This window comes from Cellulophaga sp. BC115SP (assembly GCF_009905545.1).
In the GTDB taxonomy this organism is placed as follows: domain Bacteria; phylum Bacteroidota; class Bacteroidia; order Cytophagales; family Spirosomataceae; genus Flectobacillus; species Flectobacillus rivi.
Genome location: NZ_JAAALB010000014.1, coordinates 1 through 57,671, shown reverse-complemented (window position 1 = coordinate 57,671; position 57,671 = coordinate 1). Strand labels below are relative to the sequence as shown.

The following is a 57,671-nucleotide window of genomic DNA, read 5'->3' as shown; positions in this document are numbered from 1 at the left end:
AAATGCACTTTATGCAAGTGCACGCAATTAGGAACAATCTTTTCCTTTTATGAATCCTCATATCTTCGGGTATGAGGATTTTTTTTTAGGTTCAAAGGGGATAGGTGTGAGGGGTTAGGCAAGGAGTTTTTTTTTAGGTTCAAAGGGATTAGGGACAGAGGCACAAAGTGTGTTTAGGTGATAGGGGTTAGGCAAGGAGTTTTGTTTTTTAGGTTCAAAGGGATCGGGCACAGAGGCACAAAGTGGTTTTAGGGTTTAGTTGAGGGGTTGTTGTGAGGGGGCTTTTGGGGGATTTTGACATGGATAAAATTCCTTTTCCTAATTTTCAAATTATCAAATCTTCAAATTTACAAATTGCAGCTATTCTTTATTAAATTTAGGGAGGATTTGACTTGATGCTTCCCCAAACACTGAGATAAAACACTTTGTGCCTTTGTGCCTTTGTGCCTTTGTGCCTTTGTGCCTTTGTGCCTTTGTGCCTTTGTGCCTTTGTGCCTAAGTCAAGCCAAAACCTTCTTACCTCAAACGCTCCAAACTATAATGCAACGACGTAATTTTCTACAAAATCTTGTACTCGGTACAGGAAGCTTATCTGCCTTACCCTTTGCCAGTCAAGCTACTCAGCAAAATCTCCAACGTATTCTTAGTTACGCACCCGAGAAGGATGTCACTACCGATGAAGATTATTGGGCGCAAATTCAGTTGGCCTTTTCTGCTTCGCCCAATTTGATTAATATGAGTAATGCTGGGGTAAGTCCACAACCTATTATGGTACAAGATGCCCTAACACATTACAACAAGCTGTGTAACGAAGCGCCAACCTATTATATGTGGCGAATTTTGGATGAAAATCGTGAGGCTGTTCGTAGCAAACTGGCAGATTTGGCAGGGTGTTCTCCTGAGGAAATTGCTATGAATCGCAATGCTACAGAGGCATTAGATACAATTATTTTGGGCTTAGACTTACAAAAGGGCGATGAAGTAGTCATGTCTCTACAAGATTATCCGAATATGCTCCACGGTTGGCGACAGCGCGAAAAACGAGAAGGAATTGTGATTAAATATGTCAATCATGACCCATTACCTTGTGAGGATAAGGATTTATTAGTCAAAAGATATGTCGATTTAGTAACTGAAAATACGAGAATCGTTCATGTTACACACATGATTAACTGGACAGGGCAAACTTTACCCGTAAAAGCTATTTCCGAAGCGGTAAAAAAGAAAAATCCTAAGATTAAAGTAGTGGTCGATGCGGCGCATACCTTTGCACAAATTGCCTATAAAATCCCCGATTTAGGTTGTGATTATTTGGGCGCAAGTTTACATAAATGGCTTTGTGCGCCTTTTGGCACAGGCTTACTGTGGGTCAAAAAAGAGCATATTGCTAGTTTGTGGACACATACCCCCTCAGATAATCCTTTGAAAGATGATATCCGAAAATTTGAAGGACTAGGTACTCGTTCTTTTCCTATTGAAATGGCGATTGGTCACGCCGTGAATTTTCATAATGCTATTGGTACTGAAAGAATCCAAAAGAGGTTACAATATCTCAAAAACTATCTATTAACTCGTTGTATAGACTTGCCAAATTTTTATACCCAAACGTCTCTAAAACCTGAATTTTCTGGTGCGATAGCCCTCATAGGATTTAAAGGAATGACTTCCTCAGAGTTACATGGAGCATTGATGAAAAAAGGGAGAATTTATACCTCGCCCGTAACTTGGGAAAATATTGTGGGTGTGCGAGTAACCCCTCATATTTATACGCCTATCAAAGACCTAGAAAAGGTAGTAAAGGTGGTTCAAGAAATAGCTTTAGAACCTAAAAAGAATCCTTGAAGCAAAACAATATCAAGATAACATCAGAGAAATTATCGAAGCAATAGCCTGTAAAGTTTTGAGATATAATAGTGTACAATTGATATTGCCAAGCTGAAATCTGCTTGTCCAATACAATCCTTATGAATCAGTTTCAACGCGCTGAATCATTCGTTTTTGAAAATCCTGAAAGATGCTCGGATTACTATATAGTTTAGAGAACATAATGGCCCCTTCTAATTCCATAAGGGTTTGTTGTGCCAATATATGCGCTTGTTCTTGTGTGTGAAGTTCTTGATAAATAGCAGTAAAGCTTTGGATAATTCCATCCATGATGGTGGTAAGCAATACTCGAAACGATGGATAAATATTGGCCGTTTCTAAAATCGTATTTCCCAAAATACACCCCCCATTTTTGTGCACAATCACCTTACTTAAACCTTTCAGAAACAACTTCATTCGTTTAGAGGCAGGATATTGCTTGTGCTGGGCCAGGGGATAAACACTGCTTTTTAACTCGTAATCAATACTTTCAAGAATTTGCAACATTAATTCTTCTTTACTAATAAAGTAATGATAAAAGCTTCCCTTCAGCAGACCAACTTCCGCAGCGAGATCTGACATAGAAGTGTTGTGGTAACCTTTATTGCTGAACACGTTTAGGGCTTTGGCTATTATCTCATTTTTAGTAACTTTTTGAATAGGCATACTTGATGGCAAGATAGTTTTAGAAAAAATTAATTGAGCTAATTTACAAGTATTTAGCTGACAATAAGGAGCATACTCAGGAAAAATGCCCTAGAGTTTATTAAATGGTAAATACTAGTTTGAATCCTACAATTTTTTATATTTTTTGTACCATATTATCTTCCTAGATATTCTTGTTAAATCATGATAAAATACTAAAGAGCTGTGTTAATCTTTTGTTAATCACAAGGTACAGCCGAGATAATTATGTAAATTCGTTTTCAAAAAAACTTTATATCAGAATGAAGAGATGGATGATTTGCCTTCTATTTTTGGGCATGATGACAGCTAAACTGAACGCACAACATCGTATTGAGATTCAGGTAAAAGGCCTGAGAGATTCTACATTTTATTTGGTGAATGGCTTTGAAAAAAGCTATTTGGCTTTGGATACTGCCAAAGCAGATGGTGATGGAAAAATCCTATTTCAAGGTAAAAAAGATTTACCCTTGGGATTTTATGTGTTGGTACAAGGAAATCAGCGGATTTTTGATCTATTGATAACCAATCAGAATTTTAGTATCAATACCGATAAGGCTGATTTATATGGCAAAATGGAAATTGTTGGCTCTGAAGAAGCTCGTCAATTTGCCGAATTTTTGAGAACAGTCAACGAAAAAGGGGCTAAAATTCAAAGTGCTCCTGCCAACGAACGCCCCAAACTCATAGCCGATATTGACGCTTACAAGAAAGCTTTTGTCCAGAAGTATGGAAAAGAATCTTTGGCTGCCAATATTGTTCGTATCAATACCGAAATTGCTGCTCCTCCATATCCTGCCAAACCTACTACCGAGGATACAATCAGACACAATGAATATTTGCTAAAACATTATTTCGATAATGTTGCCCTTGAGGACGAACGTATGATGCGAACACCGTTTCTTGGACCTGTCTTAGAAAATTACCTCAAAACTGTAGAAGGTCCTTATTCGCCTGATACCTTAATTCAGATTTCTGATAGGTTACTTGACCGCACGCCACCCAAATCTGACCAAAGAAAGTACGTGTTTAGTAAAATCGCACAGAAATTTCTTTCGACAGATTACCTTGGAAAAGAGGTAGTGTACACCCACGTAGCTGAGAAATATATGATCAAAAATGTGGCGTTATGGGATTCTGCCACAGTGGTTCGCAATTTTGAGTACGTGTATCGTATGAAAAAGGTTTTGATTGGTAATACGCTCAAGGATTTACCCATGAGCGATACCCTCGGTAAACCTGTGAGCCTTTATCAAACAAAATCGAAATATATCTTGGTCATGATTTATGACCCTAATTGTCATCACTGTCAAGAAACAACCAAAAAGTTGGTAGAAGACTATCCCAAATTACAAGCAAAAGGCGTAAAGGTTTTTATGGCTTGCGGGGTACGTGGACAAGAAAAAGATAAAAAGGATTGGAAGAAATTTATCAAAGATTTTAAAGCTCAGAAGTTTATTCATGGATACGACAATACTTCGAGTATTGACTTTACCAATGATTACAACACCCAGACCTATCCAAATGTATTTTTGCTAGATGCAAATTATAAAATACTAGCCAACAAGAAATTGGATACAGTACAGTATCTAAATTTGATTAATGCTGAGGAGAAGAAGAGAAAAAAATAGGGTATAGGCAAAAAGGCGTTAGGCAATAGTAGTTAGAAAAGAAAGTATTTACTGTTGCCTGATGCCTTCTATCTTGCCTCTTATTCTTTCACTGAAAACTATTTCTTTACATTTTTAAATTCGAACAATTCGAAGGAGAGGTAAGATATAGGCAAAAAGGCATTAGGCAATAGTAATTAGAAAAGAAAGTATTTACTGTTGCCTAGTGCCTGATGCCTCACTTCTTATTCTTCCCTACAAAAACAATTTTCCCTCCATTTTTTACTTCAAAGTTGAGATAGTGCTCATTACCCGGGACTAAGTCTAGCCATGGGAGGGCGTTGATGTATTTGTCATTGGCAAAAATAACGGTTCCGTTGCAGGTAATTTCTGAGTAAATATCAGCTAATATTGGAATTGAAATGACGCCTTGCATTCCTGTAGGCACCTCTGCGCTCAAAGTAAATTGCTGAGGGGTATTTTGAATATTGACTTTTATCAAACCCGCTGGACAGGGGGCTTGTGCTTTTATCGAAGTCAAAATGCCTATTTGAGGCTGTATTTTATAAGTTTTAAATCCATTTGCCAAAGGACTAATCCCTGCCACATATTGGGAAAGAAGCGTAGCTGGTCCGCCAGTCCAACCATGATTGTACGTGCCACCGCCGTAAGTAGCGCTGTTGAGCTCCCAGCCTTCCCACAAGGTGCTAATAGGGCTATTGACCATAGATTTATAGCGAGTCTTCATGCGAGCAATAGCTTTTTTATCTTCTCCGATAAGAAACAAAGCTTCCAAAATATATTTCTCCATGTAGGGGCTAGCATGTAACTCCTGACTTAAAAATAGGCTAATAGAACCATATTGTTCTGGGCTACTCAATCCTGCCACTACAGCCAAGCCATTGCCTCTATCATCGGTAATACCTTTGTAGTTGGGGCTTCTGTAGAAATTACCACGCCAATAGGTATCGTTAAAAGCATCTTTCATTTCTTGCATTTGGTAGGAATAGGCTGCTACATCTTCCTCCAAACCAAGTAAATGTGCCATTTTGCATAATCCTTTCATGGCCAAATAATACCACGCATTGTCCAATAGCTCCACATCTATATTTTGTCCCCAGTCGTGCCACATCCAACCACCAGCACGATGTTTTACCAAATGATGCTCATCTATTTTCCAAAGTGCAAGATATTTTTTGATGGCAGGGTATACCTCAGCAATGAGTGCCGAGTCGCCTGTATAGCGATAATAGTTCCAAAAACCATATTCACCAATACTAGCCAACATTTGGGCAGGAAGTTCTCTATCCCAATTACCTGCTGGAATTGGCGAAAAAAGCGTTCCGTCAGGTTTTTGCCAAGCTACTAATTCACGAATGGCTTTTTGTAAAGATTGATGCCCTGCTTGATTCCAGTAGTAAAACATTTCTCCTTCATTGATTACTACATCGCCCCACCACTGTGCACGCTCACGATCAGGACAGTCAGATATGACATCACGCACATTGAGGTTGAGTGTCGTCAGCGCTTTTTCCTTCAGTTTATTCAAAAAAGCATCGTTACAAGTGAAATCTCCTTGTATTTCATAGTTATAACGAGTCGCTCTGTACTGAACCGCTAATATTTTAATTCCTTTTGGGAAAAAGTATTTGACTGTATGACCATTAAAATAGGCGGGACTTTCAAACTCCTGCACACCATTTTTGGTAATATACTCAGTTCGAATATTGGGTTCGCTACCGCCATAATAGTTGTCGGTACGAATATCTATTTTTTGCCCAGCTTTTGCTTCAATTTTAAAATAAGGGGTAATTGCTAAATTTTGAGGTAATTGTAATAACAAGGTATCACCTACACTGACGAGTGGGAGCGGAGGGGTATTGGTATAGTTTTGTAAACTACTATGATGCCATTGAGGAATAGGGCGTTCTAGAAGTTGATTCCATGGTGCGTCACCTGCTGCTCCTAACTCAGTAGCCGATTCCCATCGTGAATCGTCAAATTTGGGTTCGTACCAACCCTCGATATCTTCTTGAGCATTGAAATGGATGTTAGATTCCGCTAGGCGATAATTGGGAAATGGCGCTTGAGTTTCGCCAAAGGCAGGATGAACTTTACAAAGCCAAGAAGCATTGCTAACCCAATTGTTTCCGCTTGGCGTAGGCAAATCAAAAAGGAGTCCTGCTTGTCCAGAACTGTTGTGACTGAATCCTTTTTTACCAAAATACCAAACCAAAATACCAATAGTATTTTCTCCAACTTTCAAATATGGGGCTAAATCAACATTGTCATAATAAGTATCTTGTGGATTAGGACCACGTTTGAGCCCCCCTTCACGCACCACCAACTGTCCGTTTACCCACAACCAATATTTGGAGTCTACGGCTATTTTGGTAATGGCAGTTGCCATGGCTTTTTTGAGCGTAATTTTTTTACGAAAGCAAATCCATTGATTTGCTTTTTGAGGTTCGGTCACACTAATCCATCGAGCTTCACGATGAAACTGAGCATACGATGAAACTGAGTAAATTATGGCAGCAAGAAAACAAAGACTTTTGTATAATATTGACCTCATGCTATAGTGGGGAATAAACATTCGATAAATATAAATAAATCTTTGGATAGATTGGATTTTGAAATACAGATTTCAGCTAGTCTAGTCCTCTTAATTTGCCTAATCATTGCCTCTACAAGCGTTATATCTTTATAATTTTATGTTCCACCGTTTGTTGATCTACCTGAAGTTTGAGAATGTAAACACCTGCTGGCCAATTACTACTATCTACAAATGTTATGGCATTGGCGATACTTCCTTGCGAAATGGGATTTCCGAGCATGTTGAAAACTTGATATGAATAGTTTTTTTGAGCAGAAAAATCCGATAATGCTATTTTCAACTGGTCATTGATAGGGTTAGGAAAAGCCAGCGATATGCCTTCGAATAATGGGATTTGAGCTTTCAAATACGCAATAGTAAAATTAGGAATACCATAACCAATGGTATTGTTCGGTGCGCTATAGTCACTAGCTGATTCTTTCAATAATTGGATGATTTCCTGTGCTTTTTTATTGGGTAAAGCTTGCCACAAACCTGCTACCATACCACAAAGGATAGGAGAGGAAAATGACGTTCCACTCGAAACTGTAGCGTTTCCAGCGGTGTTTAAGACGGCAACACTTTGTCCCATTGCCGATAAGTCGGGCTTAATTCTACCATCAGCGCTTGGACCACGCGAGCTAAATGATGCAACATTACGCGTACTTGAAACGGCTCCAACCGCAATAATCGAGTCGGCATCGGCTGGGGTAGAGATATACTTCCACGCATCGGCGCCCTCATTACCTGCGCTAATGGTACAAATGATGCCTCTTTGCGCTGCCCACTTGGCTGCTCTAGCCGCAATTGTAGTTTTACCATTCATATCCTGATAGGTATGACTGGTATTAGAGTCTTCAAACACGGTATATCCTAAAGAGGAATTGATTAAATCTACCCCTAAACTATCGGCACGTTCGGCGGCAATAAGCCAATTGACTTCTTCTAAAATCGACTCACTCTCATCGTCTTCAGTTCTAAATAGCGCATAAGATGCTTGTGGTGCTGTGCCAATCATTCTGCCTGTTTGAAGCGATGCCATACAGGATAGTACGTTGGTGCCATGAGAGTGATAGTTGTACACAAACGTATTATTTTCAACAAAATCATACGTTTGTATCACCCTGTTATTGTTGAATAAATGACTAAAAGCAGGAATTGTATTTGCACCAGTAAAACCCGCATCAAATACTGCAATGAGCATATTTTGTCCTTGAAAACCTTGATTGTGCATAGCATCGACACCAAGCATAAGGTTTTGAGTTTCGGATAAGCCGTAACCTGTTGGGGCTGGGCTATCCTCCATCGCAAATTTAGATACCCTTCGTGCTGCTGAAAGGATACTTGCATAGTTTCTTAGAGGTTCTGTCCCTTCCAAACCTTTTACAAAACTCAACGATAATACTTTTGAAAGTTGTTCAGCTGTTGCCTCGATTACGACGCCATTCATCCAACGGGAGGTGTACCATACCTTTGCTCCAGTTTGCTTGATTTGATTGATATAGGTAAGATTTACAGGTAAATCTTGCGTAGTGACAGCAATATTTTGTTTTGTTCGTCGAGCAATTGCTCTTGCCGACAAAAATTGATTAGGCTGAGATATTTGATAGGTTGAGTTATTTTTATCTTTTAGTAAAACCAAATATTTAAGTGCCCCTTGTCCAAAACTTGAAAGACTAAATAAGAGGAGAAAAAGTGGGAGAAAAAGTTTATTCTTTGCCATAATCTATCAAATCATAAGTGATAACTGTTCCATAATTGATTTGCCCTTTACCTAAGCAATTACCTTCATAGCAATAAGAAACATTTGATTCTTTTGAGAAAACAATGCCCCAATTGGGTGCCAAAATGACTTGTTTCTTTTGTAAACTTAAAGCACTTGAATCTTTAAACAACTCAACCTCTATCAGATTTGACATCGTTTTGTTGGCATAGATTGTTTGAGGTAAAAAACGAATAATTTGAGCTTGCTGAGCTTTTGCTTGGTTATACAATTGAAAGTTCCACTGGGTGCCAACTTCAATTGGATTGACCAAAATACATTGTGTTTGGTTGCTTTGAATTTCTATAATTTTACTATTTTGTAAAACTACCAATTTCCTGCCAGTTTCAATCCAATTCGCATTTTCTTGGTTTTTACGAAAAATAGCAATTAATACGCCTTCATGAGTAGGATGGTCTGTCACAAGATGCTTTTCGAAAAAAAGAGATTCTGTCACTTTGGGGTTGAGTGTGTAGGATAGTTGATGAACTGAAAAAACGCAAAACTGCCCTTTTTCTTGCATTAGGTAGTCTTTTGAAGATAAAATGACAGGCTGTAGCTCTGTCGAATCCAATGATGAACAGGCATAAAAAAGCGTTGCTAGAAAAAAATAAAAGCCACGATACCAATAACTATCTGATAGTTTTGGGCATTTGATAGGGTAGATTTTTTGCATAAAAAAAGTCTAGCATTGTTTAAAATGCTAGACCTGAATATAATGCATTTAAGCGCAAAAGTCAATGCTTATTTGCTTGCTGGCGACAACCACGCTTTTAATAAAGTAACTTGAGCCTCGCTAGGAGAAGCTACTGGTTTAAGCAAGTTTTTCTCCGTAATTTCTGGAATAAATAATGGCGCCGAGAGTTTTACTTCTACTTTTTTGTCACCTTCTTTACGCATTACCACCATATTGATAGTATCATTTTCTTTAGCGTTTTGCATAAAGTCAGTACGAGTGTTACGGAAGTTCGCTAAATCCAACGATTTGCCATTTAGTGACACAAATTCGTCACCAGCTTTTAATCCTAATTTTTTACCGAAAGCATCAATGCCTTCATCTTCCAAGATATAAATAGCTTTTGACTCTTGGTTCAGACCTAAGCTATATACTGATACCCCAATAGATTTCTCACGAACCTTCGCCTCTTTTTGGAATTCAATCCCTACACTTTGGAAAATTTCTTCTAGTGGTAGAGGTTGGTTTCCTTCTACATATTTTGCAAAAAACTGACGAAGTTCTGGGAATTTAGTAATCTCCGTGATTTTGTCGAACAACTCAGGGTCTTTAAATGATTTTTCTTTACCATAATATTTTGATAAATCACGCATCAAATTTTGCGTTCCGTAAGCTCCTTTCGAAAGCTGACGAAGTTTGATATCCAAGCACAACCCAATCAAAGCACCTTTTTCGTACACGTTTGGATATTGATCTTTGTATTTTTCCAACACATCAGCACTCATTACTGTAAATGGTACTTTTTCATCGTAACGATCATACATACTGTTGATTTTGTTACGAACCATATTTAAGTATTGACCCAATGGAATCAAATCGTACATCACTTGCATGTGACCAGCTGCATACTCGGTCATACCTTCGTACATCCACAAATGTTTTGACATTTTTGGCTTGTTGAAGTCAAAGTCTCCAATTTCTTCAGAGTGAATGCTTAGAGGAGTTACAATATGAAAAAACTCATGCGCACAAACATCCTTAACTGTTTGAGATAATTCTTCAGCAGAAGCCTCTGGCAAGTAATAGAAAGACGAATACGAATGTTCGAGTGCGCCATAGCTACCATTTTTCAAATTGTCTGACAAAATAATCAAGAAAGCGTATTTTTTGATAGGCAAAGTACCACCCAAATATTCTTTTTGAGCTTCCAACAAAGTTTTTACATTGGCTGCAATCTCAGCAGAACTTGCTTTTTTGTTAGGCGAATATACCGAAATCAAAATATCAGCACCACCTACTTTCAATACAGTGGTATCTGGTTTTGAATACATGATTGGTGCATCTACCAAATCATTGTAATTACCTGCCGAAAACAAATCACTGCTTGCATCGCTTTTGCTTGCGATCATCGACGTGGCACCATAAAAACCCTTTGGTTTCGAGAAATTGACATTGTAGGTTACATTTTTCAAATTGTCGAAATAGCCAAAGAAACCGTGTGTGTTAACAGCAAACAAAGTATCCTTTTCAATATCTGTTCCCGCAGGTTCAAACACATATTCACCACTGATTTCTGGAGAATCCCAAGTGTCATCCACCAAATAAGTGATTTTGTAAAGACTTTTAGCTTTAGCAATCTTATAACTGTTTTTGTCAAGCTTTTCCACTTTGAGGGCTTTGCCAGCAGCGTCAAAAGCTTTGAAGTCTGTAATGTAACGACCAAAGTCATAGTTAGCGTAAGTCCCTGGAACAATCTTTGGAAGGTTATACGTGATTTCGTCCTTATTGATTTTAGGTGCAATTAATGATACTTCTAGTTTATCATTTTTGACGGTAGTTAAGTCAACAAAGAATTGATACGAAGCATTTTGGGTAACTTTTTGCGCAAAAGACCCAACACACATAACGAGTGCGCAGAGCGTCAAAATAGTTTTTTTCATTGAATAAAAAATTAAAGTTCTTGAAGCGAACAAAGGCTCAATTTGTTCCTACAACGGAATTTGTATGTGCATGTTGTATGAACTCAGAAAGTATTAGCTAAGGGCGCTTTGCTCAAATATACAAGATTCTGGGCGTTTATTGCTTTTTGGATACGATAGATTGTGTCAAAACGTCGTATTGTATGATGAATGGAGGAGGGTTTTCTGAGGAAGTCCTCAAGTATGAAGTTTTTACTACATAAAAAAACTGCGCTAGTGTTTTGGACTTAAACACTAACGCAGTGGGTATTTCTAGAAAATCTATCTCAATTAGTTTTGAACAAATTCGCCGTTTGCTTTCAATTCGATTTCGTCGCTAACTACTGCTGAAGGAGTTTTGCCACCAACACCAAAGTCAGAACGTTTGATAGTACCTACTACTTTGAAACCAGCTAATTTTTTCTTCTGACGGTTTTCGCCAAGGCCATTCAATGTTACATCAAAAGTTACAGGTTTTGTTACGCCGTGCATAGTCAAGTCGCCAGTTACTTTCAAGGTTTTTGCCCCTGATTTTTGTACTGAATTACTTTTGAATGTGATACTTGGAAAGTTGGCTACATCAAAGAAACCATCGCCTTTAAGGTGTCCATCTCTCATATCGTTATCTGTACTTATTGTATTTGCGTCGATTGTAAATTCAAAGGTAGCATCAGAAAAATCATCTTTTGAAGACGCGATAGAAGCATCAAATTTTTTGAATGAACCATCTACATCCGAAAGCATCATGTGTACAACACTAAAGCCAATTTTAGCATGTGCTTTATCTACTGACCATTTTTGAGCAAATGTGCTTAATGAAGCTACTAAAAGAAAAGAGAGGATAGTGATTTTTTTCATGGTAATAAAAGTTTTTGGGGTTAAAAAAGTATAAAAAGAAAATAATTCGTACTTGAAAAAGATAATTAAACAGCTCGCAAGAGGGAATCTGCTTAATTGTGTCCAACTTAAAAAATTAAATTTAAGTGTTTCTAAAATTTAGCTATAAGCCTAAAATAAAGGTATATACAGCGATATTTTTCTCATACTTGACAAATAGGCTTAATAGATTATAGCGTATTGTGAATATCGAATACTATACTATTTTAGAAAAATTTTGAAAGATCAAATGCTTAAAAGAAAAGGAGTTACAAATCTGACGGTAAGTGTGATTAATGAATTTATAAATGAATCTTGAGAGTGAAACTGAATAGGATTAATGGGGGGTAGAGGAGGTATTTTATGTTATTTGAAGTCTTGTAATCAAACGTTATTAACTAAAAGTACTTCAATCGTTTGGTCGATGAAAATGATATGTGAAAGAAAAGGCTCGTCTCGAATAGGACGAGCCTTTCTAGATTATTATCCAAAAAACACAATTATATAGATTGTGTGCCCTAGATAAGAGGATCAGAAAACTCGTAGTTTGTCTTTCCAAGGGTTATATCGTTGCTTGAAGAATTGGCTTCAAGAATACAAGCGAAGTTGATTTGCTCAAAGATGAAAGAATCTGAAAATAGTCCAAAATGCTTTCACTTTTAATTAATTCGTTTCTAAAGAACAAAGTTGGAATTAAATCGGTTGCAAATTTACTAATAAAGAATAATACTACCGAATTATACTCAAAATTATCTTGGGCGATTTCCACTATTTCCACCACTTGCAGGAGCCGCCTGTCCGCCACCGCTATTATCGCCACCTCCGTCGCCTTTTACGTCATCGTTACTAACCGACTTGGTTTTTTTAGGGCTAGAAAAGCTCATTTTGCCAATTTTATAACTAAACGTTAACTTAACGCTTGAGTTATATATTTTATTTTCACTTGTTTGTTTAAAAGTTTCAGAATTCAAATTCGTCGCTATAACAAAGCCATTCGTCATGAAATTTTCGGCTGCAATCCCAATACTTCCCTTCTGATTTGGTAAATCTTTTTTGATACCCAATGAGTACATTCTAAATCCACTCTGCGAACCTTGAAGTTGTATCTGTGGTCCACGGAAAAATCCAAATCCTTGAATGCCCCATCCGTTTGTCAACGATAACGATGTCATGATACGTCCACTTACAACAAATCCTGAATTGCTAGTTGTATAAGAGGTTCCGCTTAAGCTCTGCGCCTGACCTTCGAGGTAGGTATGTAATAAGTCAACACCGCCATTTAAACTCCACTTTGGTGTGATAAAAATATTGGCAAATACATTGGCACCATAGTTTTGTTGTTTACCAATATTCTGATACGTGGTAATTAAAGCTCCCGACAATGTATCTGATAATACTCTGATTTGCGAAATCGAATTATTAGTTTGACGAGCAAACAATGAGGCATTGATATACGTCTTATTAATGTTGGTACTTGCTCCTAATTCAAAGTTGTCAGTCAATTCAGGACTTAGGTTGGGGTTACCAATTCTAATATCTTGCGGGTTGGCTGCATTAAAGTTTGGGTTTAGTTGTTGTAACCCTGGGCGCTGAATACGACGATTGTAAGCGGCTTTTAACGTAGTACCAGCAAAGGTTTTTGAAACATTGATACTTGGTACTAAATTGCTATAGTCAGGTATTGAAATGGTGCTGTTAGCATCATTTGCGGTAATGCTTGTGTACTCGTAACGGCTACCTATTTTGAAGGTATATTTGTTGTCTGTCGTATAGGTATAAGACAAATAACCTGCTGCGACATTTTGCTGATAGTTCAACAAACCTGCTGGACGAGTCGCATCGTTGTAATATATAGAAGAGTTACCAGTGGCAGCTAAATACTCATAATTACTGTTTACTTGTCTGAAAATTCCTTTAACGCCGAACTCTAGTAATTGATTCTTCCTCAGTGGAGTAGTGTAGTCTGTCTGTACTGTAAACTCTTTATTGGTATTCAAGTTGATGTTTTTCTGACGAGAAAGAATATCATTGCCTGTTCCCAACAAATCCGACGTAAAGTTGTTGGTCAAATTGTTTTGGCTATACTGCGTCGAAATAGACCATTCTTGCTGTGGCTTGAAGGTATGCAGATAGTCAATGTTTAAGTCAACCGAATTTGACAAATCTTGAGAATTAATACCTCTCAATGCAGTACTTGTTAAGGCGTCATCTGCAAAAATAGAAGTTGCTTGTGTTTGGTCACGTTTGAAGTTTCTAACCCCAAAACGAGCACTTGCTGATAAAGATTGATTTTTTGCTAAATCATAATCAAGACCTAAGGTATATTGTCCAAACAAACCATTGTCTTGTGCATCAGTGCTTTGTTTTGTCGTAATAGTAGAGCCACCTTGCAAAGTAGATTGCGTTAATGAACCAGAAGAGGGATTATAAAACGCACGACCAAAACCACTTAAACTCACGCCTAATTTTCCTTTGCGGTAGTTGCCATTCAAGCCTAAGTTGGACGAGCGGTTACCCACACCAGAGTCAACATTGAGTGTTAGACCTTCTAATGTTGTTTTCTTGGTAATGATATTGATAATACCTCCCGAGCCCTCAGCATCATATTTGGCAGATGGCGATGTAATTACTTCAACAGTTTTAATCATGTCGGCAGGGATTTGCTTCAAGGCATCAGCCACACTACTCGCCATAATTGTCGAAGGTTTGTTGTTAATCAAAACTCTGATATTTGAGCTACCTCTCAACGATACGTTACCGTCCAAATCCACGGTAAGCATGGGTACTTTTTTCAATACGTCCGAAGCATCGCCACCTTTTGAGGTTAAATCTTTTTCAGCATTAAAAACTAAGCGGTCCACTTTTTCTTCGATGAGTGCTTTTTGACCTGTTACGGTTACTTCCTGAAGCATTTTCATTTGAGGGGTCAACTTGATTACGCCCAAATCAAGGTCATCACCTTTTTTGATTTTGATGTCATCAATGGTTTTATTGATAAAACCAACAAATGAAATTTGAATTTTATAATCGCCAGCAGCCAAGCCTTTCATGGTAAACTTACCTTTTTCGTCGGCCACTGCGCCATCAATAATTTTATTAGTAGCTTTATTAAAAAGAGCAATGTTCGCAAACGCTACAGCTTGTGTTGCCGCCGAGTCAATCACATAACCTGTGATTTTGGCATTGCCTTTTGGCGCTGGATTTGCCACAGCATTAGTTTCGGTAGCAGTACGTTGGCGACCTTGTCCATCGGAGCCTGGTCCTGGAAATTGCGCTTGTGCCATTTGGATGGTGATGACAAACGCTAGGAAAGTGAATAATGATTTCATATTTTGAGAGATTAAAAATCTTACGTGCCTTTGTGTTTTTTGATGAAGCAAAACAAATACAAAAAATCGGACTAATTTTTTGTATTATACCTTTCCCTCAATCGACTCGACAACTAGGTGGATTCATCGATTTTGCCGAATGATGGAGAAAATAAGGGGGATTGTCTGTCGCAAAAGTCAAATGGTAGAATAAAAGGGCTTGTTTAAGGAGATTATATACCGAATCTTTTAACTTTCTGTCGAGATTTGAAAATAAAGGCAAAACAAGTATTGAGAAGAAGTGTTAGAAATGAGTTCTTTTTTGCCTTTATCTGTCAAGTGTATTGACTTAGTACCAAAACTATATTTTAATATAATGAATCCACAGAAAAAACAACGAATACTATATATACACATCGCATTTTGGTGCGTGTATTTTTCCTTTTTTTATTATCAGTTTACTTATCCTAAGCACGGACAAGAACCTGATTTGTTAAGAGCATTTTTAGATGCAGGCTTTCAGGCGGTTTGTATTGCTGTGATTGCGTATTTCAACTATTTTGTGTTGTTACCTAAATTTTTGGCTAGCAAAGATTTATCGTCTTATTTGCTCAGTATTATACTTCCTCTATTTGTGAGTGTCGAAATACTGGTTCATGGCAAGCGATGGATCGTTGATGGATACTCGCACGAAGCATGGTTTTTATACACTGATAGATTTTGGGTAAGCTCGTCTCTTTCTACCTTGTTTATTGTGGCATTTATCAGTATGTTAAAATTTGTAGAAGATTGGTTTGAGTTAGAGGCAAAAAAGAAAGAGGTTGAAAATGAAGGTCTTATGGCAGAACTTCGTTTTTTAAAAGCACAGATTAACCCTCACTTTTTGTTCAATACTCTTAATAATCTGTATTATCTTGCTTTTACTAATTCCCCAAATACAACCGAAGTAATTGCCAAACTTTCGCAAATGATGCGATATATGATTTATGACTCCAATCATCCGAAGGTGTCTTTGTCAAAAGAAATCGAGTATATGCAAAACTATATTAGTTTGGAGGAACTTCGCTTAAATAACGACATACCGATTCGGTTGGAGGTGAAAGGTGAAACAACGGGCATTATGATTGTGCCACTGATTTTGATTACGTTTCTCGAAAATGCCTTTAAGCATGGCGTAAGCAATAATGTGTCGGATTCGTTTGTATATGCAGTGCTTGAAATGAATCGTCAAAGTTGTAGTTATATCGTAGAAAACCCTAAAATTCCGAAAAATACCAATAACGAAGAAAAATCAGGGATAGGTTTACAAAATGTAAGACGTCGTTTGGAGCTAAGCTACCCCAATCAACATGAACTGATCATTGAGGATACCCCAACTCATTACCGTGTACATTTAACCCTCAATTTGGCATGAATATCACCTGCATGATTGTTGAAGATGAGCCATTGGCACGCAATCTTTTGACAGAATACGTAAAAAAAGTGCCCTATTTAAGCTTGTTAAAAGCCTGTTCAAATCCCTTGGATGCGATTGAGTTTTTGAGAGAAAATACAGTAGATGTGCTATTTTTGGATGTGCAAATGCCCGAAATTACAGGGATTACTTTGCTCAAAATTCTACAAAAAAAACCGTTGGTAATTCTGACAACCGCCTATTCCGAATATGCACTAGAAGGATATGAGCTCGACGTGATGGACTATCTACTCAAGCCTATTACTTTCGAGCGTTTTTTGAAAGCTGTCGAAAAAGCTAGTCAGCGATTAGGTAGCAATGAGCATACGAATACTCAAATACCTACGACTGTCGAGCGAATCATTCATGAAAAAGTACCTATCATGGATTATAGCCCAGCGTATATTTTTGTAAAAGATGGTACAAAATTGGTCAAAATCAGACTTAATGACATCCTTTATGTAGAAGGCTTGAAGGATTACGTGACCATTTTTACCAAAACCCAAAAAGTGGTTACCTTACAACGTTTGAAAACTTTGGAGGAACAACTACCCGAACAAAAATTTATTCGAATCCATAATTCCTATATCGTGTCGTTGGATGCCATCGATGCTATTCACAAAGAAAAAGTCCTAATAGGGCAAACGTATTTACCTATTAGTGATACCTATCGTCGTGCTTTTAAAGAGTTTATCGACAAAAATCAGTTAGGGGAAATGTAATGGTTGAATTAGAGTATGTTTGAAAATTTTATTTGGTTCTCATCTGAAAAACGAAATTTCCCTTCGCCACACCTTACTTTTCTTGTCTTGACACAAGAAAAGTAACCGCAGCGGCGGCCGCAAAAGAAAGTCAAGAAATCCTAATCGGAGTGGCGACCCACCTCGCCTACGGCTCAAACAATAGGATTTCAGAAAAATAAATATAAACTTATTTATTTTTAAGGACTTATAGAATGTAAACATGCTCTTAGAGGATTTGAAGATGAGTCATGTACTGTGACAATTTTCAAATCTTTTTTATTCTCCAACCTGAAAATTACCTGATGTTACTGCTTCCTTCCAATATATTTTCAGGTCTATCCAGTCACATCTCCTCATTTGCTTGTACTTTTGTATTATGCAATTAGATGATAAAATTCAATCGCTGTTAAACAATTTAGAAATTGAACAGCTTAATCAAATCCAAGAGGACTCTTTCCGTAGTATTCAGAATCGCCCTGATACCCTGTTACTTGCACCTACGGGTTCGGGTAAAACGCTTGCCTTTTTATTACCCATTTTTACCAAATTAAAACCAGAGGAAAAACGAGTACAATGTTTGATTTTGGCGCCTTCGCGTGAGCTTGCCTTACAAATCGAGCAAGTATGGCGCAAAATGAGTACAGGTTTCAAAGTCAATATCTGTTATGGAGGTCATAACATGGCTGTCGAAATTCAGAACTTGAGCGAGCCACCTGCTGTACTGATTGGTACGCCTGGGCGTATTGCCGACCATATTACCCGCAAAACTTTTGATTTATCTGGTATTCAGACATTGGTTTTAGATGAATTTGATAAATCTTTGAGCTTGGGTTTTCATGACCAAATGGAGTTTATTTATGGGCATTTGCGTAAACTCAAAACAAAGGTATTGGTATCGGCTACTGCTAAAATTAAGATTCCTGAGTTTACTAAAATTACGCAACCTTGGGTGCTGAACTTTACTAGAGAAGAAGATGAAAAGCCAGATTTGAAACTATACAAAGTTATTTCTGAATCAAAAGATAAAATAGATCGTCTGTTCGAATTGATTTGTCATTTGGGCGCTGAGCCGAGTATTATTTTCTGTAATCATCGTGAGACAACGATGCGAACTTCCGATTTGCTTTGGCAAATGGGTATCGAAAACGCTTATTTTCATGGAGGAATGGACCAATTAGATAGAGAAAAAGCGCTGATTCGTTTCAGAAATGGAAGTGTGAAGTTTTTAGTAGCCTCTGATTTGGCAGCTCGTGGCTTGGATATTCCTTTTGTAAAACACGTAATTCATTATCATTTACCACTCAAAAACGAAGATTTTGTGCATCGTAACGGACGTACCGCCCGTATGAATGCTGAAGGGTTTGCATATTTACTTTTGCACAGAAATGAGCACCAACCGGAGTATTTGAACCAAAAAATAGAAGAATTTATTTTTCCTGAAAATACTACTCCGCCTGCGTTTTCTGAATTTACTACCCTATATATCAATGGTGGTAAAAAGGATAAATTGAGTAAAGGAGATGTGTTAGGCTTTTTGGCTAAAAAAGGAAATTTACAGAAAGAAGATATTGGAGTGATTGAACTCAAAGATTTTATGGCTTTTGTCGCTGTAAAGAAGAGTGTCGTAAAATCACTCATCAATGCTATTCAAAACGAAAAATTGAAAGGTAAAAAATACAAATACGGTATTGAATCTGAGCAGAAGTTTGCTTAAAGATAGGTTCAAAGTAACAAAGGCAGAGAGGCACAAAGTGATTTGTTTTAATCACTTTGTGCCTCTCTACCTTTGTTACTGTTCACTTAATATTTTATCTCAACCCTATCTGAGCTTTTTTCGGATCTACAACGGTTTGTGAAAAACTTACCGCTGATGTACCAAACCAACCTACAGCCTTTTTGTTTGAGCTGCTGTTTACATTGTTGACATTGGTTGGAATATTGGCAGAAGGTCTTGCAAATAGACCGCCGTTGTTGACTTCAAGTCTAGCCTGTGTCCAAAAGTCAAAATGCCCTTCAGTAATCGAACGAAGCTCAACTTTAATTGTGTCGCCTGCTAAGTAGAGTTGTGGCGAAATCGTAGAGCGTACAGGTAAGCTAAAGATTAATCCATCAGCAGCACCACTACTTTTTTGGATTGCTGCATCATAAGCGATAGCTACAGTATTGCTCATTTCTAGCATCTTTCCATTTTTATAAGCTATAATTCTGTAACAGTCGCCAATACCTGTAAAGTCACGTGCATAAAATTGTGCGTCATATCCTTCCTTGGGATATCCTTTGTCGTCGTCTCTTTGGTTTAATCGAGCTTCGTCAAATTGATAGGCAATCGAATCGATTTTAGGCACTCTTTTGAGTGCTGAAACTGCCTGGTAGGTTTCACCATTTGCTGTGATTTTAAGCGTGTAGGTTTTGCCAACCTGACCAATTTTAGGCTCTGAAGTAGTTGGCGTCCAAACATACTTGCCATCTCCTTTGAGATCTTTGAAGGTAAAAATCTTCCCATCGCTATCTGTTACAGTAACCGCGGCTCCCAAGACAGGCTTGACAGTAGCATTGTTAAAATAATCTTGAGATTGCGTAAGCGTAATAACTTGATTAGTAGATACATCGGTTACATTTCCGTCCACCACTAACATCGACGGAGCATTGGTAATGCCTTGTAAATCAATGACATCTTCACAGCTTGTGAGGCTCAAAGTACCAAGTACAATCAAAGTATTTAAAATATATTTTTTCATGATTTAAGTACAAGTTAAATTCTTTAAATATCATTAAGTATTAATCTAAAATAAAATGGCATTAATACGCATTAGGCAAAAATTGTATTCATAATACTATTAGAAATACATTTATACTTTCTGCTTATGACATATAGCTCAATGCCTATTGCGGGTAAAATTATTGCAATTTTGCCCACTAACTTATTACCTTCTCCAATTTGGATTAAAGGTAATTTTATGATTAAAACTTAAAGTTATAAGTTACAGCTGGAACAAAAGAACCGATAATAGACAACTGAACTGCTTCTGTTTGAGCAGGGTTTGTTTCGTTTGGACGGGTATAAATCGAGAATGGATTACGACGATTATATAGATTGTAAACCGAGAATACCCACTCTGATTCACCTTTACCAAATAAAGCTTTTTTGTTTTTCTTGGTAGCCGAAACGTCTAATCGGTGGTATGCAGGAACTCTGAAATTACCACGTGTGCCTGCTGGAATATATGGATATACTTGCCCCTCTACCACAAACTGCTGTTCGGGTAAAGTGTATGGTACCCCAGTGATATAGGCGAAGTTTGCTCCGAATGACCATTTTTTGTTAATTTCGTACTGAGCCAACATATTCAATGTATGAGTACGGTCATAACGGCTGAAGTACCAGTTTCCATTGTTAAGGGCATCTATTTTTTTCTCCGAACGTTGTAGCGTATAGCTAATCCAACCTGTCAACTTCCCACGATTTTTCTTGACAAATAGCTCAAGTCCATAAGCACGCCCTTTACCAAACAACAAATCCTTTTCGAATGAAGGATTCAAAAATAAATTGGCGCGGTCGGCATAATCAATTTGGTTTTGCATTTCTTTGAAAAACACCTCTGCAGAGGCTTCATACATATTATCTCCAAAGTTTTGGAAATAGCCCAAAGCTACTTGGTCTGCAATTTGTGGTTTGATGTTATTCGTGCTCGACGTCCATACGTCCAAAGGCGTAGAGGCCGCCGTGTTTGACATGAGGTGGACATATTGTGCCAAACGGTTATAACTAGCCTTGATTGAGCTGTTGTCACCCGTGTTGTAGTTCATAGAGAAACGTGGCTCTAGATTTTGGTAAGTCTGGATTGTTTTTCCTTTTGTATTGGGGATATATGTCAAGTCATATCCTGAAGGGAAATCAGCACTCACACCCACATATTTTCTTTCGTAGTAAAAATCTTCTTGACTTGAAAAATCATATCTTGAAAAACGCAAGCCATATTGAACAGATAATTTTGGTGAGATTTTCCATTCGTCACCTACATATATCGAAGACTCAACGCCACCTTTACGCTCTTGACCAAATGAGCGAGCCTCTCCCTGCGAGGTAGCCGTTGCCGACCCAGGCTTGAAATTATACGTTAATACCTGTCCACCAAAAGTAAGGGTATTATTGGGAGAAATATAATAAGTAAAATCTGGTTTAATACTTAAATTGGTGATATTAGAAGACCATTTAAAAGCATTATTGGGACGCTTATTCTTCAAATCAGAATCTAAAGAATAGTCATAGTTACTGTAAAAAGCCGTTGTGTTCAAGAATAACTTATCGCTAAATACATGGTTCCATCGACCAGAAAGCGTACTGTTACCCCAGTTAAAACCAAAATCTTGTCCGAAAACATCACGTCCAAAATAGCCTGAAAGGAAAACCGTATTTTTATTGTCTATATTATAGTTAACCTTAGCCGTTAAGTCATAAAAGTTGAAACTCGAACCAGCATTGTTTCCTGTAAGGAAAGGTTTGGCTAAAATATCGATATAAGAACGACGAGCCGCTACAATAAATGAAGCTTTGTCTTTGACAATTGGGGCTTCAATAGACAATCGACTGAAAATAACACCTATACCACCATTAATTTCCAATTTTTTGGCATTCCCTTCCTTCATTTTTACATCCAGAATCGAAGATGCACGACCACCATATTGAGCTGGCACACCCCCTTTGATGAGTTTTACGTCTTTGACAGCGTCAGGATTAAATACTGAAAAGAAACCAAATAAGTGTGATGAGTTATAAACTGGCGCATCATCTAATAAAATTAAGTTTTGATCGACACCACCTCCACGTACGTTGAAGCCAGAAGCGCCTTCGCCGACGGTTGTAACGCCTGGCAAAAACTGAATCGCACGCACCAAGTCCACTTCACCTAAAAGTGCAGGAATTTTTTTGATGGTTTTCATTTCAACTTTGTTAACCGACATTTCCATCGATTTCACATTATCGTCCTCTCTTTTTGCTTTAACGACAACTTCCTCTAGTTCTTGACCATCCTCTTGCAGTTCAAGATTAAGGCTTAAGCTTTGTTCAGTGAGTTTAATTTCACGGATACTTTTACGGTATCCTACCGAGCTTACCACTAAAGTGTAGTTTCCTTTTGGCACTGTGAGTGAGTAAAAACCATACGTATTGGTGGTTGTACCCGTCATAAGTTCTTTTACAAAAACAGAGGCGCCAATAAGACCTTCTCCATTTTTAGTGTCCTTGATATAGCCGCTGACAGTTAATTTTTGATTTTGTGCCTGTAGGCAGAGAGGAAATAATAATAGGACTACCCAAATGTTTCTTAAAAATGCATTCATGGATAAGTAATTAAGTGATTGATTGTGTAAAGAAAGTGAAGTAAAAAACTGGTGAAAGTTTTTATATCCAATTCAATGAAAGTGCGATTTATTATACTAAAATGTATTTATTGTTATTGAATAACTACCAAAAAGTAATTTTGTTTTCTGTTTTCGATTTTTTTTCAATAACAATTTTCAACCCTTCTATATTTTGACAAGCTTAAAACAATATGCCCCTACGGAAACTGTATTTATAAATTTATTTTCCGAAAACATAACATTGAAATAATTTAACAGGTAAAATATTACTGATATTTATTTTTTGAAATAATAGGTTCAACATAAGAGTACCTAAAAATCGTATTTTTTTAAAATCACTAGAAAAATATTACTGATTAAATAAGGGGTAAAGGGTCTTTTACAGAGATATTTGAGGTTTTTATGAAAAATATTTTAAAAATTTTAATGATTCGGAAATATGTTACTTATTAAAATTTTTTATTTAATATTTTGTTTCTATATTTGTCATGAAATAAGTAATATATTATCAAGTAATATGAACTTCGAACAATTAGGCCACATAATCAGAGAAAGACGCAATGAACTTTCCTACAGTCAAGAAGTGCTGAGCGATAAGAGCGATGTTGCTATCAAGACAATTCATTCAATTGAACTTGGCAAAGCCAACCCATCGCTTAAGACCCTCGATAAGGTACTTGGTGTATTAGGACTGGAGCTAATTGTAGTAAGCAAAAAAGATTAAGAAGAACTATTCCCAATTTTCATATAAAAATATTTAAGTACGAAAACCAACCACGGCATCAAGTCGTGCAGCATAAACAACTATGGAACAGGCCATCAGCTACGAACGTATCCCTACAAAAATTTACGCAAACTCAGACGAAGCTTCTCGCTCAGTAGCGTTAGAAATTGCTTCTATCATTCGCCAAAAAGCTGGTGAAGGCAAACCTGCTGTATTAGGTTTGGCCACTGGGTCGTCTCCTAAAAAAGTGTATAAAGAGCTAATTCGTATGCACAAAGAGGAGGGTTTGAGCTTCCAAAATGTAGTTACTTACAACCTTGACGAATACTACCCTATGGAGCCTGATGCAGTACAAAGTTATGTACGCTTCATGCGCGAGCAATTGTTTGACCATGTGGATATTCCATCAGGCAACTGGCACTTACCTGATGGTACATTGCCATTAGAAAAAGTAGCTGATTTTTGTCATGACTACGAAGAGCAAATTGAGCGCTATGGTGGTTTGGATTTTCAGTTGTTGGGTATTGGTCGTAACGGTCACATTGGTTTCAACGAGCCAGGGTCATTGGTAAACTCAAAAACTCGTTTGATGACTCTTGATCTTACTACACGTATCGATGCTACTGGTGATTTTGGTGGTTTGGCAAAAGTATCAAAAAAAGCCATTACCATGGGTATCAACAAAATTATGGAAGCGAAGCGCGTAATTTTGTTGGCTTGGGGTGAGCACAAAGCCGAAAACGTAGCTCGTGCAGTAGAAGGCTCAGTATCTGCTGATGTACCAGCGTCTTACCTACAGCACCATACCAATGCAGCTTTTGTATTGGATAATTCGGCTGCTTCTCAATTGACTCGCATTCGTACTCCATGGATGGTAGATGCCGTAACTTGGGATCGTCCAATGGTGAAAAAAGCCGTTACTCACTTGGCTTTACAAGTTGGCAAGCCTGTATTGAAGTTGACAAACTCAGACTATAACGAAAACGGTTTATCTGATTTGTTAGCATTGTATGGTCAGGCTTATGATATTAACATCGAAGTTTTCAACTATTTACAACATACTATCACAGGTTGGCCAGGTGGTAAGCCAAACGCCGACGACTCTAATCGTCCTGAGCGTGCTTACCCAGCGAAGAAACGTGTGATTATTTTCTCCCCACACCCCGACGACGATATTATCTCAATGGGTGGTACCTTCCAACGTTTACATGACCAAGGTCACGATGTACACGTAGCGTACCAAACTTCGGGTAACATTGCCGTAGCAGATGACGAAGCACTTCGTTTTGCAGAATTTGTGGTTGACTTTAACGAAAAATTTGAAGCAAACAATCCAAAAGCAAATCGTATCTATCGTGAAGCAGTGAAGTTCTTGAAAAACAAGAAAGATTCGGAAGTGGATACTTCGGAGGTGCGTTACATCAAAGGGTTGATTCGTAGAGGAGAAGCTAAAAATACTTGTCGCTACGTGGGTATTCCAAAAGAGAATGTACATTTCTTGGATATGCCATTCTACGAAACAGGTAAAGTGCAGAAAAACCCAATCGGTGAAGCTGACGTTCAAATCGTAATGGATTTGATTGAAGAAGTTAAACCTCATCAGATTTACGCAGCAGGTGACTTAGCCGATCCACATGGTACTCACAAAGTATGTTTGGATGCCATCATGGATGCTGTAACACGTTTGAAACACCGTGAATACATGAATAGCTGTTGGGTATGGTTATACAAAGGCGCTTGGCAAGAGTGGGACATCGACCAAATCGAAATGGCGGTTCCAATGTCACCAGACCAAGTATTGAAGAAGCGTTATGGTATCTTCAAACACCAATCACAAAAAGATGGTGTACCGTTCCAAGGAACAGACTCACGCGAATTCTGGCAAAGAGCTGAAGACCGCAATGCGAGTACAGCAGAGTTGTACAACAAGTTAGGTCTAGCAGAATATGAAGCAATGGAAGCTTTCGTACGTTGGAAATTCTAATTAAAAAAAGCTTGGCGTCAGCGCCAAGCTTTATAAGTTATTGAGGGTGCAAAAAGAGCATTTCAAAAAAGAAATAACTCTACTATGCATCCGAATTTGGAAAAAGGAATTGATTATAGTGTTTGATTATCAGGCCTTGTGCCTGTGAATTTAGCCGTCGAACTTTGTTTGACGGCTACTTTGTTTCTAATAGCCTAACACATTGGTATATTTGTCCAAGTTTGAACTATTAGCTATATTGTTGACTAAAATATATATTGAATCTATGGAAAACTTTAGAATAGAAAGTTTAGAAATAAGTCAAGTTGGAGTGTTTAATAATTTAAAAATAGATTTTCCTGAGAAAAAAAATACAGGATTAGCAGAGATACATATTCTTACTGGGGAGAATGGAACAGGGAAAACAACGATATTGGAAATGCTAGCGGAGTTGGGTTCTTACCGAACTTCAAAACTTAAACATGGGCCATCTTTGATAGAAAAGCTCAATTTTAGCGAAAGTTCATTTCAAATTAAAAGTAATTACACAGACTACAAGTTAGTTATAACTCAAAAAAACTATAATAAATCAGGAGAGATAAATAAAGTAGGAGTAAGTCTTAACAAGGTTCTTACTAGGGGAGGAAAATTTTCATTTGCTATTTTTTCTTATTCTGGGTATAGAAGAACCTCAAAAAGTATTGAAGTAAACTCAAGAGCAGATATTCCATACAGTCAAATATTGGAAGATTCAACCAGTTTTGACAAATCTATTAATACTGAAAAATTTTCAAACTGGATAGGTTCAATTTTGATAAAAGAGGCTCTTTTAAAAACAACCAATCAGATAGATAAATCTTTGGAGTACAGACGATACATATCAGTCATAGAAGAGGTATTATTTCAAATCACAGGTCAAAACTTTAGCTTTTATCTAAATCCTGAAACTATGTATTTAAATATGGTTCAGGACGAGCAACGTATCGGATTAGATACATTGCCAGATGGAGTCAAAAGTATTGTCTCGTGGGTTGGTGATTTGATTATGCGAATGAGCCAAATGCGATGGATTGATGATTTGGATATTTTTGATAGAAGCTTTATTTTATTGCTCGACGAAATAGAAGTTCATTTACATCCAGCTTGGCAACGTAAAATATTACCAGTGATTCAAAAACTTTTTAAAAATGCGCAAATATTCATTTCTACACATTCACCTTTTGTCGTAGGATCAGTGGATGGAGCATGGATTTATAAATTTAAAAGAAATGATAATTTTGTAATTTTAGATGGGTTACCAACTTTATCAGAGGATGCAAAAAGTGTTAGGCGTATTCTGGATGAGGTTTTTGATGTAAAGCAACAATATGGTGTTTCTGTTGAAGAAGACCTCCAAAAGTTTAGAGAGATACGAAATAGAATTTTAAAAGGGGAATCTTATAATCTCCAAGAATTTAGAGATTTAACAAATAGCTTGGCGAGTCAGAGCACAGAGCTTTCACACTTATTAGGAAGTGAAATCAATCAACTTCAACGAATTTTAAATAAAGAGGTATTCTAACACTTATGCGTAAATTTCTTAGAGTAAATAGCCCTATAATTTTATTAGAAAACTATTCTGCTGCTATTCCTAAGCCTAGGTGGCAAGTATATGGAGAAAGGTATGCAGAACGAAGAGCAATCAATAAATCATTCGAATTTACTTGGCCTCAATATCAGAGAAAACCACTGAATCAACTTCTGATGTCTTCCTTGATTCAGCAAACAGACTCACACTGTTCTTATTGTGACGCTTATCCTCTCATGAGTGCTGATAATACAATTGACCACTTTAAGCCAAAGTCAAAGTATCCTATAGAAGTCTGTAAATGGGAGAATTTATACGTTGTTTGTGCTCACTGCCAAAAAGAAAAAGGAGTAAATTATGACGAAAAGCTTCTTCGACCTGATGAACAAGGATACGATTTTTATCATTACTTCTATTATGATTTTACTACTCATGAAATAAAAATATTATGGGGTTTACCTGAAGAAGAAGCACAACGAGCAGAAACCACCTTACAAATAATGAACTTTAATCATCCCGCTATGAAAGAAAGTCGACGTTTGTCGTATGAAGGTTTTGCGGACAGATCTGATTTTCCACTTAACTATAAAACTCATAGATTTATGTTTGAATAGCAAAATGGAAGATTATTAGTTATAGTAGCCTACACTCAATTGTATAACTTCTTTTATTTTTGAATCATCTGAGTATATCTGAATTTAAAAAAGCTCTTGTTCTTAGCGTGTTTATTCACCAATTTTCAGAAATTATCAATTCTATTTTTATCCCCATGAAAAAAATCCTATTTACTTTGTTGACTTGTTGTGGCATGAGTCCAATATTTGCTCAACAAAAAGCTCCTTCACCTGTCTTACCTGGCGCTTTTGCCGATCCGCACGTAGCTGTTTTTAATGGCAAATATTATATCTATCCAACTACCGATGGATTTGAAGGCTGGTCATCTGACTATTTTACGGTATGGTCTTCAAAAGATATGAAGAAATGGAAAAAAGAAGGAACAATTCTTGACTTCAAAAAAGACCTTACTTGGGCACAAAAACGTGCTTGGGCACCCGCAATTGCTTTCAAAAACAATAAATACTACTTCTATTTTTCGGCAGATACCAACATCGGTGTAGCGGTGTCTGACAAGCCAACCGGACCTTTCAAGGATGCACTTGGCAAACCTTTGATTACAAAAGGACAATACCAAGCGCAGATTATTGACCCAATGGTCTTTGTAGATGACGATGGACAAGCCTATATCTATTTTGGACAGGGGAGATGTTATATCGCCAAGTTGAATCCAGATATGATTTCGATTAATGAAGCATCAATCGTTTCTTACAAGCCTGAAGGTTATAATGAAGGTTCTTTTTTGATTAAACGAAAAGGAAAATACTACTTGATGTGGTCAGAATACGACACCCGTGATCCACGTTATTCGGTAGCTTATGGTGTTTCGGATTCGCCAATGGGACCATTTGTGAAAGCTCAAAATAATCCAATTCTAAAAGGGCATGATGAGGTAAAAGGCGCTGGTCATCACTCGGTAGTACAAGTACCAGGCAAAGATGAATGGTACATTGTTTATCACCGTTTTATCATTCCAAATGGTAATGGGTATAACCGAGAAACTTGTATTTCGCCAATGAGATTTGATTCAGAAGGCAATATCTTACCTGTAGAGGTTTACGAGAAAAAATAAAAATACAGGATAGGGCTTAGGCTATGAGTCATCGCTAATTGCATGATTAGTTTAATTGTAGAGACGTAATGCTTTGCGTCTTTAGCATAATAGTATCAAAAAAGCGGTCGGAAATTGTTTTCCGACCGCTTTTTTGATAAAAATGGGAGACTCATCCTAATCCCGACATTCGGGATGAATCATATGTATATTTTTAGTACCTACAAGCCGAAAGCATAAGGTAAAAACGTATTGACAAGTTTGTAAGAAATGATTTGACTCTGTGCTTTAGGCACTAGGCAAAAGGCAAAGAGTTTTAACATGTTTTTTAGTAACTACAGATATGCTTTTACCGAAAGCCCATTCTTTAGCATACAGCTTAAGGCCTAAAGCCTATTGCACATAACGCACCTTATTTAAAAAATCCCTTTGCTATCAAGTAAGGAATAATCAACCAAAGCAACCCTTTGATGAGAAAAAAAAGAAAACCTGCCAAGCCCAATTTCTTGAGCCAAGATTGAAATTTATTAGGATTTTGAGGTGATTGATTCATTTTTGTATGGGCAATTTCTTTGATGTATTAGGATGCTTTGGGCACAATGCTTACAGATTGATTGAAACATCTGTTTTTAAGATGTACTATAAAAACGATTTTGAGGCTATTTAATTTCTTACTTACTAAATTCTAATTCTCTTCCTATTTCGCCTCAAGCTAACTCTACAACGCAAAATACTGAAAAAAGGGTCAATTATTCTTACTTTGGCATAAATTTGGCGCAAGTATTTCTGGTTTATGAGTAATACTTTTCACACTATGCTGTAACCAATATTTCAATTCCAACTCATTTATTTTCAATCCGCTGATGGCAAAATCTAAAACTTCTAAAACCAAAATTCAACCCGTCTCCGAGCCTAAAGAAGCCCCTAAAATTAGGTCTGAAGTCATTTCAATTTTTGATAAAATTTCTGACTTGCAAGGGTTTGGCTTATTATGGGGCTGTGTGCTTCTGATTTCGGTTATCTTGTTTAAAGACTATCTTTTTCACAAAAAGTATTTCCTTTTTCTTGACCTTGGTGCCGATTCTATCAATATCATTTACACCAACTTGATGCATTATGCCGATTATATCAAGTCGGAGGGCATTCCCGCTTGGTCATTTAAGGCAGGAATGGGGCAAAATATCAATCCATTTTGGTTAGATCCAATTGCAACTACTGTCTTGTTTTTATTTGGAAAAGAAAACATTGCTGGTAGTTTAGTATTGGTGGTAGTGATAGAGATATTTTTAGCAGCTACGTTCTTTTATGCCTTTTTACAAAGCCTTCATTTACATAAGTTTGCCTCAATAATAGGGGCATTAAGCTATGCTTTTTGTGGATATTTGATTGTTTGTAGTACGTGGGATTTAAATAAATATCCTACCGAAGTATATCAAGCTGCGTTCTTACTTTTTGCTCTGGAACAATGGATAGGGAAAAGTAAATGGTATTTTTTCCCGTTGAGTATCGCCCTGATTGCTATTCATCAGCCTTTTTATTTGTACTTGTACGGAGTATTGATTTTGATATATGCTTTGGTGCGTCATTTTGAAGATGCTTCAAAGCCTGTATCTCAACTGTTGTGGCAACTGCTCGGTTTGATAGGATTCGGTATTTTGGGCTTGGCTTTGGCTGGTTTTATTTTACCAAGTAATATTTATCAAATTATCGAAAGTCCACGTGTGGCTGGAGGCGTATCTTACTTTGATACTCTTTCGGCGGCTTCACCATTCGATATGTCGGATGGTGTACAGACAGCTTCGGCTTTCCTACGCTTTTTCTCAAATGACCTTTTAGGAACAGGCTCTGATTATCGAGGATGGCAAAACTATATGGAGGCACCTGTGTTATACTGTGGCATCTTAACGCTGGTGGCTGCACCGCAGGTATTTGCCTTAGCCAATCGCCGACAGACAATTATTTACGGTGCTATCACCTTCGCTTGTTTTCTGATACTGACTTTTCCCTATTTTCGATATGCTTTCTGGTTGTTTTCGGGTGATTACTATCGCACAGCAGGCTTTTTTATCGTAATATTCTTATTGTTTTTGGCATATCGTGGTATTTCCCAAATTGTACAAAAATCAGAAATCAACCTTGTGGTATTGGGTGCAACTTTGGTGGTTTTACTTTTTGCATTGTACGCGCCGTATGAAATTCCTAAAGAAAATATCAATAGCCGTTTGCGTACTTTGGTGAGCTTTTTTGTGATTTTGCAAGCGGGTATTTTGTATTTGTTGAGTCGTTCTTCGTTAAAAAATATTGCTCAAATCGGAGCTTTAGTATTGGTTATAGGAGAAATATTATTTTTGGATAATCCCGCACTCAATCGTCGTAATGCAGCATCTGTTTCGGAGTACAAGGACAAAAGTTCGTTGTTTGAAGATGCCACCAATGAAGCGGTAGCTCGCCTCAAAAAATCTGACACATCTTTTTATCGAATAGATAAGGATTACGCCTCAAGTCCTGCGATTTTTGCTGGGCTCAATGATGCCAAACTACAAGATTACTATGGGACTTCGTGTTATTCCTCGTTCAACCAAGTTAATTATGTCCGCTTTTTGTTAGGTATGGGCTTAGTCAAAAAAGGGGATGAATTTAGCACAAGATGGGTAAATGGTCTAGGAGGAAATACCTTGCTAGAAAGTGTAAATGCTGTAAAATATGTCCTGATTAAAAACCCAACCATGGATTTGCGTCCGCAGGGTTTTACCCCAATTGATACGGTGGGAGAGGTGAAGATATTGAAAAACAATAATGCTTTGCCTTTAGCATATACTTATAACCAATTTGCAGATGAGAAGACATTTGAACAACTTTCGCCATTTGCTAGACAAAAAGTATTATTGCACGCTTGTGTTTTGAGTCAAGAAAAAGGAAAAGAATTAGGCTTGTCACTTTACCAACAAGCAGATACGACGAGCACATTGAATGGTGTAGAATATAACGATGCCATTGCTGCCAGAAAAGCTACTCCTTTTACAATGACTAAATTTTCGGATAATCATATCGAAGGAAACATCAAGTTGCAAACGCCACAATTATTGTATTGGAGTATTCCGTTTGATATTGGTTGGAAAGCTTTGATAGATGGAAAAGAGCAGAGAATCGAACAAGTGAGCTTTGGTTTTATAGGCATCCCATTGTCAGCAGGAAACCATCAGGTAGTACTTCAATATGAAGCGCCTTATGTGAGTATGGGTACAAAAGTTGCCCTAGTGGCGTTGTTGCTATATATTGCAGGGATAGTTTTCTTTTTGATACAGCAAAGAAAACTTATTTAGTGATTTGTGATTGAGCGAATGAGTGATTATTTTAATAAGTATATTAACAATAGAAATGTAAGTAAAAGGAAGTATTAAATTAATAATATATCTCTGACTCACTTTGGTAGTATATACCAATAACTGATATACGGTTAACTATTAACTTCTTTAAAATAATCACTCAATCACAAATCACTAAATAACTTAAGCAAGCAAATCAGCTATGGCTTTTTCTACTTTTTCAAAGCCAAATTTCTGTTTTACTTCTTCCATCATTGCTGTAATTTCTGCTGTACAGAGGTTACCAATACTTCCTTCGTGTGAATGTTGTAAATTACGATTTGGGTGGTATTCTCCTGAGTTGATTTCGTTTCCGATAATTTTGTAAGCTTCTCTAAAAGGTACACCTTGTAATACCAATTCGTTGACTCTTTCTACTGAAAACAATAAATCATACTTTGAATCGTCCAAGATACCTTCTTTAACCTGAATACCTGAAAGCATAAAATGAGTCATATCTAAGCAACTCAAAATTTCGTCGAAAGCAGGCATTAATACTTCTTTCAAAATCTGCATCTCACGGTGGTATCCAGAAGGCAAGTTGCTCATTACGAGCATAATATCATTTGGTAATCCTTTTAGCCTATTGGTTTTTCCACGAAGCAATTCTGCTACATCAGGGTTTTTCTTATGAGGCATAATAGAGCTACCTGTTGTCATTTCGTCAGGAAGTTTGATAAAGCCAAAGTTCTGAGAATTGTACAAACAGATATCCATTGCCAAACGAGATAAAGTTGAGGCAATTTGAGCAATAGCAGTTACCGCAAATAGCTCGGTTTTTCCTCTTGACATTTGAGCATATACTACGTTGTAATGCAAATGGTTAAAACCTAATAACTGCGTTGTCATGGTACGATTCAGGGGAAAAGAAGAACCATATCCAGCACCCGAACCAAGTGGATTTTTGTTGGCTAATTGATAGGCTGTTTGCAACATTTCCATGTCGTCAACCAAACCTTCGGCATAAGCCCCAAACCACAAACCAAACGACGATGGCATCGCAATTTGCAAGTGAGTATAGCCTGGTAACAAAACACTTTTGAAACGCTCACTAAGTTCAGTCAACAAGTCAAATAAGCGGAAAGTTGATTCGGCTAATTCTTGCAAACGTGCTCTGGTGAAAAGCTTCAAATCCACCAAAACTTGGTCGTTACGTGAGCGACCAGAGTGGATTTTTTTTCCAGCTTCGCCCAATTGACGAGTAAGCATCAATTCTACTTGCGAGTGAACATCCTCGATACCCTCTTCGATAACAAATTCACCGTTTTGGATACCTTGATAAATATTTTTCAATTCAGATTGTACCTGAGCCAATTCATCAGCTTCGAGTAAGCCAATGCTTTCGAGCATACGTGTATGTGCCAAGGAGCCTAATACATCGAACTCCGCTAATAATAGGTCAAACTCAGGGTCGCGACCTACAGTAAATTTTTCTATTTTCTCGTTAACAGAAGTATTATCTTTTTGCCAAAGCTTACTCATTTTGAATCTTGAGTTTTAAGTGTTGGAATGGGGAATTAGTGATTTAGTGAATTGTGAATGAGTGAGTTGTAAATTGTGAAGGAGTGATTTTTAAATTGAAAAGTTTATTAGGAAGGCTCAGATGTCTAATTTTGGTATTAATACAATTTTGGCTTCCATTGGACTAAACAATAACCCATTGGTCTAATTCACAATTCATTCATTCACAACTCACTCATTCACTCATTACAATGGTTTGTTTCAACATTTTGATGTACAAATCAATACCTTCTTCTATTTCAGAAAGGTAGATGAATTCATCGGCTGTGTGTGAGCGTTCAGAATGTCCAGGACCTAGTTTTAGTGATTGACATGATAAAACTGCTTGGTCTGAAGTAGTTGGCGAACCGTAGGTTTCACGACCTAATGCTAACCCAGCTTGAACAATTGGATGCTCCATTGGAATCGACGAAGGCTTCAATCGAATAGAACGAGGGATAGCCTCTGATTCAATATTTTGACGAATGGTTTCTAATATTTCCTCTAAAGTATATTGCTCCGTTACACGACAGTCAATGGTAAAAGTACAGCTATCTGGCACTACATTATGCTGCTTACCTGCATTGATGACAGTGACTGACATTTTGATAGGACCAAGTACTGGCGAAACTTTCGGAAACTGATAGTTTTTAATCCATTCAATATCTTTGATGGCTTTATAAATGGCATTATCGCCTTCTTCACGAGCAGCATGTCCAGCTTTCCCGTGGGTAATACAATCTACTACCATCAAACCTTTTTCGGCAATAGCCAAGTGCATTTGTGTAGGTTCGCCTACGATAGCAAAATCTATTTCAGGCAAATCATTATCCTTAAGAAGTAATTCCAACCCATTTACGCCCGAAATTTCTTCTTCGGCAGATGCCACAAATAAGACATTATATTTGAGGTCGCTGCGATGATAGAAATAACAAAACGTTGCTAAAAGACTTACCAAACATCCACCTGCATCGTTGCTTCCCAAACCAAATAATTTTCCTTCTTGAACTACAGGTTCAAAAGGGTCGAGTGTCCATTTGGGATTGGGCTTTACAGTATCATGATGGGAATTGAGTAATACGGTAGGAAGTTCGGGATTAAAATGCTGATTACGAGCCCACAGGTTATTGATTTTTCTTCTAAAAGGAATATTTCTTTCTCTGAAAAACTCTTCAAGAATATCGCCTGTTTTATCCTCTTCACGACTAAATGATTGCGTAGCAATCAATTGTTTTAACAACCCAATAGCATCTTGGGTCAATTGTTCTTGTAGGGTCATTGGAATCAGCCCGTTTGAGATAAAAATAAAAATTTTGGGTCGAAATTATCATGAACACTTTTGTTAAGCAAACATCAAACAAAAGAATTCAGAAATGTGCCGACTTTTGAGCTAACAAGCCTGTCAATATTTGCTTGTTATGTAAGATTGCATAATTACGCTTTAAGCTCTAGGTATTATGCTAAAAGTCAAAAAGTATTTCTCACGAAATAAGTAAACCTTTTTGCCTAATGCCTACGGCTTATACTTAAGTTAGTGGGCAAAATAAAATTTAAGATTGGGCATTGCGCTGTCAGGTAACGGCTTTCGGCGGTGGGCTTTGGAAAAAAGCATGGCTGTGGTTATTAAAAAACATCTTAACACTCTTTGCCTTGTGCCTGTTGCCTAGTGCCTAAACAAATAACTTAAATCTTATTCTGCACGATTACTTACTATGTTAAAATGTTGTATTTATTGTCCAAATTTCGCTGAAAATCGATTTGCTAAATCTTCAATCTTATCTTTTTGGGCGAGTTGTTCTATCCACTCACTTGGAATTTGTTCATAGCCATAATAAAAGCCTGCAATTCCACCTGTCACACTTCCAATGGTATCGGTATCATCACCTAAATTGACACCTTTTAATACTGCTGATTTGAAATTATCAGTTGTCAAAAAAGCCCAAAGAGAGGCCTCCAAAGTATGCAAGATATAACCAGAAGAAAAAACTTCGCTTTCATCAATTTTAGAAATATCGTCGAAAAGAAGTCTGCTATATAATTCTAATTCAGCTGGCTTTACTTGTACCGATAAAAGATAATCTCGTACCGTATTTTGTGTAATGCTATATGCTTCGTGTTTCTCTTTACCTTTCATCAAGTTGAGCAAATACTCCGTAGCAAAAAAACAGCCAATTAAGGTTCGTGTGTGCCCGTGGGTAATACCCGACACTATTTTGATAATACTGCAACGCTCCTCGATGGATTTATTTTGAGTATAGTACACAATCGGGAGTGTACGCATCAACGAGCCGTTTCCATTCGAATACTCATCGCATTCGCCAGAGTTTAGTGGCGAAACACCTTTTAGTAATCTATCGATGGCATTACGAGTCGCGATACCCACATCAAAAAATGCTCCGTGTGCTGTCCAATAGCCATTATCGTACCAGTCGCAAAACTTTTTGGCTAGACCGTCTAGGTCAAAACCTTCGACTAGTTGTTCTGCTAAACAAAAGGATAGAGAGGTATCGTCAGACCAAGTACCTGCTGGCTGGTGGTGAGTTCCGTAGGCACGCATCCCCTCTACAGGATGTGCCTTGAGGTGTTTACGGCTCATAAACTCGACAGGAACACCAAGGGAGTCGCCAATAGCAATACCAAAAAGTAGACCTTTGCTTTTCATAGAAATAAAATGATAATATAGTATTTAGCTATCAGTGTGTAATTTTTTGATTACCAAGGTGCTATGGCATATTGCCAGAATTTATATTGTTAGCTTTGTCCCAGCATTACCATCAGTTACAGCGGCAAGAACTTCTTTGGCGTGGCAGATAGTTACTTGTTTAACTCCTTCGGCTAGTGCTTTGAAAGCATTATCTAATTTGGGAATCATTCCTTTGTTGATAGCGCCAGTAGCTTTGTAGGAAGAATAGGCCTCTGGTTGTAATTGAGGAATTACAGAATCGTCGTCGTCTGGGTTCGAAAGTACACCTTTTTTCTCAAAACAGTACACCAAATTTACTTCAAATTCTTTGGCCATGGCTGTTGCTACTGCCTGAGCTTGTGTGTCGGCATTGGTATTAAGCATATTGCCATCGAGGTCATAAGTCAAAGGGGCAAATACAGGGGTTAGTCCTTGCGAAATCATTCCTGCAATTTGACCTGCATCTACACGCTCGATGTCACCCACAAAACCGTAATCGATTTCTTTTACAGGGCGTTTTTTAGAAAGAATAACACCTCCATCAGCACCAGTCAAACCAATGGCATTAGTGCCAAATTTTTGTAGTTGTGCTACGAGATTTTTGTTTACCAAACCACCATACACCATTGTTACGACGTTGAGCATAGATTGATCGGTAATACGACGGCCTTCTACCATTACTGTTTCGATACCTAATTTTTCAGCAATTTGCGTAGCGATTTTACCACCTCCATGAACCAAAATTTTAGGACCAGCGATTTGCGCGAAATCAGATAAAAATTGACTACATAATGTTGGGTTATCGATTACATTACCCCCAATTTTCACAACAGTGAGTTTCATAAAGATTATTTTGATTTGGTTAAACAGAAACGTTGCCTTCGCCTTTTTTACGAGCTAGCGCTATTAAACAACAAATGTACAGACCGTAAGACCTGTACATTCGAAAATATGATAGATTGATGGAGTAGTGGAAGAGTGGGCGAAAATGATTATCACTCATTCACTCAATCACCATTAGAACAAGTACGGGCTTTCTTCACGGATAATGCTCAGAAGCATTTGTTTGATGACAACTTGTGCTGACCATACACGGTTACCAGCTTGTTGTACTACCACCGAATTAGGAGAGTCTAATACAGCATCTTCAACAACCACATTACGACGAACTGGCAAGCAGTGCATAAATTTGGCGTTGTTAGTCAAGTTCATTTTGTCCATTGTTACCATCCATGATGGGTCTTGGTTCAAAATTTGACCATATTGAGAGTAAGATGACCAGTTTTTAGCATAAATAAAATCTGCATCTTTGAATGCCTCTTCTTGGTTGTAAGTTACTCTGGCATTGCCTACAAATTCAGGCGCAAGTTCGTATCCTTCTGGGTGTGTGATGACAAAATCCACATCAGCGGCGTTCATCCACTCGGCAAAAGAGTTTGGTACTGCTTGAGGAAGCGCTTTTACGTGTGGAGCCCATGTCAAAACCACCTTTGGACGAGGTTTTGTCTTTAGCTCTTCAATTGTAATTAAGTCGGCTAAAGACTGTAACGGGTGACGAGTAGCAGACTCTAAGCTTAAAATCGGACGACCAGTATATTTAACAAACTGATTCATGACATTTTCAGAATAATCTTCTTCACGATCCACTAAACCAGGAAAACTACGAATACCAACGATGTCACAGTATTGACCTACCACGGGTGCAGCTTCTTTGATGTGCTCGGCTTTGTTGCCATTCATAATCGCGCCATCTTCAAACTCCAATCCCCAGCTATCCTGTCCGACGTTCATTACGATTAGTTCCAACCCTAAGTTTTGAGCGGCTCGTTGTGTACTTAAGCGTGTTCGTAAACTTGAGTTAAAAAACAATAGACCCATGGTCCTGTTTTTGCCCAAATGCTTATCCGCATAAGGAGTTTTTTTATATAAAAGGGCTTCTTTAACTAGAGCCTGAACATCAACAGCATCTTTAACTGAAAGGAAGTTTCTCATTTTTTAAATATCCGATAGCAGTTCGTTGCAAGTTTTAAATGGAACAATTGATTAAAAGATGATTCTTCGACATTGCGATTGTCTTGAATTCAAACTACAAAGTTATTCCTAAATATGAGAATCACGTTAGTATTTTTGTAAAACTCCTTGATTTTAATGGCTTATTGCCACTTTTTGTGAAGATTTTTGAATAAATACGCAAATTGAAGGATAAACAGGGGACAAAAAATTTGGCGAACCCTACTAGAGCCCGCCAAGATTGTATCACTAACACACCAAAATATAGTTTTGCTTATTAGATTTTTGAAATACTATTCCACAAAACCTATTTCTACTATGAAAACTACTCATTTAACGTATGAAACTGAGAGAAGTCACAGTATATCTGAAAATTTTTAGATTTTTTTTGAAAAAAATAAAAAGCACATTTCCAAATCCTCTGAGTCTACTCAGATATACGAAAGAAGAGTTGAATTAGATTGCTAAGTAAGGAATTTTTTTTTGAAAAGTTATTACAAGAGAATTGTGAAAAATGATACTAACGACTAATGAGTAGTGTACTAAGGATTATAAAAACCATTTATTTCGGATTTAGGATGTTGGATTTCGGAACTGTAACCTTCTGTATTTTGTAAAAACAAAGGTGTTTTTCTTTATTTCCGAAATCCTTCATGCAGTTCTAACGACTAATATTCAATTTCCAATGTCTAACTAAGATTGTTTCGATATGTTCTACTTCTTCGATTTCGCCAAATTGTTGAAAGCCATTTTTTTCTAACACTTTTCCTGAACTTGTATTGTCAACAGGAGTATCTGCCAAGATTTGTAAGAGAGATGTATCTTGTTTAGCCCAATCAATGAGTCCTTTCAATGCCTCAGAGGCATATCCTTTGTTACGATAGGGCATATCTATGAAATAACCTACCATTGTATTACCATTGTCGTCGGGTAATCCCGAAAAGCCAATACCACCAATCGAACGATTTTCTTCTTCAAGAATAATCTCCCAATTTGAGTACCAAGCAAAGTCCCAAGGAAATATTTGTGCCATCGGAATCCAGAAATGTTCAAGAGCTTCGCGGGTTTCAGCTTCAAAAAAGGGTTCAATTTGCCAAGATGTTGGAACAAGCTCCAGATGTTTTTCTAGCGCCTCACGACCATGACGATGCCAAATCAGTAATTCATTATGTTTGAGTGCTTGAAGTTTGAGTCTTGAAGTGCGAATAATAGCCATATATTAACTGGACAGGGTTAGTTGTGAGGCATTTTAATGTAATGCTACAAAAATGACAAGGCAAATTTAGGTTTTATTTTTATCCAATTATTCTGCAAATATATCATCAAGTATTCGACCTTTGTGATATTTCCTATTTCTCATGTAACGCCAATTTGCGATGCTGGTTTGGTGTCGTACCCCTACAATAGCTGGTAAAAAAGGAAGAAAAGTGTATTAATTTTGAAGATTCTAAGATAGTAAAGCCTGAAAATAAACACCTTGCATGAAGCACACTAACAAGTCCTTTGATTAATGTTATTCACCGATGAATTATTTTGTTTGGTCGAAAAGTGGCCTTGTGTCCCATCTTTCAGTGCAACTTTTGTGTTGTAAATCTATCATTAGTTAACATTTGGGCAATAGTCCACTCATCTTTATTAAGAACCACTGATACTTTTTGTTTTTATAAAAGAATAACTTATCAACAACTTTGTCATCTATTTGAACATAAAGTTCAGGGCTTTCTAAAACATCATCATGAAAAAAGTTTTATTGTTTTCAGTATTAAGTTTTATCGGGTTTAATACTATGGCGCAGTTCCCTGGCGCAGGCATGGGAATGGGGGGAGGACAGCGTCAGCAGCCACAACAACAGGCGATTCCGGGAACAGCTCAGGCTGCACCCAAAGGATCTGCCAAGATTGTGGGTTTTGTGATTGACTCTGCTGCTACCAAAGCAGTCGAGTTTGCAAGTGTTGCTTTAATTAACAAAGCTACTAATAAACCTATCGATGGTACTGTTGCAGATGAAAAAGGTAAATTTACCTTAAATAAAATCGCAACAGGAGATTATGTGATTTCCGTATCGTTTTTGGGATATGTATCGAAAAGAATCCCAGTTAAAATTCAGAATAAAAATGATGAGATTGATTTGGGCGTAATTCGTTTGAGTCAGTCAAATCAGGTATTGCAAGAAGTAACCGTAGAAGGTCAAAAAGCAGTAATCGAAGACAAAGTAGACCGTTTGGTTTATAACGCAGAACGTGATGCTACCTCGAAAGGTGGCGACGCTTCGGATGTATTACGTAAAGTACCAATGCTTTCGGTTGACTTAGATGGTAACGTTTCGTTGCGTGGTAGCTCAAATGTTCGTGTATTGATTAACAACAAACCATCGACAATTGTAGCAACAAGTATTGCAGACGCCTTGAAGCAAATTCCTGCTGATATGATTAAGTCGGTAGAAGTAATTACTTCTCCTTCAGCTAAGTACGATGCGGAAGGTTCTTCTGGTATTATCAACATTATTACGAAGAAAAACAATTTGCAAGGTTTGACCTTGAACATGGATTCAAGTGTAGGTATTCGTGGAGCTAACCTTTCTTTGAATGGAAATTACCGTAAAGGTAATATGGGCTTCTCTTTAGGTGGATTTGGTCGTTCAAATTATAATGTGAATGGTACATTCGAAAACAGCCAACTTACGACTAACAACGGAAAACAAACTTTGAATACCCAGAGTGCAGATACTCGTAGCAACGGTTTGTTTGGTAGTTATCAATTGGGTTGGGATTGGGATATCAATAAATATAACGCTATCACAGCTTCGGTTCGTTATGGTGTTCGTAACCAAAATAGTTTCCAAGATAAATTGTTGAGTCAAAGCTATTCTGCTTCATCATTGATGTCAAAAACGCTTCGTGATGTAGATACAAAAGATTTGTCAGGAACGATTGATGCTAACATCGACTATACTCATACGTTCAAAAAGCCACAACAGGAATTTAGTTTGTTAACGCAGTTTAGTCGTAACAACCGTACTAATGACTTTGTGAATAATTTGTTGAACTTGACTGATAATAGCGTGACAAGTCGTTTGAAAAACAATAACGATAGCTATAACCAAGAAGTAACAGTTCAGGCAGATTACCAAACGCCAATTACTAAAACACAATTGGTTGAAGTAGGTGCTAAAGGGATTTTCAGAACAGTAAATTCAGACTATCAGTATTTTACTGCTCAGGGTGCAACGGGTGCTTATGTGCCAACTACAAGCTCTTCGACTGCATCAAACGTATTTAACTATACTCAAAATATCGCAGCTGCTTACTTATCATACACTGCTACTTTATCAAAATTATATACCTTGAAAGTGGGTGGTCGCTATGAGCATACTGACATTTCTGCAAACTTCAAGAGTGGAGACCAAACTTTATCGATTCCATCTTATGGAGTATTGGTACCAAGTTTGAATATCTCTCGTAAGTTAGGTACTGTAAGTACGTTGAAATTAGGTTTCAACCGCCGTATTCAACGTCCATCAATTCAGTTCTTGAACCCGAACATCAATGCGTCAAACCCATTGAATATTTCATCGGGTAATCCGAATTTGAGTCCAGAGTACACAAACAACTACGAATTGACTTTGAATACTTCTATCAAAGGTACATTCTTGACAGTGTCAACTTTCGTACGTAATACAACAGGAAGTATCGAAAGTGTTCGTGATGTAATTGGTGATACTATTCGTACGTCGTACCAAAACATCGGTAAACAAGATGCTTATGGTATGAATGCATTCGGAAATATCAATTTCTCGAATAAGTTAACCGTTGGTTTGGGTGGAGATGTGTATTATGCAAAATTGGCCAACAATGTACCAAATCCATTATACAATGCTTCAAACTCAGGTTGGGTAGCTAATTACCGTATTTTTGGTAGCTATAATTTGGGTAATAACTGGGGCTTGCAAGCATTTGGTTTCTATCGCTCAACACAAGTACAGCTACAAGGTTTCCAAGGAGGATTTGGTATCTATAGCTTGAGCGTGAAGAAAGATTTCAAAGACAAGAAAGGAAGTATTGGTTTTGGTGCAGAAAACTTCTTTACACCAAATGGCTTCAAAATTCATAGCGAAATTAACTCACCTATCATTACTCAAAATAGTACTAATACCATGCGTAACATGAACTTCAAGATTAACTTCAGTTATCGTATTGGTAAAATGTCGTTTGACGCTCCAAAACGCAAGAAATCAGTTAGTAATGATGACTTGAAAAATGATGGCGGCGATAATAACGGCGGTGGTAATGGTGGCGGTCAGTCTCAAGGTGGTGGCGGTATGCCAAGCGGAGGCGGTGGTCGTCCAAGATAGTACGGTGATTATGTAGCTATTTTATGTTTGAAAATGCTCAACCATTAAAAACAGAATTGCTAGATAATTACAACAAATTGATGTTAGTAATGAATAAAATTCCCCAGTTGTTCGACTGGGGAATTTTTTTTAGTGAGGGGTCTAGAGTGCTGAGTTGGGAGTTTTGAGTGAGGAGTTGTCCTTTGTCCTTGCCTAAACAAAGTTATATTAACACGCATTAGGCAAAAATCTATTCATGCTTCTATGACGAACACTTTTATATTTTTAGGTACTTCTGTGCCTATTGTTAGAAAAAGAAAATTCGTTATGAGTTCTGTAGTAGCGATAGTTTCGTAATCATTATTATGAAGGTTTTCAAGCAATTTCTGACTTTGTAAGTATTGCTTTTTTCCGAAATAAAGTAAAATACCTTTATTATTTACAAAATATAGAAGATTACACTTCCACAATCCAACATCCGATATCTGAAATAAATGGTGTCTATAATCCTTCTACACTCCTAATCCCAAATCCACAATAGCAAAAAAAATCCCCTACCCGCAAGAGCAAGTAGGGGAATATACAATCAGTCAAAATTGCAATATTAAAGAACGATTACGTAGTAGTAACGAGTGCCGTCCATATCTACACCCTCGATTTTTACACGACCTTTACGGTTTTGTAATAAATCAGCTGCTTCCTTGGCATCTTTTACTGCTTTGTCATCGATTTTTGAGATAATCAAACCGCTTTCAACTCCTTGATAGCCCAAACGACCTTCTGGATTTACATCGGTTAATTTAACACCACCTGAAAGTTTCAATTTGGCTTTTTCTGCTTCTGAAAGGTTGGTGATTTTAGCTCCAAGATATTCACTAGCAATAGCAGCACCAGCAGATTCACCTTTTACAATGTTGGTGTTGCCATCTTTATTTTTCAAAACAACATTGAAATCTTTCGTAGCACCATCACGGTTTACAGTTACAACAACTGTTTCGCCTGGACGCTTACGACCTACTAATTCCATTAATTTTGAATTCGATTTGGTTTCAATACCATCTACTTTGACGATCACGTCGTTTACTTTTAACCCTGCAGACTGTGCAGAGCTATTATTGGCAAATCCGCCAACTAATACGCCTTCGCTCACTTTTAGCCCTTTCTCCTCTGCAACCTTCGCTGAAACATCTTGGATACTCACGCCCAAGTAACCACGCTGAACGTTACCATACTTAATCAAGTCAGCTGATACTTTTTTCACAATACTTACAGGTACAGCAAACGAGTACCCCGCAAATTGACCTGTACGGCTGTAAATGGCTGTATTGATACCAATAAGTTCACCTTTCAAGTTCACCAAAGCACCACCTGAGTTGCCTGGGTTTACCGCTGCATCTGTTTGGATAAACGATTCAAGTGGATTTACATCTTCTTTATCACGGTCGATAATATTTTGACGACCTTTTGCTGATACGATACCAGCCGTTACTGTTGACTCAAGGTTGAAAGGGTTACCCACTGCCAATACCCATTCGCCAACTCTCAAAGCATCAGAATCACCGAATGTTAAAAATGGCAAATTCGTAGCTTTTACTTGAATTACGGCCAAGTCGGTAGAAGGGTCAGTACTTACTACTTTAGCCTTCAATTCACGCTTATCGCCAAGGATTACAGTTACTTCATCGGCATCTTGCACTACGTGGTTATTGGTTACGATATAACCATCAGCACTGATAATTACACCAGAGCCAGAAGCTTCTTGCGCTTCAGGTTGACGACGACGCCCACCGCCCAAATCTCCAAATCCGAAGAAATCTTCAAATGGATCTACCATTTGACGGTTTACTTGACGAGTCATTTTTGTTTTGATATGGACAACCGCAGGCGTAGCTTTTTCTGCTGCGAAAGTAAATTCTGTTAATGAACCTGCCGCCGCTCCACTATTCGACACCATGCGAGTAAAGGCAGATGGAGTATCTGAAAATACAGCGTCAGATGAAGACTTTTCGATGAATAACTTATAGGCTCCGAGCGTGGTCGCACTGCTCAAAGCACCAACGATGGCAAGGGTTTTTAAATTATTGTTCATTTCCATTTTGAATAAAGTGTTTTTAATGTGAACCAGACTCGTACTTTATTTCCTAAACGGTCTAGTGGAATAGATTGTTTTGTTGAAATTTGTAGCTGTTGGCTCTTGTTTACTTAAGCTTTTTGAAAAACAATCGGCCTGTATTTTTGAGCCTCTAACCAGTAAACTAACTGAGCGAGTTTTTTTGATTTCACTACGCTAATTTAACGCAAAATCGATATTCAAGGTGCACACATTAAAGGCATTTTAACATATTTTAAGAATTCTGTTACTTTCTGTATTTCGCTAGATAAAAAAATTGGGGAGTACCCGTCCAACTGTTTCTCGAAATTGAAAAAAAGTCAAGGATATTCCCCAATGTTATATGTCATAAGAAGCAATCTTTATTTACGTCTATTCTTTATGATTACAAAACTGCAATCTCTTTTACGGCTGGTTTAAGCTCTTCTTTTTTCGGTAATCCTACATGAAGAATGCCATCGGTATAAGTAGCTTCAATTTTTTCGCCATCTACATTTTTAGGTAGTGTAAATGTGCGTTGGAATTGGTTATAGTTAAACTCTTGACGAGTATATTTTTCAGTTTTTTCCTCCTGTTGTTGTTCCTGAACCGCCGATATAGTTAAGCGATTTTCGTGAAGACTCAATTTGAAATTTTCTTTTTTCAAACCTGGTGCTGCCACTTCAATTTCGAATCCTGTTTCAGATTCTTTTACGTTTACGGCTGGAATTGATTGATACAATGAGTTATGGAAATGTGCTTTTGGTAACATGGTGTCAAATTGTTTAAAAAGGTTGTTGAAATCGTTGTTGAAATTTGAATTTCTTTTTACTGCTGGGTTTAGTCTTACGAATGTCATGGCTGTAAATGTTTTTTTATTTTGTTAATTGAAAAAATCACTTTAAAAGAACTACCACTTGTTGCGGTGGTAATATTTTTTTTACAAGTTCTATACCAATTGAAAAATAAAGACATTTTGGCATGATTGTGGGTGTTTTGTTGATATTTTTACTGCCAAAATGGCGCTTTTGGTGTTTGGGCCATATAAAAATTGTCAGTCATTCGTATTTTTGCCGATGATTGTTTTGGAGAAAAAAACTACTTTAGCTTAATTTTTGCTGTAGAAATAAAAGATATTATTGTCATGAGTCGGTTGAAATCAATAAAATGACTCAACTCCAATCAACTAACACACAACATAAACTATATGTATCAACTGAAATCTTTACTTACTGCCTGTTTCATATTATTAGTTGTCCAACAGGATATTTTGGGACAACAAAAAAAGAAAGCAGAACCTACAAAACCTGTAAAAAATACAAAGTCTGAAACGCCCAACAATGTAAGCGTTAAACAGTCGGCAGGACCACAATCTAATTTACAAGGATTTAAGGCCAATAAGATGTCGACCAGAGACGGGCGTTTTGGCGTACCAGAAGAAATCGCACCTGATAGGTTTGGATTAAGAGGAGGGATAGGACAGGTAATTATTTTTGAAGGAGAGCAGTCAGATTTGATTCCAACTTTTGAAATCGGTGCTTTTGCTAACATTGGTTTTACACCAAGAAGCCGCTTTCAACCTGAAATTTATTACCAGTCGAAAGCAACACAAAAAAATGATATCACGCTCCATATAAATATGCTCAATGTTCCCTTATTGTACCAGTATCGCTTTGGGTATGACGCAAAGAGCTTTTTTATAGAAGTAGGACCTTATGCATCTTACCTGACAAGCATGAACTATTTTTCTTACTCTGTCAATAATACGATTGACTTGAGCGGATTATCTTTTGGTGACCGGGTGGAAATGGGAGTAGTGGCAGGAGCAGGATACCGCTTCGACAAGCGATGGTTTGTAGATTTGAGAGCTAATTATGGCTTGAAAAAAATCAAAGATTTCAACAATTTTACGACCGTATCGCTTGGTGTAGGATATGGATTTTAGAGCATGTTTAAAAATTTTACTTGGCTTGTATCGGAAAAACAAAGTTTCCCTTCGCTACTCCTTACTTTTCTTGTCTTGACACAAGAAAAGTAACAAAAGAAAGTCAAGAAATCCTAAACTCGCCTTCGGCTCAAACAACAGGATTTCTGAAAACAAATACATGTCTTTTCATTTTCAATGACTTATGAAGTTTAAACATACTCTTAGATAAAAATAGAGAATTTAGAGTGAGACTTATAATTATCAAGCTCCTCACTCTAAATTTATATTTCATTTTATACGTCTACTTCTACTGTATTACGTAAAATATCATCAAAGTTCTCGCGACGACGAATCAATTTTGCTTCACCATTAATGACCAAAACCTCCGCAGGGCGAATACGAGAATTGTATTGTGACGACATCGAGAAACAATATGCACCTGCATTTTTCATTGCAATAATATCACCTTTGTTGACGGTATTCATGCGACGCTCACTTTGCTGACCCTCAGCCGACCAACTAAAAGTATCTGTTTCGCAGATATATCCCACCACACGATAATCATCTTGTTGACTGTCGTCTTGGTTAGAGGCGTTAAAAATATCGTGATAAGCGCCATACATCATCGGACGTCCCAAATGATTCAAACCTGAGTTTACACATACAAAAGTCTTGATTGGGTCTTTTTTAACGGTATTAGCTGTGGTCAAAAATGTTCCAGCCTCACTGACCAAAAACTTACCAGGCTCAAACCATAATTGTAATGGACGACCGTATTCCTGGCAAAAATTCACAAATGCTGAACTCAAAACAGCTCCCAATTCAGCCATATTTGTAGTAATATCACCGTCTTTATAAGCTACTTTAAATCCACCACCCAAATCAATGATTTCTAAATCTTTGAAATCTTTGGCCATTTCCAAAATAGCTGAAGCTGCTTGCGTAAAAGCATCGGCATTTTTTACATCAGAACCCGTGTGCTGATGTAAACCGATGATTTTCATATCATACTTTTTCACAATGTCTAAAATTTGGTCTTTCTGATGAATCGAAATACCAAACTTAGATTCAGGGTGAGCTGTCATGATTTTTTCGTTACCACCTCCAAATACGTGAGGTTTGATACGAATCAAAGCACCTTTTTTGTTGCCATACAATTTTCCAAAGGCTTCCAGTACATCCAAGTTATCGAGATTGATACGTGCACCAATTTCAGCTGCCAACTCTATTTCATCAAACGAAACACCACTTGGGGTAAAGGTAATTTGTGAACCCTCATATCCAGCCATCAATGCCAAACGCAGTTCTTCAGGAGATACCACGTCGATTTCGACCCCATGTTTGCGCATGAGTTTTAGGATAGATAAATTGGTATTTGCTTTACAAGCGTATTTTATCTTTATGTTAACATCTTTGAATGAATCACGAAGAATGCCTATTTTTTCGATAATTTTGTTGGCGTCATATACATATAAAGGCGTATCAAATTTTTCGGCCAACTCTGTCAATTGAATCCCTTGGATGTCGTAATAATGCATTTTTTTGCTATTGTTAAATTCTATTTGTGCCTTTTGTGATAAATTAACAAAATATATATGCCGTTTAGATAAAAATTCAGAATACTATTTTGTCATTGTTTTCAATAAAAGCTAAATACAAAGATACCCCAATCTTATCACCAACTAAAAACATCCCTCATGAAAAAATTCTTATTATTCATTTTATTGTTTCAAATAGTACAGTTTGCCGTTACAGCGCAGATTCAGTGTGGGCCTATGGTGGGCTATTCTGAAATGAAGGAAGTAATGCTTTGGGTACAAACTCAAAAGCCTTCAAAAGTGAAATTTGTGTATTGGGATAAAGAAAATCCCGCTATCAAATACAGTACCGCTGAAGCTATTACCAACAAACATGATGGAAATGTAGCCAAGTTGGTTTGTGACCAAGTAACAATGGGCAAAAAATACGATTATGAAGTTTGGGTAAATGGTAAAAAAGTAGCACGTAATTATCCACTTTCGTTTCAGTCGCAGGAGTTGTGGCAATACCGTAAAGACCCAGCCAATTTTAAGTTTGCTTTTGGTAGCTGCAACTATATCAACGAATCAGAAACAGACCGCCCTGGACGTCCTTATGGTGGTTATCAAGAAATCTTCAGTGCGATTTACCAAAAACAGCCTGATTTTATGATGTGGGGTGGCGACAATTTCTATTACCGTGAGCCAGATTGGAACACTCGTACAGGGATGATTCACCGCAATACTCATTCAAGAAGTATTCCTGAAATACAACCATTATTGGGTAGCGTTCACCATTATGCGATTTGGGACGACCACGATTATGGTCCAAACGATGCTGACCGCTCTTTCTGGAATAAAGATATGTCACTAGAAATGTTCAAGCTTTTTTGGGCAAACCCTAATTATATTTTCGAGAATGAAGCTTGTACAGGTACTTTCCAATGGAATGATGTTCAGTTCTTTATGTTAGATAACCGTTGGTTCCGCACACCCAATGACAACCATACAGGAGATAGAGCGTTTTTAGGTCAAAAACAAATCAATTGGTTGATAGATGCTCTATCAGGAAGTAAAGCGACTTTCAAATTCATCGTTTGTGGTGGGCAAGTTGTTAATCCAGCTAAGGTATTCGAAAATATGGCAACGTATGATGCAGAAAGAGCCGACCTTTTGAAGAAAATTGCAGATGCTAAAGTACCAGGCGTATTTTTCTTGACTGGCGACCGTCATCATACTTGTTTACAGAAATTAGAAAGAGCAGGAAATCTCTATCCTTTGTACGATTTAACTATTTCGCCATTTACTTCTGGTCCGTCAAAACCTATTAAAGACGAAAATAATTCGCCAATTGTTGACGGTACATTATACACAGAACGTAACTTTGCAATCTGTGAAGTAGCAGGACCCTTGAAAGACAGAGTTTTGAAAATCACAGTATATGATACCAAAGGAACACAAGTTTGGGTAAAAGATATTCATGCTAATGAATTGAAATAAGAGCATCTCAGTTTGTAATATCTATCAACCAAGGCAATGGGGCACTAAGTGGTATCGGTTTCTGTTATATCAAAAAGAGATAGAGTTTTCAAAAATTCTATCCATCATTTAATTATCGAGAACCATGCAAGTAGAATTAGTTAGAGTAGATGATGCTTTCCATTTTGAAGCATCAGGAATGTCAGGAGTACCTGTACACATCGATGCAGCCGAAAATATAGGTGGTACCAACTCAGGTGCGCGTCCAATGGAACTTTTGTTGATGGGTTTAGGTGGCTGTACAGCCATTGATGTAATTTTGATTTTGAAAAAACAACGCCAACGTATCGACGACCTAAAAATCTCGGTATTGGGCGAGCGAGTAAAAATCGAAGGAACTGAAATGACTCCATTCCGTAGTATCAATATCCATTTTGCTATGAAAGGCAATATTACAGAAGCAAAAGCTCAAAAAGCGATTGAATTGTCAATGGAAAAATACTGCTCTGCAACAGCTCAATTGAGCCCTTCTGCTACTATTACGCATACTTATAGCATTGATTTTGCTGAATAGATTTAACTTGTTTACATTAGGCGTTAGGCAACAGGCACTAGGCAAAGAGTTTTAACAACTACAGATATGCTTTTGCCGAAAGCCAAATAGTTGAATCACTAACTTAGAAATACCATCGACAAAACCCTTGCTGACTTTGGTCAAGCAAGGGTTTTGTGCTAATTTTGGGGTCATTTTGAGAAAAATCAACCAGAAATTATCCTAAAAATATTGAATCAATGCACATCCTATTGATGTTGCTTCAATATTAGCTATAAATATTCATTATCCCATGCAACAGTATCACGATTTACTCCAACATATTATGGACAACGGTGCGGTAAAAACAGACCGTACTGGTACAGGAACAAAAAGTGTATTTGGTTATCAAATGCGTTTTAACCTTCAAGAAGGTTTTCCGATGGTAACTACCAAAAAAGTACACCTAAAATCGATTATCCACGAATTGTTGTGGTTTATTCAAGGTGATACCAATACCAAGTACCTCAAAGACCATGGAGTAAGTATTTGGGACGAATGGGCTAACGAAAATGGTGATTTAGGTCCTGTATATGGCAAACAGTGGAGAAGCTGGACAGCGCCAAATGGTAAGGTGATCGACCAATTAAAAGAGGTGATTGATACCTTGAAAAAAAGCCCAGATTCACGTCGTATCATTGTTAGTGCATGGAATGTAGGAGAATTATCAGAAATGGCCTTGATGCCTTGTCATGCATTATTCCAGTTTTATGTAGCTGATAACAAACTTTCGTGCCAATTGTACCAACGTAGTGCTGACGTATTTTTGGGTGTACCATTCAATATTGCTTCTTACGCCCTTTTGACAATGATGGTAGCACAAGTTTGCGATTTAGAACTTGGTGATTTTATCTGGACAGGTGGCGATACGCACATCTATTCAAATCATTACGAACAAGTAGCTACGCAACTTTCACGTGAGATTCGTCCATTACCAACTATGAAAATTAATCCAGAGGTGAAAGATATTTTCTCTTTCAAATTTGAAGATTTTACCTTGGAAAACTATAACCCACACCCAGCGATTAAAGCTCCTGTTGCGGTTTAAGTAAAAATGATGAATTGTGAATGATGAATTGTGAATTAGTAGTTGTGTCATTCAAGCATATAAAAAGTAAAAAGCGGAAACCAATTTCTTGATTTCCGCTTTTTACTTTTGTCTTAAAATCTATTTTGAAAACAGCGCAACGTCTGCTTGCATCATATCGTCTACAAGAGCATTCAAGTCAAATTTTGGTTTCCAGTTCAACTTGGTTTGAGCTTTGGTTGGGTCACCAATCAACAACTCTACTTCTGTTGGACGGAAATAACGAGGGTCTACTGCTACTACCTCTGTACCAATTGCTACTTGATAAGCAGGATTTGAACAAGATTTAACGATTCCTTTTTCATCAATACCTTCGCCAGTAAACTCTACTTCGATACCAACATAAGCAAATGCCATACGTACAAACTCACGTACACGTGTTGTGATTCCTGTCGCGATAACGTAATCTTCTGGCGTATCTTGTTGCAAAATCAACCACATAGCTTCTACGTAATCTTTGGCATGTCCCCAGTCACGTTGAGCGTCTAAGTTCCCTAGGTATAATTTATCTTGTTGTCCTAAAGCAATCTGAGCTACAGCACGCGTGATTTTACGAGTTACGAAAGTTTCGCCACGTAATGGAGATTCGTGGTTAAACAAAATACCATTCACCGCAAACATATCATAAGCCTCGCGATAGTTTACGGTAATCCAGTAGCCGTATAATTTAGCAACGGCATAAGGAGAGCGAGGATAGAATGGTGTATTTTCTGATTGTGGCACTTCTTGTACCAAACCATAAAGCTCAGAAGTGGAAGCTTGATAAATTTTAGTTTTTTTCGTTAAACCAAGCAAACGTACTGCTTCCAAAATTCTTAACGTACCAATACCATCTACTTGTGCGGTATATTCTGGTTCGTCGAATGAAACTTTTACGTGCGACATCGCCCCTAGGTTATAAATCTCGTCGGGCTGAACTTCTTGAATAATACGAATGATATTGGTAGAATCACTTAAATCGCCATAATGCAAAATAAATTTTACATCACCTTTGTGTAAATCTTCATACAAATGGTCGATTCTTTGCGTATTTATCAACGAACTACGGCGTTTGATACCATGAACTTCGTAACCTTTCGAGAGGAGCAGCTCTGCCAAATAGGCTCCGTCTTGTCCTGTAATACCTGTAATTAGGGCTTTTTTCATTTATAAAATTAGAATACGTTATTTCAATTTTGCCATTTGCCGTTTAGGCATTTTGCAAAAATAATAAATCCATTCACCAATCTCAAAGTTTTTACTTACTGGTTAGTAGATGGTTAAAATTTATACGTAGTTAAACGATGATTGTCACGGTCTAAATAGTACTTTTCAAAGAAAGGAAGTTGCTTGAACGTGTCGTAATATGCTTCTTCTCTGAAACCTTATTTCACAAACATTCCTTTTTTGATTTCTACTTTATCTGGTAAAATCAAGGCGCTTGGGTATGTCTCTTTGATAGAGGCAAAGTATCTTTCAGCATCCATTCTGTTTAAAAAATCTCCTACTTTTACTTTGTAAACAGGCTGTTGAAATGTCAAATACGGAAAAATTTCTGGGTAGGTCTGATACGTATATACCTTGGCATCGTCGGCAGACTTACGATCATTTCCGACATATATCTGAATACGAAAGCCATTTGCAAACTTAATATTCTTGTTTTGCGACGCAATTGTATCCAAGATAGGGTCTAAGCGCTTGTTGATATATAATGGAACATCTCGATTGTCAAAAACAATCTTAGAGGCTTTGGCTGAATTTACGACCTGATTTGACTCATCTTGATCCTTGAATTTGGGACGAAAACTAGACAAATCTTGCTGGAAAACGTGATGTTCTGCACTTCTAGTCTCTCCACTTTTTGTTTTGCTACTCGCAATACCTGTTTGGGTCGAGGCGGTTGGGCTTTGCGAAGCACAAGCTGAAGTCAACAACAGTATTCCATAAAAACCTATTATTCCAATGTGTTTTTTCATACAATTTGCTCAGGATTATAATGACTTAATTTTTGCGAGAGGTTATCAATATCGACTAAGATTGAAATAAAGAGTCTGAATAGCAAGAGATAACTCACACGGAAGTCTTGTCAAAGATACAATTTTATTAAAATAATTGAAAAGCACTTTACTCATTGTAACTTTGCTTTACGTTTATTTTAAATTTTCATTCGTTCCAACAACAACCTAATGAATATTCAAGAAAATATTTCTTTAAAAGCCTATAATACTTTCGGGCTTGAAGCTACGGCTCAATACTTTACTGAGGTCAAAACAGTTGAAGCATTGGTAGAAGTTTTATCACTCGAAACTTTCAAAGATACCCCAAAATTGTTTTTGGGTGGCGGAAGCAATATTTTACTAACAAAAGATTTTGAGGGCTTGGTGATTAAAATAGATATTCAAGGAATCGAGAAGGTCGATGAAAATGAAAATCATGTGTATTTGAAAGCAGGAGCGGGGGTAGTCTGGCACGAGTTTGTGATGCATTGTATTGCCCATGACTGGGCAGGCGTCGAAAACCTTTCGTTGATTCCTGGTACAGTGGGGGCAGCACCAATGCAAAATATTGGGGCTTATGGAATTGAAATCAAAGATGTTTTTGAAAAACTCGAAGCGCTTAATTTAGAAACGCTTGAAATAGAAACTTTTACATTGGAGCAATGTCATTTTGGTTATAGAGAAAGTATTTTTAAGAACTCTCACAAAAATCAATATGTTATTCTTAATGTAACGTTTATCCTTAGTAAAACGCCCAATTTTCATGTCGAATACGGTGCTATTAAAGACACTTTGAAAGAAATGGGTATCGAACAACTCAGTATCAAAGCCATTAGCGATGCAGTGATTCATATTCGTCAGAGTAAATTGCCTAATCCAGCTGAAATTGGTAATTCGGGCAGTTTTTTCAAAAATCCAGAAATACCCAAAGCACAGTTTGATACATTGAAAGAAAAATTCCCACATATCGTGTCATTTCCGAGTGTAAATCCTGAGTTGATTAAAGTGCCCGCAGGTTGGCTTATTGAGCAAGCTGGTTGGAAAGGTTTTAGAGATGGACAAATAGGTGTACATGCCAAACAAGCTCTCGTACTTGTAAACCATGGTGGAGGTAATGGCAAAGCGATTAAAGAATTAGCCTATAAAATTCAAGATTCAGTCAACGAAAAATTCGGTATTTTGCTACATCCAGAAGTGAATTTTATATAACTTTCTACTATGAAATTAAAGCTCAAAAATATAGGTACACTCAAACAGGCAGAAATTGATTTATCGAAAGATTTAATCGTTTTGGCTGGGCCCAACAATACAGGTAAAACGTATGCGGCTTATACTGTGTATGGCTTTTTTGATACACTCAAGGAAAATAGAAGAGCTATTTTAGATATTTTCACAAGAATTGATATTGATAATACGATTACCCAACTCCTAAGTGCAACATCGAAAAATAACCCTTTTGAGTGTAAAATAAATGTTGATACCCTTGTTGATAAAATTCTTGATATAATCTGGGAACATATTAAAATAATCTTTCCTGCTCAACTTTCGCATATATTTGCCGCAGACCAAGCAAATTTTGAAAAATCTCAGCTAGAGATTAGTGTTGATAAAAAAGAATTAAATGATTTTATAAAGGGAAAAAAAATCTTTTTTCAAGAAGATACTTATTTTTCCTTTCCTTTTAAAAATAACATCAACATTTCAAAGAAAGAAAACGACGATTTTATTTATATTAGCGTTCTTACTGATGGTAGCACCGATGATTTTCTTCATGGTTCTTTTCTTGAAAACTTAGGTATGCGTATCACAGGTTTACTCATCGAGCATATTCTTGATTTTTACATCAAAACCATCTATATCAATACTGCCGAAAGAAGTGCCATCAATATTTTCAGTAAAGAGCTATCTATTAAGCGAAACACTATTATTGACAAATTATTAGAAGTAAGAGATACGAAAAACGGCAGTATCAATCAACTAATGGGTAAACTTCAACGATACCCTCTCCCCATTCGTGATAGTTTAGCTATAGCCGAAGATTTAGCCAATCTATCTCGAAATAAAAGTGAATACGGTTTCTTAGCTGATAGAATTGAAGAGGTTCTTTTAGATGGGAGAATTACTACGTCAAAAGAAGGTGAAGTACAATATAGTCCCAATAAATCAAAAGTAAAAAACCTTAGTATTCACCTGACGGCTTCAATTGTGAAGTCCCTTTCTAATTTAGTATTTTACTTTAGGCATTTGGCTCAGAAAGGCGATTTTATCATTATTGATGAACCAGAATTAAACCTTCACCCCGATAACCAGCGAAAAGTAGCTCGACTCATCGGAGAAATTATCGGCCATGGCTTTAAAGTGATGATTAGTACACATAGCGATTATATTATTCGAGAAATCAATAATCTAATCATGTTAAAATCAGGTGGAGAAAAAGCAGAAAACTTAATTGCTAAATATGGTTACAAAAAGGAACAACTTGTTGATTACAAAAGAGTTGGATCTTCTCTTTTTAAAAATAACAGAAACTACAATATAGAAGTATCAGAAACAGGTTTTGAAGTAAATACGATTGACGAAGAAATTAATAATTTGAATAATGCTTCAGAAGAAATCTTTTTTACCCTTTTTGATTAACCATGATTCTACAACGTATAGAAGAAATCATTTTCTCAGGATATAAGGAAAATGTATCTGGGAGTACATTTGAACTGAGAGAAGATAATAAAAATACAAAATGTGCTAAAGCTAAAATCCAAAAGACTGGTGATATTTTGGTTTACAAATTTGATAAATCGCCCAAGAAAGATGGACGTGAAATAAAAGATAAACTGCCATTTTTAAATGATATATCTGGTGTAAAAAGCATGGCTGATTTTCTTCTTTTTTATGTAAAAAAAGATAGGCTATTTGTCATTATCTGCAACCTCAAATCAGGTAACAAAGGCAATAGTGCAGACCAAATTGAAGCAGGAAAAATATTTGCTAATTTTATCGTGAGTACTGCCCAACGGATGTTTCAAGAGGATTTTGAAGAAGTTAAACCTGAGTTTATTCCAATACTGTACTCATCAGTTCCTTTATTTAAAGTCCCAACCAATCCTAGAAGAATTCCACAAAATAAAATACGTAATTACATCTCAAATGATTCTCAAACAGACACTTGCGATTTAGATGCAATTTGTCACTAACAATTATCATGAATATTCCCAAATTAAAAAACTTAGATAAAAATAATTTCTTCTTAATGGCAGGTAGTTGTGCCATCGAGAATCGTGATTTGGCTTTTGAAATTGCTGAAAAAATAAAAGGGATTACTGACCAATTTGGTATTCCATTTATTTTCAAAGGTTCATACCGTAAAGCAAATCGTACAAAATTGAACTCTTTTACAGGTATCGGGGATATTCCTGCCTTGGAAATCTTGAAAGAAGTGGGCGAGTATTATGACCTGCCTACGGTAACAGATATTCATGAGTCTGACGAAGCGGCTATGGCAGCTCCGTATGTAGATGTATTACAAATTCCCGCATTTCTGTGCCGTCAGACAGACCTTTTGGCTGCTGCTGCCAAGACAGGTAAAGCTGTAAACATTAAAAAAGGACAGTTTATGTCTGGTCCTTCTATGGGGTTTGCTGTAGAGAAAGTATTGCACGAAAACCCTAATGCTCAGGTATTTTTGACAGACCGTGGTAACTCTTTTGGCTATGGTGACTTGGTGGTTGACTACCGCAATATTCCTGAAATGCAAGCTCATGGTGTTCCAGTGGTGATGGATTGTACTCACTCGTTGCAACAACCAAACCAAGGAACTGGTGTAACAGGTGGCAAGCCTCAATTGATTGAGACTATCGCCAAAGCTGCTATTGCAGTAGGAGCAGATGGTTTGTTTATCGAGACACACCCAAATCCAGCTATTGCTAAATCTGATGGTGCCAATATGTTGCCATTAGATAAGTTGGAAGCTTTATTAGAAAAATTAGTACGTGTGAGACAAGCCATTGTTTAAACATGATTCATCCCTAATTGAGTGATTTAGTGATTGAGTGGATGAGTGATTATGTTACAATTTGTATTCTAGTAGTAGAGACGCAATGATTGCGTCTTGATCTGAATAAAATCTAGTATAATTTCATCAAAAAAGCGGTCGAAAAATAGTTTTCGACCGCTTTTTTGATGAAATGTTAAGTTTAACATTCTGTATGACTCATGTTGATACTACAATACAAAGGCTTCCCTTTTAGAGTATAAACAATTGATTATCAGGCATTTTTATCAAAAAGCAATCCCCGAAAATGCACAAATT

Annotated in this window: 41 protein-coding genes (1 of these 41 running past the window's edge); 21 read left to right on the top strand and 20 right to left on the bottom strand. The window is 37.2% G+C overall.

The features are described from left to right. On the top strand, positions 1–31 hold the end of the coding sequence (locus GVN22_RS12565; protein ID WP_095167487.1) for a septal ring lytic transglycosylase RlpA family protein. It extends 371 nt beyond the left edge of the window; 31 of the gene's 402 nt are visible here — the last part of the coding sequence; the start codon falls outside the window, past its left edge; it ends in the stop codon at positions 29–31. A 509-nt stretch (positions 32–540) separates the two neighbouring features. Continuing rightward, on the top strand, positions 541–1,842 hold the full coding sequence (locus tag GVN22_RS12560; RefSeq protein ID WP_166551376.1) for an aminotransferase class V-fold PLP-dependent enzyme: 1,302 nt from the start codon (positions 541–543) through the stop codon (positions 1,840–1,842). Positions 1,843–1,962: 120 nt separating this feature from the next. Here GVN22_RS12560 and GVN22_RS12555 read toward each other — a convergent pair whose 3' ends face one another. Continuing rightward, complete coding sequence (locus GVN22_RS12555) at positions 1,963–2,529, bottom strand: TetR/AcrR family transcriptional regulator (protein ID WP_166551375.1); 567 nt, start codon at positions 2,527–2,529, stop codon at positions 1,963–1,965. Between the two features lie 281 nt (positions 2,530–2,810). Between GVN22_RS12555 and GVN22_RS12550 the strand changes: the two genes are divergently transcribed. Next, positions 2,811–4,178: a thioredoxin-like domain-containing protein gene (locus GVN22_RS12550; protein WP_166551374.1), complete on the top strand. Its 1,368-nt coding sequence runs from the start codon at positions 2,811–2,813 to the stop codon at positions 4,176–4,178. Positions 4,179–4,395: 217 nt separating this feature from the next. Here GVN22_RS12550 and GVN22_RS12545 read toward each other — a convergent pair whose 3' ends face one another. From GVN22_RS12545 to GVN22_RS12520, 6 genes are all read right to left on the bottom strand, one after another. Further along, on the bottom strand, positions 4,396–6,732 hold the full coding sequence (locus tag GVN22_RS12545) for an alpha-L-rhamnosidase C-terminal domain-containing protein (protein ID WP_166551373.1): 2,337 nt from the start codon (positions 6,730–6,732) through the stop codon (positions 4,396–4,398). Positions 6,733–6,853: 121 nt separating this feature from the next. Beyond that, on the bottom strand, positions 6,854–8,476 hold the full coding sequence (locus GVN22_RS12540; protein ID WP_166551372.1) for a S8 family serine peptidase: 1,623 nt from the start codon (positions 8,474–8,476) through the stop codon (positions 6,854–6,856). After that, positions 8,463–9,191: a hypothetical protein gene (locus tag GVN22_RS12535; protein WP_166551371.1), complete on the bottom strand. Its 729-nt coding sequence runs from the start codon at positions 9,189–9,191 to the stop codon at positions 8,463–8,465. The genes GVN22_RS12540 and GVN22_RS12535 overlap by 14 nt, the downstream gene beginning before the upstream one ends. A 68-nt stretch (positions 9,192–9,259) precedes the next feature. Continuing rightward, positions 9,260–11,131, bottom strand: a complete 1,872-nt coding sequence (locus GVN22_RS12530; protein ID WP_166551370.1) for a peptidase M61 — start codon at positions 11,129–11,131, stop codon at positions 9,260–9,262. A 309-nt stretch (positions 11,132–11,440) separates the two neighbouring features. Then, complete coding sequence (locus GVN22_RS12525; RefSeq protein ID WP_166551369.1) at positions 11,441–12,007, bottom strand: YceI family protein; 567 nt, start codon at positions 12,005–12,007, stop codon at positions 11,441–11,443. Positions 12,008–12,774: 767 nt separating this feature from the next. Continuing rightward, a complete protein-coding gene (locus GVN22_RS12520; RefSeq protein ID WP_166551368.1) occupies positions 12,775–15,354 on the bottom strand; it encodes a TonB-dependent receptor domain-containing protein in 2,580 nt (859 codons plus the stop codon). A gap of 355 nt (positions 15,355–15,709) precedes the next feature. Between GVN22_RS12520 and GVN22_RS12515 the strand changes: the two genes are divergently transcribed. The 3 genes from GVN22_RS12515 (at position 15,710) to GVN22_RS12505 (ending at position 19,243) form a co-directional block, all read left to right on the top strand. Beyond that, a complete protein-coding gene (locus GVN22_RS12515; protein WP_166551367.1) occupies positions 15,710–16,747 on the top strand; it encodes a sensor histidine kinase in 1,038 nt (345 codons plus the stop codon). Beyond that, the gene (locus tag GVN22_RS12510) at positions 16,744–17,508 is read left to right on the top strand and encodes a LytTR family DNA-binding domain-containing protein (RefSeq protein WP_166551366.1); all 765 of its coding nucleotides are present in this window, start codon (positions 16,744–16,746) and stop codon (positions 17,506–17,508) included. The genes GVN22_RS12515 and GVN22_RS12510 overlap by 4 nt, the downstream gene beginning before the upstream one ends. Before the next feature lie 397 nt (positions 17,509–17,905). Next, positions 17,906–19,243 (top strand): DEAD/DEAH box helicase, encoded by a 1,338-nt coding sequence (locus GVN22_RS12505; RefSeq protein ID WP_166551365.1) that lies wholly within the window; start codon positions 17,906–17,908, stop codon positions 19,241–19,243. Positions 19,244–19,337: 94 nt separating this feature from the next. On the opposite strand, the gene GVN22_RS12500 is transcribed toward GVN22_RS12505, so the two are convergent. Both GVN22_RS12500 and GVN22_RS12495 read right to left on the bottom strand, forming a co-directional pair. Further along, entirely contained in the window at positions 19,338–20,267 is a 930-nt protein-coding gene (locus tag GVN22_RS12500) for a DUF4249 domain-containing protein (RefSeq protein WP_166551364.1), read from the bottom strand. Positions 20,268–20,490: 223 nt separating this feature from the next. After that, a complete protein-coding gene (locus GVN22_RS12495) occupies positions 20,491–22,869 on the bottom strand; it encodes a TonB-dependent receptor (protein WP_166551363.1) in 2,379 nt (792 codons plus the stop codon). A 538-nt stretch (positions 22,870–23,407) separates the two neighbouring features. Here GVN22_RS12495 and GVN22_RS12490 point away from each other — a divergent pair. The 6 genes from GVN22_RS12490 to GVN22_RS12465 all read left to right on the top strand — a co-directional run bounded on the left by GVN22_RS12490 (position 23,408) and on the right by GVN22_RS12465 (position 32,133). Beyond that, positions 23,408–23,614, top strand: coding sequence for a helix-turn-helix transcriptional regulator (locus tag GVN22_RS12490; protein WP_095160250.1), 207 nt, complete (start codon positions 23,408–23,410; stop codon positions 23,612–23,614). Positions 23,615–23,696: 82 nt separating this feature from the next. After that, positions 23,697–25,598: a glucosamine-6-phosphate deaminase gene (gene nagB, locus GVN22_RS12485; RefSeq protein ID WP_166551362.1), complete on the top strand. Its 1,902-nt coding sequence runs from the start codon at positions 23,697–23,699 to the stop codon at positions 25,596–25,598. A gap of 265 nt (positions 25,599–25,863) precedes the next feature. Continuing rightward, on the top strand, positions 25,864–27,138 hold the full coding sequence (locus GVN22_RS12480) for an AAA family ATPase (RefSeq protein WP_166551361.1): 1,275 nt from the start codon (positions 25,864–25,866) through the stop codon (positions 27,136–27,138). Positions 27,139–27,143: 5 nt separating this feature from the next. Further along, positions 27,144–27,758: a hypothetical protein gene (locus GVN22_RS12475; protein WP_166551360.1), complete on the top strand. Its 615-nt coding sequence runs from the start codon at positions 27,144–27,146 to the stop codon at positions 27,756–27,758. Between the two features lie 155 nt (positions 27,759–27,913). Next, positions 27,914–28,831, top strand: coding sequence for a family 43 glycosylhydrolase (locus tag GVN22_RS12470; RefSeq protein WP_166551359.1), 918 nt, complete (start codon positions 27,914–27,916; stop codon positions 28,829–28,831). Positions 28,832–29,673: 842 nt separating this feature from the next. Further along, entirely contained in the window at positions 29,674–32,133 is a 2,460-nt protein-coding gene (locus GVN22_RS12465; protein ID WP_166551358.1) for a YfhO family protein, read from the top strand. Positions 32,134–32,319: 186 nt separating this feature from the next. Here the strand turns inward: GVN22_RS12465 and argH are convergent, their stop codons facing one another. The 6 genes from argH to GVN22_RS12435 form a co-directional block, all read right to left on the bottom strand. Continuing rightward, entirely contained in the window at positions 32,320–33,657 is a 1,338-nt protein-coding gene (gene argH / locus GVN22_RS12460; protein ID WP_166551357.1) for an argininosuccinate lyase, read from the bottom strand. Positions 33,658–33,871: 214 nt separating this feature from the next. Beyond that, positions 33,872–34,954 (bottom strand): M20 family metallo-hydrolase, encoded by a 1,083-nt coding sequence (locus tag GVN22_RS12455; RefSeq protein ID WP_166551356.1) that lies wholly within the window; start codon positions 34,952–34,954, stop codon positions 33,872–33,874. Positions 34,955–35,404: 450 nt separating this feature from the next. Further along, entirely contained in the window at positions 35,405–36,337 is a 933-nt protein-coding gene (locus tag GVN22_RS12450) for an ADP-ribosylglycohydrolase family protein (RefSeq protein ID WP_166551355.1), read from the bottom strand. An 81-nt stretch (positions 36,338–36,418) separates the two neighbouring features. Then, positions 36,419–37,201 carry an acetylglutamate kinase gene (argB, locus tag GVN22_RS12445; RefSeq protein ID WP_166551354.1) on the bottom strand — a complete coding sequence of 261 codons (783 nt, stop codon included), beginning with the start codon at positions 37,199–37,201 and terminating at the stop codon, positions 36,419–36,421. Positions 37,202–37,375: 174 nt separating this feature from the next. Further along, the gene (locus GVN22_RS12440; protein ID WP_166551353.1) at positions 37,376–38,350 is read right to left on the bottom strand and encodes an N-acetylornithine carbamoyltransferase; all 975 of its coding nucleotides are present in this window, start codon (positions 38,348–38,350) and stop codon (positions 37,376–37,378) included. 679 nt (positions 38,351–39,029) lie between these two features. Beyond that, positions 39,030–39,584, bottom strand: coding sequence for a GNAT family N-acetyltransferase (locus tag GVN22_RS12435; protein ID WP_166551352.1), 555 nt, complete (start codon positions 39,582–39,584; stop codon positions 39,030–39,032). A gap of 519 nt (positions 39,585–40,103) precedes the next feature. Here GVN22_RS12435 and GVN22_RS12430 point away from each other — a divergent pair. Beyond that, positions 40,104–42,719, top strand: a complete 2,616-nt coding sequence (locus GVN22_RS12430; RefSeq protein ID WP_166551351.1) for an outer membrane beta-barrel family protein — start codon at positions 40,104–40,106, stop codon at positions 42,717–42,719. 583 nt (positions 42,720–43,302) lie between these two features. On the opposite strand, the gene GVN22_RS12425 is transcribed toward GVN22_RS12430, so the two are convergent. Then, the gene (locus GVN22_RS12425; protein WP_166551350.1) at positions 43,303–44,787 is read right to left on the bottom strand and encodes a Do family serine endopeptidase; all 1,485 of its coding nucleotides are present in this window, start codon (positions 44,785–44,787) and stop codon (positions 43,303–43,305) included. 406 nt (positions 44,788–45,193) lie between these two features. Continuing rightward, positions 45,194–45,646: an Hsp20/alpha crystallin family protein gene (locus tag GVN22_RS12420; RefSeq protein WP_205690879.1), complete on the bottom strand. Its 453-nt coding sequence runs from the start codon at positions 45,644–45,646 to the stop codon at positions 45,194–45,196. Positions 45,647–45,994: 348 nt separating this feature from the next. On the opposite strand from GVN22_RS12420, the gene GVN22_RS12415 reads away from it, so the two are divergent. Further along, on the top strand, positions 45,995–46,732 hold the full coding sequence (locus GVN22_RS12415) for a porin family protein (protein ID WP_166551349.1): 738 nt from the start codon (positions 45,995–45,997) through the stop codon (positions 46,730–46,732). A 275-nt stretch (positions 46,733–47,007) separates the two neighbouring features. On the opposite strand, the gene lysA is transcribed toward GVN22_RS12415, so the two are convergent. Continuing rightward, entirely contained in the window at positions 47,008–48,252 is a 1,245-nt protein-coding gene (gene lysA / locus GVN22_RS12410; protein ID WP_166551348.1) for a diaminopimelate decarboxylase, read from the bottom strand. Positions 48,253–48,411: 159 nt separating this feature from the next. Here lysA and GVN22_RS12405 point away from each other — a divergent pair, with 159 nt between their 5' ends. From GVN22_RS12405 to GVN22_RS12395, 3 genes are all read left to right on the top strand, one after another. Further along, entirely contained in the window at positions 48,412–49,731 is a 1,320-nt protein-coding gene (locus GVN22_RS12405) for an alkaline phosphatase (RefSeq protein ID WP_166551347.1), read from the top strand. Positions 49,732–49,855: 124 nt separating this feature from the next. Further along, on the top strand, positions 49,856–50,284 hold the full coding sequence (locus tag GVN22_RS12400) for an OsmC family protein (RefSeq protein ID WP_166551346.1): 429 nt from the start codon (positions 49,856–49,858) through the stop codon (positions 50,282–50,284). A gap of 271 nt (positions 50,285–50,555) precedes the next feature. Further along, the gene (locus tag GVN22_RS12395; RefSeq protein ID WP_095160265.1) at positions 50,556–51,350 is read left to right on the top strand and encodes a thymidylate synthase; all 795 of its coding nucleotides are present in this window, start codon (positions 50,556–50,558) and stop codon (positions 51,348–51,350) included. A 120-nt stretch (positions 51,351–51,470) separates the two neighbouring features. Here the strand turns inward: GVN22_RS12395 and gmd are convergent, their stop codons facing one another. Next, complete coding sequence (gmd, locus tag GVN22_RS12390) at positions 51,471–52,535, bottom strand: GDP-mannose 4,6-dehydratase (protein ID WP_166551345.1); 1,065 nt, start codon at positions 52,533–52,535, stop codon at positions 51,471–51,473. 218 nt (positions 52,536–52,753) lie between these two features. After that, on the bottom strand, positions 52,754–53,344 hold the full coding sequence (locus tag GVN22_RS12385) for an SPOR domain-containing protein (protein WP_166551344.1): 591 nt from the start codon (positions 53,342–53,344) through the stop codon (positions 52,754–52,756). Between the two features lie 210 nt (positions 53,345–53,554). Here GVN22_RS12385 and murB point away from each other — a divergent pair, with 210 nt between their 5' ends. The 4 genes from murB to kdsA are packed head-to-tail and all read left to right on the top strand — an operon-like array spanning position 53,555 to position 57,374. Continuing rightward, complete coding sequence (gene murB / locus GVN22_RS12380) at positions 53,555–54,574, top strand: UDP-N-acetylmuramate dehydrogenase (RefSeq protein ID WP_166551343.1); 1,020 nt, start codon at positions 53,555–53,557, stop codon at positions 54,572–54,574. A gap of 9 nt (positions 54,575–54,583) precedes the next feature. Beyond that, entirely contained in the window at positions 54,584–56,002 is a 1,419-nt protein-coding gene (locus GVN22_RS12375) for an AAA family ATPase (protein WP_166551342.1), read from the top strand. Between the two features lie 2 nt (positions 56,003–56,004). Then, complete coding sequence (locus GVN22_RS12370) at positions 56,005–56,556, top strand: hypothetical protein (RefSeq protein WP_166551341.1); 552 nt, start codon at positions 56,005–56,007, stop codon at positions 56,554–56,556. Between the two features lie 2 nt (positions 56,557–56,558). Next, positions 56,559–57,374 (top strand): 3-deoxy-8-phosphooctulonate synthase, encoded by an 816-nt coding sequence (gene kdsA, locus GVN22_RS12365; RefSeq protein WP_370520414.1) that lies wholly within the window; start codon positions 56,559–56,561, stop codon positions 57,372–57,374. The last annotated feature ends 297 nt before the right edge of the window (positions 57,375–57,671 follow it).

Excerpts from the sequence above, each read along its gene's own strand:
- GVN22_RS12560 (WP_166551376.1), top strand. The coding sequence starts at position 541 with ATGCAACGACGTAATTTTCTACAAAATCTTGTACTCGGTACAGGAAGC.
- GVN22_RS12555 (WP_166551375.1), bottom strand. The coding sequence starts at position 2,529 with ATGCCTATTCAAAAAGTTACTAAAAATGAGATAATAGCCAAAGCCCTA.
- GVN22_RS12550 (WP_166551374.1), top strand. The coding sequence starts at position 2,811 with ATGAAGAGATGGATGATTTGCCTTCTATTTTTGGGCATGATGACAGCT.
- GVN22_RS12545 (WP_166551373.1), bottom strand. The coding sequence starts at position 6,732 with ATGAGGTCAATATTATACAAAAGTCTTTGTTTTCTTGCTGCCATAATT.
- GVN22_RS12540 (WP_166551372.1), bottom strand. The coding sequence starts at position 8,476 with ATGGCAAAGAATAAACTTTTTCTCCCACTTTTTCTCCTCTTATTTAGT.
- GVN22_RS12535 (WP_166551371.1), bottom strand. The coding sequence starts at position 9,191 with ATGCAAAAAATCTACCCTATCAAATGCCCAAAACTATCAGATAGTTAT.
- GVN22_RS12530 (WP_166551370.1), bottom strand. The coding sequence starts at position 11,131 with ATGAAAAAAACTATTTTGACGCTCTGCGCACTCGTTATGTGTGTTGGG.
- GVN22_RS12525 (WP_166551369.1), bottom strand. The coding sequence starts at position 12,007 with ATGAAAAAAATCACTATCCTCTCTTTTCTTTTAGTAGCTTCATTAAGC.
- GVN22_RS12520 (WP_166551368.1), bottom strand. The coding sequence starts at position 15,354 with ATGAAATCATTATTCACTTTCCTAGCGTTTGTCATCACCATCCAAATG.
- GVN22_RS12515 (WP_166551367.1), top strand. The coding sequence starts at position 15,710 with ATGAATCCACAGAAAAAACAACGAATACTATATATACACATCGCATTT.
- GVN22_RS12510 (WP_166551366.1), top strand. The coding sequence starts at position 16,744 with ATGAATATCACCTGCATGATTGTTGAAGATGAGCCATTGGCACGCAAT.
- GVN22_RS12505 (WP_166551365.1), top strand. The coding sequence starts at position 17,906 with ATGCAATTAGATGATAAAATTCAATCGCTGTTAAACAATTTAGAAATT.
- GVN22_RS12500 (WP_166551364.1), bottom strand. The coding sequence starts at position 20,267 with ATGAAAAAATATATTTTAAATACTTTGATTGTACTTGGTACTTTGAGC.
- GVN22_RS12495 (WP_166551363.1), bottom strand. The coding sequence starts at position 22,869 with ATGAATGCATTTTTAAGAAACATTTGGGTAGTCCTATTATTATTTCCT.
- GVN22_RS12490 (WP_095160250.1), top strand. The coding sequence starts at position 23,408 with ATGAACTTCGAACAATTAGGCCACATAATCAGAGAAAGACGCAATGAA.
- nagB (WP_166551362.1), top strand. The coding sequence starts at position 23,697 with ATGGAACAGGCCATCAGCTACGAACGTATCCCTACAAAAATTTACGCA.
- GVN22_RS12480 (WP_166551361.1), top strand. The coding sequence starts at position 25,864 with ATGGAAAACTTTAGAATAGAAAGTTTAGAAATAAGTCAAGTTGGAGTG.
- GVN22_RS12475 (WP_166551360.1), top strand. The coding sequence starts at position 27,144 with ATGCGTAAATTTCTTAGAGTAAATAGCCCTATAATTTTATTAGAAAAC.
- GVN22_RS12470 (WP_166551359.1), top strand. The coding sequence starts at position 27,914 with ATGAAAAAAATCCTATTTACTTTGTTGACTTGTTGTGGCATGAGTCCA.
- GVN22_RS12465 (WP_166551358.1), top strand. The coding sequence starts at position 29,674 with ATGGCAAAATCTAAAACTTCTAAAACCAAAATTCAACCCGTCTCCGAG.
- argH (WP_166551357.1), bottom strand. The coding sequence starts at position 33,657 with ATGAGTAAGCTTTGGCAAAAAGATAATACTTCTGTTAACGAGAAAATA.
- GVN22_RS12455 (WP_166551356.1), bottom strand. The coding sequence starts at position 34,954 with ATGACCCTACAAGAACAATTGACCCAAGATGCTATTGGGTTGTTAAAA.
- GVN22_RS12450 (WP_166551355.1), bottom strand. The coding sequence starts at position 36,337 with ATGAAAAGCAAAGGTCTACTTTTTGGTATTGCTATTGGCGACTCCCTT.
- argB (WP_166551354.1), bottom strand. The coding sequence starts at position 37,201 with ATGAAACTCACTGTTGTGAAAATTGGGGGTAATGTAATCGATAACCCA.
- GVN22_RS12440 (WP_166551353.1), bottom strand. The coding sequence starts at position 38,350 with ATGAGAAACTTCCTTTCAGTTAAAGATGCTGTTGATGTTCAGGCTCTA.
- GVN22_RS12435 (WP_166551352.1), bottom strand. The coding sequence starts at position 39,584 with ATGGCTATTATTCGCACTTCAAGACTCAAACTTCAAGCACTCAAACAT.
- GVN22_RS12430 (WP_166551351.1), top strand. The coding sequence starts at position 40,104 with ATGAAAAAAGTTTTATTGTTTTCAGTATTAAGTTTTATCGGGTTTAAT.
- GVN22_RS12425 (WP_166551350.1), bottom strand. The coding sequence starts at position 44,787 with ATGAACAATAATTTAAAAACCCTTGCCATCGTTGGTGCTTTGAGCAGT.
- GVN22_RS12420 (WP_205690879.1), bottom strand. The coding sequence starts at position 45,646 with ATGACATTCGTAAGACTAAACCCAGCAGTAAAAAGAAATTCAAATTTC.
- GVN22_RS12415 (WP_166551349.1), top strand. The coding sequence starts at position 45,995 with ATGTATCAACTGAAATCTTTACTTACTGCCTGTTTCATATTATTAGTT.
- lysA (WP_166551348.1), bottom strand. The coding sequence starts at position 48,252 with ATGCATTATTACGACATCCAAGGGATTCAATTGACAGAGTTGGCCGAA.
- GVN22_RS12405 (WP_166551347.1), top strand. The coding sequence starts at position 48,412 with ATGAAAAAATTCTTATTATTCATTTTATTGTTTCAAATAGTACAGTTT.
- GVN22_RS12400 (WP_166551346.1), top strand. The coding sequence starts at position 49,856 with ATGCAAGTAGAATTAGTTAGAGTAGATGATGCTTTCCATTTTGAAGCA.
- GVN22_RS12395 (WP_095160265.1), top strand. The coding sequence starts at position 50,556 with ATGCAACAGTATCACGATTTACTCCAACATATTATGGACAACGGTGCG.
- gmd (WP_166551345.1), bottom strand. The coding sequence starts at position 52,535 with ATGAAAAAAGCCCTAATTACAGGTATTACAGGACAAGACGGAGCCTAT.
- GVN22_RS12385 (WP_166551344.1), bottom strand. The coding sequence starts at position 53,344 with ATGAAAAAACACATTGGAATAATAGGTTTTTATGGAATACTGTTGTTG.
- murB (WP_166551343.1), top strand. The coding sequence starts at position 53,555 with ATGAATATTCAAGAAAATATTTCTTTAAAAGCCTATAATACTTTCGGG.
- GVN22_RS12375 (WP_166551342.1), top strand. The coding sequence starts at position 54,584 with ATGAAATTAAAGCTCAAAAATATAGGTACACTCAAACAGGCAGAAATT.
- GVN22_RS12370 (WP_166551341.1), top strand. The coding sequence starts at position 56,005 with ATGATTCTACAACGTATAGAAGAAATCATTTTCTCAGGATATAAGGAA.